This window comes from Flavobacterium sp. (assembly GCF_043760115.1).
Classification (GTDB): Bacteria; Bacteroidota; Bacteroidia; order Flavobacteriales; family Flavobacteriaceae; genus Flavobacterium.
Map to the genome: position 1 here is coordinate 1 of NZ_JAYUPK010000115.1, position 42,076 is coordinate 42,076.

Consider the following 42,076-nt stretch of genomic DNA (forward strand, 5'->3'; position numbering starts at 1 on the left):
TTTATAGCAGAAGTCAAACTTAGCTGATTGATAGATTGTTGAAAAAACTGGCTACTTCCAAGATTTACCGATGCAGAAAATCTAGAATTAGGATTGGACTTTCCATCTTTAGTATGTGACCATTGAATGTTATAAATTTTACTTTTAGTATAATCTGGAAAACCACGTTCGCTATTTATTAAGTTTTCAAATCGCATTCTTACTGATCCATTAAAATTGTATTTTTTTGCATAAGAAGATTCAAATCCTAATGCATAACTGCCATTAGTGTAATAATCTCCTAGAATTGCTAAATCATAATTATCGCTTAAAGCAAAATAATAACCTCCGTTTTGCAAAGAATAACCACGTAAATTACTTTGCCCATAATTAGGAATAATTATTCCAGATCTACTTTTTTCTGTAATAGGAAAAAATGCAAAAGGCAAGTATAAAGGTGTTGGAACTCCATAAATTACCATATTTGTTCCGCCAACAACTACTTTTTTTCCTGGAACAAATTTGGCTTTGCTGGTTATAAAATAATATTCTGGATCATCAAAATCTTTGGCAGTTGTAAATCGTGCATTTTTCATAAAATAAACAGAATCATTTTCTTTTTTAGAAATCTCTGCCTTGATATTCATTTCTTGTTGCGTAGTTCTAGAATTCCAAACTAATGCTTTCTTAGTTTTAAAATTAAATCTAATAGAATCAGGTTCAATTACATTGCTACCTTGAGTAAACTTTGGATATTGAATGTAATTTCCAGTAGAATCTTTCAATCTTCCTGCATAAACTTCATTCTTTTTGTAATCCATTACAATAATTCCTGCCTTTAATTCGTAATCTAAATAATACAATTCGGCACCATCATTTAAAGTTAAAAGTTCCTTTTTTTGTTCAAATCGTGCATACTTTTTTGCTTTATATTTTACTTTTCCTTCTAATAATGACTTTTTTATAGTGTCTGTTTTAATTGTAACAACTTTTTCTGTAGCAATTGGCGTTATTTCAACTGGCTTTACTACTTCTTTTATAACAGGAATTGGATCTTTTTTTACAGAAAGGTTTCTCTTTTTAGTTCTAGTTTCTTGTCCTACTACTATGGTATTTCCTATTGTTAGGAAAATTGCTAATAAAACGATATAAAATAAGTTTGTACGCAAAGGTTTAAATGCTATTTTTGTAAAAGTGTGGCTCAATTTTTGAACAGCCAAACTTACAGATTATTTTTCGTCAAAAATAGTCAAATAATAAAATTATAAACTAGCAGTTTTAATTAAAATTAACGTTACAAATGAAATTTATATATAAAAACTCTTTATTGACAGTAATTTTAACTTTTCTTATAAGTAATTTGAGTTTTGCTCAAACAGAAAAGTTTATTTTAATTCTAGATGCTGGTCATGGCGGAAAAGATCCAGGAAATTCTTATCACGGTTTTAGTGAAAAAGAAATTGCACTAAAAACTACTTTAAAAGTGGGTGAATATTTAGCCAAAGACAAAGAAATTAAAATAATTTACACTCGTGTTACAGATGAGTTTATAGAGTTAGTAAATCGTCCGAAAATTGCCAACAAAGCCAATGCTAATTTGTTTGTTTCCATTCATTGCAACTCGGTTAAAAATTTTGGTCCTTCTGGAACAGAAACATTTGTAATGGGTTTGTCTCGTGCCGATATGAATATTGAAGTTGCCAAAGCAGAAAACGCAGTAATTTATTTAGAAGATAATTACAAGCAAAACTATCAAGGTTTTGATCCAACTAATCCTGAATCATTGTTAGGATTAAATATTATGCAAGAAGAAAACTTGAATAATAGTATCAACCTTGCAACCAAAATTCAAGATAATTTTACCAATAATTTAAATAGAAAAACAAGAGGTGTAAAACAGCAACCACTTTGGGTTTTAGATGCAGCTTACATGCCAAGTGTATTGATAGAATTGGGTTTTTTATCTAATATGGAAGAAGGTGAGTTTTTAAATTCATTGGATGGTCAAAATAAAATGGCTCTAGAAATTGCCAATGCAATTATTAGTTACAAAAATGAATATTTTGGTCAAACCGATACAACTGCCACAATTGAAACTAATATTGTTGAAGTTGTTCCCAATACTGTTGTTGCTTCAACAAATAATTCTACAGATGATGAAATAATTTATAAAATTCAATTGTCTACAAGTGAAAGAAACATAAAATTAATTCCTAAAAACTTTAAAGGTTTGGATAGAATTTCATCTTCATCTGAAAATAATACGTATAAATATTTTTATGGATTAACTTCTAATTATGAAGAAGCTAAAAAATTACAACTAGTTGCTTTAACAAAAGGATATTCAACTGCAATTATTACCGCTTTTAAAAATGGTAAATCTGTAGATATTAATGAAGTTATTAAGTAATTATAACTAATTTTGTAAATTAATTTTAAAACTTAAAATGCCAATTACTTATAAAATATTCTTCAAAATTTTAATTATTCTGTTATGTTGCCAAAATTCTTTTTCGCAATCTAATAAGTTTAAAGTTACTCTTGATGCTGGTCATGGCGATCACGATTATGGTGCAGTTCATAACGGTCACATAGAAAAAAACATTACATTAGCGTTGGTTTTAAAAGTGGGTAAAATTCTAGAAAAATCATCTGGAATAGAAGTTATTTATACCAGAAAAACAGATAAATTTATAGATTTAGTAGAACGTGCCAACATTGCAAATCGTGCCGATGCTAATATTTTTGTATCAATTCATTGCAACGCCAATAAAAATACGGTTGCCGATGGAACAGAAACTTATGTAATGGGTATGTCTAAAAATGCATCCAATCTTGAAGCTGCAAAACGTGAAAACTCTGTAATTACTTTAGAAAAAGATTATAAAAATAAATACGAAGGTTACGATCCTAAAAATCCAGAATCAATGCTTGGTATGACCATAATGCAAGAAGAATTTATAGAAAATAGTATTTTATTGGCCGGAAAAATTCAAGATAAATTTGTAGGTTTAGGAAAAAAAAGTCGTGGTGGTGGCGTAAAACAAGCGCCATATATGGTTTTGCATAAAGCATATATGCCAAGAGTTTTAATAGAAACTGGTTTTATTTCTAATGTTGTTGAAGGAAATTATTTAGATTCTGAAAACGGTCAAGATGAAATTGCGCAAGCCATTGCCGAAGCCATTATTAGTTATAAAAAAGATAACTTTGATGGTGGAACTTATCAAGAACCAACAGAAAAACCATCTGATAGAGTAGAAGCAATAACTATTAAAAAATCGGATACTACTAAAAAGCCAGATTCAGTTGTTAAAAAACCAGAAATTAAAACATCCGAAATTAAAAACGGAATTACATTTAAAGTACAACTTTCTGCAAGTTCTAAAAAAGTAGCTTTGGTTTCTAGCAACTTTAAAGGATTAAAAAATATTTCAAGTTCTAAAGAAAATACTATGTATAAATATATGTATGGCGAAACATCTGATTATGAAAATGCTAAAAAACTTTTGCAAGATGCCAAAGGCAAAGGGTATTCGTCAGCTTTTTTAATTGCATTTAAAAACGGAAAAAGTATTTCTGTAAAAGATGCAATAAATCAATAAATTCAACAATTTTATCTAATTTTGTAAAAAATTACTATTTTGAAATTAACACGAGAAATTAAAACAGGAATATTAGCTATTTCATCCATTTTATTATTCATTTGGGGTTACAGTTTTTTAAAAGGAAGCGATTTATTAACCGATTATAAAAAATTCTATGTTCATTATACTAATGTAGAAGGTTTAGTTCCATCTTCATTAGTAACATTAAACGGTTTAACAATTGGAAAAGTAAAAACAATTGATTTACAAAAAGATGGACGACTTTTAGTTGAACTTCAAATAAAAAATGATTTTGCCATAACAAATGGAAGTGTAGCAGAAATTTATTCTCCAAGTCCAATTGGTGGTAAACAAATTGCAATTCTAGTAAATAAAAATGATACAAAACCTGCCGAATCTGGTGCATTTTTAGTTTCTGCAACTAAAATGGGATTAATTGATGGTTTATTAGCAGGACAAATTGATCCGTTAAAACAAAAATTAGACAAACTACTTGATAATGCAAATAGTATGTTAGTAAATGTAAATGAAATATTTGATGCAAAAACTAAAGAAAATTTACAAAGTAGTTTAGCCAATTTAAACGAAACGTTAGCTCAATTTAAAGTGGCTTCTAAAGAAGTAAATACAATGTTGGCAGACAATAAATCTAAAATTGGAAATACCATGACCAACATAGAAAAAGCATCTGGAAATTTTTCTAAATTATCAGATTCTTTAGCTAAAGCAAATATTGGAAAATCTGTTAAATCATTAGAAAAAACCTTGGCTAGTGTAGATAAAATTATGTTAGGTTTAGAAAATGGTAATGGTACAATGGGTAAATTAATTAAAGATGATGCTTTGTATAACAATTTTTCTAAAACTTCTAAAGAATTAGAATTACTATTACAAGATGTTAGATTGTATCCAACAAGATATGTAAATGTTTCTTTATTTGGTAAGAAAAACAAACCATACATTGCACCAAATGAAACGGATACTATTAAAAAATAATACTAATTCACAAACAATAACTCTCAAGATATGAGCTATTTAGATAATATATTTTTCCTTATTCTACTTTCTATCGGAATTGGATATTTTACTATTAATGTAAAAAAAATACTTAGAAATATAAATCTTGGTAAAGATGTAAATAGAAAAGATAATCCTTCTGCAAGATGGAGAAATCTTGCTATAATTGCGCTTGGTCAATCTAAAATGGTGAAAAAACCTGTTATGGGTTTGCTACATATTATAGTATACGTTGGTTTTATAGTTATAAATCTTGAAGTTTTAGAAATTATAATTGACGGAATTTTTGGCACACACAGAGTATTTGCACCACTAGGAAGTTTGTATAATTTCTTAATTGGAAGTTTTGAAATTTTAGCATTTTTAGTATTAGTTGCTGTAATTCTTTTTTGGACAAGAAGAAACGTAATCAAGTTAAAACGATTTGTAAGTTCCGATTTAAAAGGTTGGCCAAAATCTGATGCTAATTATATTTTATATTTTGAAGTTGTATTAATGTCGCTGTTTCTATTAATGAATGCTTCCGATTTTTGGTTGCAACAAGCTGGAGTTTCACATTATGTTCAAGCAGGTTCATTTCCTATCAGTCATTTCTTGTCGCCAATTTTTAATGGAATGTCAGAAAGTGCAGTTGTAATGTTAGAAAGAACTTTTTGGTGGTTACACATTTCAGGAATTTTAGTGTTTTTAAATTATTTATATTATTCTAAACATTTGCATATTTTATTGGCGTTTCCAAATACTTATTTTGCGGATTTAAACCCAAAAGGAGAATTAGACAATCTAGAAAGTGTTACAAACGAAGTAAAATTAATGCTTGACCCAAATGCTGATCCTTTTGCAGCACAACCAGTCGATCCAAATGCAGTTCCAAGTAAATTTGGAGCAAGTGATGTTCAAGATTTAAATTGGGTACAATTATTAAACGCTTATACTTGTACAGAATGTGGTCGTTGTACCGATGCTTGTCCTGCAAATCAAACAGGAAAAAAACTATCTCCACGAAAAATAATGATGGATACAAGAGATAGAATGGAAGAAGTTGGTAGAAATATTGACAAAAATAAAGGTGTTTTTATTCCTGATAACATTTCGTTATTAAACAATTACATTACTGCCGAAGAACTTTGGGCTTGTACATCTTGTAATGCTTGCGTAGAAGAATGTCCAGTAAATATTAGTCCATTATCAATAATAATCGATATGAGACGATTTTTAGTGATGGAACAAAGTGCTGCGCCACAATCATTAAATGCAATGATGACTAATATTGAAAATAATGGTGCGCCATGGCAATACAACCAACAAGACCGATTGAATTGGAAAAACGAATCGTCGTAGAGACGTAATTTATTACGTCTATAAAGTAAAGACATAATTTATTACGTCTAAAAATATTAAAACAAATTTCTATAATGTGAGGTTAGAAATAGTTTAATGAAAATGAATAATTGAATTTTAAAATTAAAAAAATGAAAGCGGAAGACATCGACAAAACCTTACAAACAGTAACCGAAAACGGACAGCATTTAAGTCCAGTTTTGCCAGAAGGAGTAAAAAATTATCTAATAGATATTGACGGAACCATTTGTGATGATATTCCTAACGAAGAACCAGAACGAATGTTAACTGCCGAAGTGTATCCAGATGCATTAATTACATTAAATAAATGGTATGACGAAGGTCATATTATTTTCTTTTTTACATCTAGAACTGAAGCGCACAGAGAATATACGGAACGTTGGTTAAAACAATACGGATTTAAATACCATGGAATGGTAATGGGAAAACCACGAGGAGGAAATTACCATTGGATTGATAATCACTTAGTAAAAGCAACTCGTTACAGAGGAAAATTTACCGATTTAATAGAAAAAGAAGTAACCATCGAGGTTTTTGACGATGGACAACACGAATAATAAATTAGAATTTAGGATTAATTAATTTAGGATTTTATATTTTAAATACAAATTCTACATTTTCCAATTTTAAATAAGTTTATCTGTTTGAGATTAAACTCTTAAACTTTAAACTTCTAAACTTTTAAATATGTCAGAAGTATTAAACGTGCCAACGATGGCCGAAATGTTAGCTCAAGGCAAGCAACCAGAAGTTTTATTTTGGGTTGGTTGTGCAGGAAGTTTTGACGATAGAGCAAAGAAAATTACCAAAGCATTTGTTAAGATTCTAAATCGTGCAAAGGTTGAATTTGCTGTTCTTGGAACTGAAGAATCGTGCACTGGCGATCCTGCAAAACGTGCTGGAAACGAATTTTTGTTTCAAATGCAAGCAATGATGAATATTGAAGTGTTGAATGCTTATGAAGCTAAAAAAATTGTAACCGCTTGTCCGCATTGCTTTAATACTTTGAAAAATGAATATCCAGAATTGGGTGGAAAATACGAAGTAATTCATCATACCGAATTCTTAAAATCATTATTAGATTCTGGCAGATTAACCATAGAAGGTGGACAATTTAAAGGAAAAAAAATCACATTTCACGATCCTTGTTATCTTGGAAGAGCTAATAATATTTATGAAGCACCAAGAGAATTAATCGAGAAATTGGATGCCGAATTTGTAGAAATGAAAAAATCTAAAGCCAATGGATTATGTTGTGGTGCTGGTGGAGCACAAATGTTTAAAGATGCCGAACCAGGAAATAAAGAAGTAAATATAGAAAGAACAGAGCAAGCATTAGAAACCCAACCAGATATCATTGCTGCAGCTTGTCCGTTTTGCAATACCATGATGAGTGATGGAGTTAAAAATAAAGAAAAAGAAGCCAATGTAAAAGTTATGGATATTGCCGAACTTATTGCCAACGCTCAAGATTTATAATTAAATGAATAAAAGAATTGCAATAATAATGTATTTGTTATTGTCAATAAATTCAAATTTATTGGCTCAAATAAGTTCTAATTCTTTTGCAAAAGATTCTTTAAAAATTGAAACATCCAATAATTTAAAATTCAATTACAAGCAGTTAATTATTCCGACAGTCTTTATTAGTTATGGATTAATTGGACTAGAAAATAAAAATTTAAGATTATTTAAAAGTTTTAAAAACGATTCTTTTAATGAATATGGAAAAGATAAAATAGATTTTGATGATGTTATGCAATTTGTTCCTGCTACAACAGCTTTAAGTTTAGATTTTATTGGAGTAAAAAGTAAAAATTCTTTCAAAAAAAGAGCATTGGTGTTAGCAACATCCACAATTTTAATGGGAATTACCGTTAAAGTTATTAAGAAATCTACCAATCAATTGCGTCCAGATGCATCAACATTTAATTCATTTCCTTCTGGTCATACTGCGAATTCATTTTTAGGAGCAGAATTACTTTTTCAAGAATATAAAGACCAATCTATTTGGTATGGAATTTCTGGTTATGCAGTTGCAACGAGTGTTGGCGCATTACGAATATATCATAACAGACATTGGTTTACAGATGTTGTAACTGGCGCAGGAATAGGAATTTTGAGTACAAAAGCTGCTTATTGGTTAGTTCCAAAAATTAGTAAATTGATTTCAAAAAATAAATCATCAAATAATAACACAGTTTTTATTCCTTTTTATGACGGAAAAACAACTGGATTTGGGTTAATTTCCCAATTTTAAAAATAAAAAAATATGTACATTCCATTTGAAAATTTACCCGAAGAATCTAAAATTTGGATATACCAATCAAGCCGAAAATTTTCAGAAGATGAAATAGCCACTATCAATGAAGATTTACAAATTTTTGTTGAAAATTGGTCAGCACACGGCACTTCACTTGAAGCTTCATTTCAAATAAAATACAATCGATTTATAATTATCGCAGTAAATCAAGAAGTGCAAGCCGCAACTGGTTGTTCTATAGATAAATCGGTAGAATTTATTCAAAATATTGAACAAAAATACAGCGTAGATTTATTAGACAAAATGAATGTAGCTTTTAAGCAAGGTGAATTTGTTACTTACAAAACCTTGTTAGAATTTAAAAAATTAGCCAAAGACAAATCGGTTTCAGAAAATACAATTGTTTTTAATAATTTAGTAAATACAATTGAAGAATTTAATGACGGTTGGGAAATTCCAGCAGCCGAAAGTTGGCACAGTAGATTTTTTTAATATTTATTTAGTATAAATTTTTAAAATAAATCTATTTTAAATTCGTTGAAATTAACAAATATAAAAAGTTATGTTGCTTGCAACCTAATTTCAAATAATCAATTAATGAAAAATACAATAAGAGTTTTATTTTTACTTTCCATATTTTTTTTAGTAACCAATTGTGGTACAACAAAAACTACAATTGTACCTCAGAATACTATTAAAACAGAAGTTCCTAAATTTGAAGAAACTTATAATCAACAAGTAAAATCAGACAGAAAAAATTACTTCCCAGAAAGTATTGCTGAAACAAAATGGGTAGACAGTATCTATAAAACATTAACTTTTGATGATAAAGTAGGTCAACTTTTTATGATTGCAGCTTACTCTAATAAAGATGAAACTCACTTTAAAGAAGTAGAAAAATTAATTGAAGAAAATAAAGTTGGTGGATTAATATTTTTTCAAGGCGGACCAAATCGTCAAGCTAAATTAACTAATAGGTTTCAAAGTAAATCTAGAATTCCAATGTTTATAGGTATTGATGCCGAATGGGGTTTAAGTATGCGATTAGATTCTACTTATAAATATCCATTCAACACAACACTTGGTGCCATTAGAGATTTAAATTTAATTAAAAAAGTTGGTGAAAATATGGCAAAAGAATCCAAGCGATTGGGTATTCAATTTAATTTTGCACCAGTTTTAGATATTAATACCAATCCTAAAAATCCTATAATTGGTCATCGTTCTTTTGGTGAAGAAAAAGTAAATGTAACTGAACATGCAATTGCATTAATGGATGGCGCGCAAAGTCAAGGAATTTTTTCTACTGGGAAACATTTTCCTGGTCATGGCGATACTGCATTGGATTCTCATTATGCATTGCCATTAGTAAATTTTACAAAAGAAAGATTAGATTTAGTTGAATTGTATCCTTATAAAAGAATTTTTGATGAAGGTTTAGTTTCTGTAATGGTGGCGCATTTAAACGTTCCAAGTGTAGAATCTAGAGCGAATTGGCCAACTTCAGTTTCGTATAATGTAGTTACAAACTTGCTTCAAAATGAGTTGGGTTTTGAAGGATTAATTTTTACGGATGCATTAAATATGAAAGCTGCAAGTAAATTTATGAAACCTGGCGATATAGATTTAGAAGCATTTCTTGCCGGAAATGATATTTTACTTTTTCCAGAAAATGTGCCTTTAGCTTACGAAAAAATTTGCGTTGCTTATCAAGATTCTATAATTTCTGAGGAACGTTTAGACAAATCGGTAAAGAAAATTTTGCGTTACAAATACAAATCAGGATTAAATAAATTAAAACCAATTGAAACAAAAAATTTGAGTAAAGATTTGATTACTTCTTCCAAAGATGCTTTGCAATATCAATTGTATGAACACGCAGTTACGGTTTTAAAAAATAAAGATAATATTCTGCCAATTAATAATTTAAATCAAAAAATTGCGTATGTAAAATTGGGTGATGATGTAAATTCAAGTTTTGTTTCAACTTTAAAAAAATATACAGAAATTACAGAAGTTACTTCAAATAATTTAGATACTTTAAATGTAAAATTAAAAGATTTCAATACAGTAATTGTTGGTTATCATAAATCAGACAAAGCTTGGAAAAAACACGATTTGTCTGAAACAGAATTACTTTGGTTACAAAAAATTGCAGAAAATAATGTAGTAATTTTTGATGCTTTTTCTAAACCATATTCACTTTCTCCAATTACAAATTTTGATGGAATTGAAGCTGTAATTATGTCATATCAAAATGCTGATATTGCTCAAGAAGTTTCGGCAGAATTACTATTTGGAGCCATTGCATCACAAGGAAAATTGCCAGTTACAATTAATGATCTATTTCCTGTAAATCTAGGTTTAGAAACCGAAAAATTAAATAGATTAGGATTTACAGCGCCAGAAAATGTAGGAATGAGTCAAGAAACGTTATATAAAATTGATGCTGTTGCCAAGAAAGCTATTGATGCCAAAATGACTCCAGGAATTCAACTTTTAGTTGCAAGAAGAGGAAAAGTTATTTATCAAAAATCGTATGGTTATCAAACCTATGAAAAAATTGATAAAGTTCTAAATTCAACTTTATATGATGTGGCTTCGGTTACCAAAATGGTTTCTACATTACCAAATGTAATGCAACTTTATGATAACAAGCAAGTTAATTTAGAAACAAAACTTGGAGAAATGCTTCCAATTTTTCAAAATACCGATAAAAGTGATATTCCTTTTAAAGATTTATTATCACATTATGCACGTTTGCAAGCTTGGATTCCGTTTTATAAACGAACGTTAGACAGTTTAAAAATGCCACTAAAAGAGATTTACAATACTACTTATTCTCACGATTTTTCTAAGCAGGTTTCAGAAAATTTATATATTAAAAATAATTATCAAGATTCTATTTTAAAGCAAATTGCAAACAGTAAATTGTTAGATAAAAAAGAGTATAAATACAGCGATTTTACCTTCATAATTCTGAAAGAATATTTAGAAAAAATTACAGGCAAATCTATTAGTGATTTAAGTCAGAATAATTTCTATAAAACATTGGGAATGAACAATACAACCTACAATCCGTTACAAAAAATAGACTGTTCGTTAATTGCTCCAACTGAAAACGATACTTATTTTAGACATACTTTAATTCAAGGATATGTTCATGATATGGAAGCTGCAATGGAAGGTGGAATTGCCGGTCATGCAGGTATTTTTTCTAACGCAATAGACATTGCTAAAATGATGCAAATGTATCTTAACAAAGGAAACTATGGAAATATTAACTATTTTTCTCCAGAAACTTTCGACGTTTTTAATACTTGTAATTTTTGTTTAGAAGGAAATCGTCGCGGATTAGGATTTGACAAACCTCAATTGGGAAAAGAAGGTCCAACTTGCGGTTGTGTTTCTAAAGCAAGCTTTGGTCATACTGGATTTACAGGAACAATTGCTTGGGCAGATCCAGAAACAGAAATTATTTATGTGTTTTTATCAAACAGAACTTTTCCAGATTCGAATGCACCAAACAGACTTTCAAAAGAAAACATTCGTGAAGACATTCAAAAAATTATTCAAGAATCAATTTTAGATAAATAATTACTATATTTACGATATGAAATTCTTAACAATCATAGCATCAATTTATTTCGTAGCACTTTCGTGTTTACCTTGTAGTGACGTTGTAGAAATAAATTTCGAAAAATCTAGTAAAGAGTTGCAATCCAATCATGAAAATCATTCTCATGAAAAAGAAAATCATTTATGTTCTCCTTTTTGTATATGTAATTGTTGTGGTTCACAAATAATAAATCATTTTAAAATTACTACAATTTATTTTCCAATTACAACATTAAAAATTTCTTCTCAAGTACCAACATACACTTCTATTTTAACTTCCAATTTCTACGGAAGTATCTGGCAACCACCACAAATAGCATAACGTAACCCAATTTATTTGGGAAAATAATTTGTGAATTTCACACAGAAAATAAAGACACATCCTGTCTATTTTTTAATACGTTATACTTTTTAAATGTTAGATAAAATTATACAATTTAGTATAAAGAACAAGTTTGTAATTATGTTACTAACTTTAGTTCTAATTGCCTTTGGTAGTTATTCTTTAAAACAATTACCGCTTGATGCCTTGCCAGATGTTACCAATAATCAGGTTCAAATATTAACTACTGCACCAACTTTGGCAGCTCAAGAAGTAGAACAATTAATTACTTATCCACTAGAACAATCTGTAAAAACTATTCCTAAAGTTATTGAACTTCGAAGTATTTCGCGCTTCGGATTATCAGTTGTTACGGTAGTTTTTAAAGATGATGTAGATATTTATTGGGCAAGAGAACAAATTTTTCAACGATTAAGCGAAGCTAAAGAAAATATTCCTGCCTATGTTGGTTCGCCAGAATTAGCACCAATTACTTCTGGACTTGGCGAAATTTATCAATATGATGTGTATGCCAAAAAAGGATATGAAGAAAAATATGATGAAATAAAATTACGAACCATCCAAGATTGGATAATTATTCCGCAATTGCAAGGAATTGAAGGTGTTGCAGAAGTAAGTACTTGGGGTGGAAAATTAAAACAATATGAAGTTGCAGTAAATCCAAATAAACTCAATAGTTTAGGAGTAACTATAACCGATATTTTTAATGCTTTAGAAAAAAACAATCAAAATACTGGTGGCGCTTACATTGAAAAAGACCAATATGCCTATTTTATTCGTGGTGTCGGAATGGCAACTGGAATAAAAGATTTAGAAAATGTAGTTGTTAGCAACAAAAATGGTTCACCAATTTTGGTGAGAAATGTCGCCGAAGTTCGAGAAGGAATTGCCTTGCGATATGGTGCATCTACCAAAGATGGAAAAGGAGAAATTGTTTCTGGATTAGCATTAATGTTAAAAGGCGAAAATTCGAGTGCTGTAGTTGAAAGAGTAAAAGAAAAAATGATTCAAATCAATAAAACTTTGCCAGAAGGTGTTGTTGCTGAGCCATTTATTGACAGAGGAACTTTAGTTGACAATGTTATTGGAACTGTTACTAAAAATTTATTGGAAGGCGCATTAATTGTAATTTTTGTACTTATTTTATTTTTAGGAAATCTTCGTGCCGGATTAATCGTCGCTTCTGTAATTCCGTTAGCCATGCTTTTTGCAATAATTCTGATGAATGCTTTTGGTATTAGCGGAAATTTAATGAGTTTGGGCGCAATAGATTTTGGAATAATTGTAGATGGTGCAGTAATTATTGTTGAAGCCACAATGCATCATTTATATAGAAAGAAAGTAAAAAGTTCTGTTGAAATTGATTCTAAATTTTACACGCAACAAGAAATGGATTCAGAAGTTTATAATTCTGCATCCAAAATTAGAAACAGTGCAGCTTTTGGTGAAATAATTATTTTAATTGTTTACTTACCAATCTTAGCTTTGGTTGGAACCGAAGGAAAAATGTTTCGTCCAATGGCAATGACTGTTGGTTTTGCGGTTATTGGTGCATTTTTACTTTCCTTGACTTATGTTCCAATGATGAGTGCATTATTTTTATCCAAAAAAACAGTTCAAAAAGAAAATTTTAGCGATAAAATGATGGCTTGGTTCGAGAAAATCTATTCGCCATTTTTAGCAAAAGCACTACGATTTAAGAAAGCTGTTTTGGCTTTAACTGTTGCGATTTTTGTTTTTGCAATAGTAGTTTTTCAAAATATGGGCGGCGAATTTATTCCAACAATCGAAGAAGGTGATTTAGCAATAAATGCCACAATTATGACAGGAAGTTCGCTTTCGCAAATGGTTAAAACAACTACGCAATATGAGAAAATTCTAAAATCTAAATTTCCAGAAATTAAAACAATAGTTTCCAAAATTGGAAGTGGCGAAATTCCAACCGATCCAATGCCAATTGAAAGTGGCGATTTAATTATTGTTCTAAAAGATAAAGACGAATGGCGAAGCGAATTTGATAATTGGGAAGATATTGCCAACGCAATGAAAGAAGAAATGGAAACAATTCCTGGTGCAACTATAGAAGTATCACAGCCAATCCAGATGCGATTTAATGAGCTAATGACTGGAAGTAGAAGCGATATTGCCATCAAAATTTTTGGTGATGATTTAGAAGTTTTAGATGAAAAAGCTACCGAATTAATTGCTAAAGTTCAAAACATAGAAGGTGTTGGCGATTTAAAAGCGGATAAAGTTACAGGTTTGCCACAAATTACCATTAAATATGACTACAATAAAATTGCTTTGTATGGTTTAAATATTGCCGATATTAATCAAATAATTCGCTCGTCATTTGCTGGTGAAAGTGCAGGAAAAATTTATGAAGAAAGCAAACGATTTGATATAGTTGTACGAATGGATGCTGATAATAGAAGTGATATTACCGATGTAAATAATCTTTTTATTCCTTTGCCAAATGGTCAACAAGTACCATTATCACAAGTGGCAAAAATTAATTTTGAACAAGGTCCAGTGCAAGTTTCTCGAGAAGATGGAAAACGAAGAATTACTGTTGGGTTGAATGTTCGTGGTCGAGATATTAAAAGTGTGGTAGAAGAAATTCAAGCTAAATTAGACAAAGATTTCAAACTTCCTGCTGGATATTATGTTACTTATGGTGGACAATTTGAAAATTTAATTGAAGCTTCCAAACGACTTTCGGTTGCTTTGCCAATTGCATTAGGATTAATTTTGATATTATTATTTTTTACATTCAATAGTTTTAAACAAGCAGGATTAATTTTTACCGCCATTCCATTATCAGCAATTGGTGGTGTTTTTGCACTTTGGATTCGTGGAATGCCATTTAGCATTTCAGCAGGAATTGGATTTATCGCCTTATTCGGAATTGCAGTATTGAACGGAATTGTATTAATATCCTATTTCAATCAACTAAAAGAAGAAGGAATCACCGATGCTTTTCAACGTGTAATAATAGGAACAAAAACCAGACTTAGACCTGTTTTAATGACTGCATCCGTGGCATCGTTAGGATTTTTACCAATGGCATTATCTACAAGTGGTGGCGCAGAAGTTCAAAAACCTTTAGCAACGGTAGTCATTGGCGGATTATTATCTGCAACATTATTGACTTTGATAGTATTGCCGATTTTATATTTATTGTTAGAAAAAGGAATTAAAAAAAGAAAAAATTATATGAATACATCAATTGTCACTATTTTAATTTTGCTTTTCAGTAGCTTTTCATTTGCGCAAAACGGACAAACAATTTCATTAGAAAAAGCCATAGAAAACGCAAAATCAAACAACATCGATTTAAAAATTGCAGATAAAGAAATTGAAAAACAATCTATTCTTAAAAAAACGGCTTTTCAAGTTGATCCTTTGCAAGTTCAATATCAAGGCGGACAATTCAATAGCAATTCTTACGATCATAATGTTAGTGTGCAACAATATTTTCCCGTAGGAAAAATAACAAAAGCCAACAGGCAATTGCAAGAAGAGTTAGTAAAACTGGCAGAAAAACGAAAAGCATTAACAGAATTTGAAATTGAAAAAGCGGTAACATTATCTTATTATCAATATTTATTTGGTGTTTCTGTTCAAAAATTAAATGCTGAATTGAACCAAATTTACACTAAATTTTTAAAAAATGCAGAACTTCGATTTAAAACTGGAGAAAGTGGAAACATTGAAGTAATTAGCGCCAAAGCAAAAGTTAAAGAAATTGAAACTCAAAAAGCGCAGTTGGATTATGACTTGGCAATTTATCAAAAACAATTACAATTTTTTGTTCAAACCGACGAAAATATTATTCCAGATCATACAACGCCAATTGAGTTTTCTAAAATTTCTGATGCAAATGATTCTAAATTAGAAAATTTGGTAAACGATTATTACCAACAGCAAATTTTAGTTTATGAAAAAGAAGTCAATACTTTTAAAGCTTTAAAAACACCAAAATTAGGATTGGGCTATTTTGCACAAACTATCGATACCAAATCGTTGTTTCAAGGTTTTACTGCTGGACTTCAAATTCCTTTATTTGGCGGTGTAAATTCGGCGAAAGCTAAAGCATCTCAAGTAAGTATTTCGCAATCGCAATTAGAATTAGATAAAAACAAATTTGCGTTAAATCTTCAAAAGCAAGAATTGCAAAATGAATTTGAAAAGCAGCAAAAAGGTTTAGATTATTATAAAAAAGAAGGTTTGCAATATGCCGAACAAATTATAACAACTGCACAAAAAAGTTATGAAAATGGCGATATGAGTTATTGGACCTACATTAGTTTTTTAAATCAGGCCATTGATATTAAAAAAAAATATGCCGAAACCTTGAATCTATTCAATTTAAGCGCAATTCAATTGCAATATCCATCATCCGAGCGTAGCGAACGGACAAAGTAATTTCTAAAAATTTAATTTAATATAAAATGAACAATATAAAATCAAAATTCAAGATTTTCTTAGTAGTTAATACTTTAGTCTTGATACTTTTTACTTCTTGCAACGATAAAAAAGCAGAAGAAACAAAAGAAGAAGAAAAACCAGAAAACGAAGTAGGATTAACCGAAACACAATTTAAAACTGTTGGTATTGAAACTGGCTTAGTTGAAAATAGAAACCTAAATTTAGTAATAAAAGCTAACGGTTACACCACAGTTCCGCCACAAAATATGGCAAATATTTCTACCTTAATTGGTGGAACAGTTAAAGATATTTTTGTGCTTGAAGGAACATTTGTAAACAAAGGAAAAACCTTGGCAACAATTCAAAATCTCGATGTTGTTGAAATGCAAGAAGATTATAAATCGGCAGTCGCCAACATTGAATATTTGCAATTAGAATTCAACCGTCAAAAAACTTTGAGTGATGAAAACGTAAATCCAAGAAAAGTTTTTCAAGAAGTTAAAGCTAAATTAGCAGTAGAAAAAGCAAGAGCACAAGCGGCAAAAAATAAATTACAAGCTTTAAACATGGGAACAAATGGTTCTAGTTTAGTTCCAATTGTATCGCCAATTTCTGGTTATGTTGGTAAAATTAGCATTGCCAAAGGAGCATTTGCCGATACTGGAACGGTGCTTTTTGAAGTTGTAGATAATAGTCAAATGCATTTGGATTTAAATGTGTACGAAAAAGATTTGGGTTCCATTTCTGTTGGACAAGAAGTTGATTTTGTGTTGACAAATCAATCGAATAAATCAATAAAAGGCAAGATTTTTGGTATCAATAAATCATTTTCTAACGAAAGTAAAACGGTTGCTGTTCACGCAAAAATAAATCCTTCGGATGCAAAAGGATTAATTTCTGGAATGTACGTTTCGGCCAACATCAACATAAATAATACTACAGTTCCTGCTTTACCAAAAGATGCTGTGGTTAGAAATGGTGATAAATATTTTGTGTTTATTCAAGAGGATAAAGAAATTGGCAATAAGCAAAAGGCAATAACCAAAGAGGAAAATAAGCATAGTGAGGAAGAAGAATCACACAACGAAATTCATTTCAAAGCCATAGAAGTACTTCCAGGAACAACCGATTTGGGTTTTACAGAAGTAAAATTTGTTGAAGAAATTCCTGATAATTCTAAAATTGTAATTAAAGGTGCGTTTTATCTTTTATCAGCAATGAAAGGTGGCGGAAGTCACGATCATTAAATATTAAACTTGAAAAAAAAATGAAAAATTTATTAAAAAAATCATTAGTACTAATTACAATGTTTTTAACTTCTAATGTTGCATTAGCTCAAAAATCGAATCAAAAAGTAGTTATAAAAACGACTTTAAACTGCGATCATTGTAAAGAATGTGAAACTTGCGGATTGAAATTTAAAACAGAAATGCTGAAAATCAAAGGAGTAAAAATGTATGAATTAGATGATAAAGCAATGACATTTACCATTTATTATAATCCTAAAAAAACTAATCTTCAAGCAATTAAAGAAGGTATTTCAAAATTAGGTTTTGATGCGGATGAAGTAAAAGCAACTGCTGAAGGAATTGCTTCATTAGATGAATGTTGTAAAATTTAAATTTAACATCTGTAAATTAAAAAAGAAACTCAATTTTCATTAACTTCGTACAACTAAAAATACATAATGAAAATAGCAATAGTTTGTTATCCAACTTTTGGTGGAAGTGGCGTTGTAGCAACCGAACTTGGTTTAGAGTTAGCACATCGCGGACACGAAATTCATTTTATAACTTACAGACAACCAGTTCGTTTGGCATTACTAAATCCTAATGTGCATTACCACGAAGTAAACGTTCCAGAATATCCTTTGTTTCATTATCAACCTTATGAATTGGCTTTGTCTAGTAAATTGGTAGATATGGTAAAACTCTATAAAATTGAATTATTACACGTTCATTATGCGATTCCGCATGCCTATGCTGGTTACATGGCTAAACAAATGTTGAAAGATGAAGGTATAATTATTCCAATGGTAACAACGCTTCACGGTACAGATATTACACTAGTAGGAAATCATCCTTTTTATAAAACTGCGGTAAGTTTTAGTATAAATAAATCAGATGTTGTAACTTCTGTCTCACAAAGTTTAAAAGACGATACTTATAAATTATTTAATATTAAAAAAGAAATTCACGTAGTTCCAAACTTTATAGAATTAGGAAAAAATAGAAACGAAAAAGAAATAAGATGTGAACGCTCAATAATGGCAAAACCTAACGAGCGCATTATTACTCATATTAGTAATTTTAGAAAAGTTAAAAGAATTCCAGATATTATTAAAATTTTCTTCAAAATTCAAGAGAAAATTCCAGCTAAATTAATGATGGTTGGCGATGGACCAGAAAAAGAAAAGGCAGAAAAATTATGTGAAGAGCTTGGAATTCAAGATAAAGTAATATTTTTTGGAAACAGTAATGAAATTGATAAGATTTTATCTTACACCGATTTATTTTTACTTCCATCAGAAACAGAAAGTTTTGGTTTGGCAGCTTTAGAAGCAATGGCTTGGAGTGTTCCAGTAATTTCTAGTAATTCAGGAGGTTTACCCGAAGTAAATTTTGATGGAATTTCTGGATATTTATCAGATGTTGGAAATGTAGATGAAATGGCACAAAATGCTTTAAAAATTATATGTAATATAGATACATTAAATGCGTTTAAAGAAAATGCATTATCGGTTGCTAAAAAATTTGACATTAAAAATATTTTACCAATTTATGAAGATATATATCAACAAGCAATACAATCCATTCATGAAAAAATATAGTTTAATTCTATTTGCAATTGTTTTAACTTCTTGTACTTCAACTAAAAAACCTTTAGAATCTAAACCATTGTATGATGTATTATTTGGAAGTGATTATGGTGGTGGATCGTTTCAGTTTTATGAAATTATATCTGAAGAAAATGAATTTCAAATGCTACTTGGCGATGAAATGATAAAATCGTATGTAAAAAAAGAAGATATAAAAACATCCAATTTTATATTGATTAATATGGGAGAAAAAGCTACTGGAGGTTATACAATTAACGTAGAAAAAATTGAAGAACTTGCAGATAAAATTATTGTAACAATAAAAGAAATTCCTCCAACAGGAATGACTACAAGCGTAATTACTAAACCTTGTTATGTTATTAAAATAAAATCTAAAAAACCTATAGAAATTAAATAAAAAATCCCAATTTGCTTTTAAACAAATTGGGATTTACATTTTGAATAGTTTTTAATTAAAACGGTATCTAATTCCTAAAGCTAAATCTGGACCAAAATTATCGTCTCTATAATCATCAGAATTAAAATAAAGTTCTGGTCTAATGTCTAATGATAATTGAATTGGCACTTCTTTAAAATTATATTCAATACCCAAATCTCCTGCTACAAAAATAAAAACTCCGTTGTCTTCAAATTTTTGATTTCCTTGATTGTAATCATAACTCCAACTTCCTAAACCACCACCAATACCAGCATACCAATTTAATCCACCTTCAATATTCCAAACCCATTGATAAATACCTGCAAGTTTTAAAGCATCTACATTTTTACTGTTTCTAAAACCTAAATCTAGTTCTAAACGATTGTTTTTTGACAAACCTCTTTGATAAGAAATTTCTCCACCAAAACCATCATTATCGCCTAAACGTAAACCTAATGCATTTTTAGAAATATCTTGTGCTTGTGTGCTTAATGCTAAACCTAGTAACATAAAGACTGATAAAAATACTTTTTTCATAATTTGAATTGTTTAAATTAGTTGTGCAAATATCATAATTCATACAACGATAAAGTTTACATAATATTCTTATTATGTTACATAATTTTTGTTAAAATTTAACTTTTGTAAGCTTTTTATAATTGGCTTTTATTTTTGGGATAAAACAATAGAAGCAACTAATTGAGTGTTTATTAAATCATCCATTTCAAATAAATCTTCTTCTTGTTCATGAATGTAATCTGAATATTTGTATAGCTTCCAACGTTTTTTATTGTATTCTAAAGAGGTTAAATTTTCTACCCAATCTCCAGAATTCAAATATAAAGTTGAACCATTTTTAGTTTCTATATGTTTTATTTTTGGTTCGTGAATATGTCCGCAAATAACATAATCATATTTTTTTTCAATAGCTAAATCGGTTGCTGTTGTTTCAAAATCTGTAATAAATTTCACTGCTTTTTTTACACTTGCCTTTATTTTTTTAGAAAAGGAATAAGGTTCTTTTCCCATTTTTTTCAAACACCAATTTACAAATCGATTAATTAAAATTAAATAATCATATCCCAATCCACCCAATTTTGCTATCCATTTAGAATGTTGAACAGATGCGTCAAAAACATCTCCATGAAAAATCCAAGCTTTCTTATCATCGTCAAGAGTTAAAACTAATTTATCGAGAATAGAAAAATTTCCAACAATAGAATCGCTGAATTTTCGTAGCATTTCATCATGATTTCCAGTAATGTAATATACTTTTGTTCCCTTAGAAGTCATACTAATAATTTTTTTTATAACCTTTAAATGAGATGCAGGAAAATATGATTTTCTAAATTGCCAAATATCAACAATATCACCATTTAAAACCAATATTTTGGGTTTGATGGTTTGCAAATATTGAAGCAATTCTTTAGCATGTGATCCATAAGTTCCTAAATGAACATCGGATATAACAACTAGTTCTACTTTTCGCTTTTTCAAAATAATATAATTTGAAATTTTTACAAATTTCATTTTAATTTGTAAACTGCAACTTAACTGATTGTTAACAAATTAATTTCTATCAACATAGTTTTAAACAATTTTAAACTCATTAATTTTTAAACTCTAAACTAAACTACTATATTTGTTCAAAACATTGTGCAATGGCAGGAAATAGCTACGGAACACTTTTTAAGATTACAACTTTTGGCGAATCTCACGGTGAAGCACTTGGTGGAATAATTGATGGTTGTCCTGCAGGAATTACTTTAGATTTAAATGCAATTCAACTAGAAATGCAACGCAGAAAACCTGGTCAATCTTCTATTGTTACTCAAAGAAAAGAAGACGATGAAGTGCAAATTTTATCTGGATTATTTGAAGGAAAAACTACAGGAACGCCAATTGGTTTTTTAATTCCAAATACCAACCAAAAATCGGACGATTATTCTCATATAAAAGATTCATATCGTCCAAGTCACGCCGATTATGTTTACGAAAAAAAATATGGAATTCGTGATTATCGTGGTGGTGGAAGAAGTTCTGCAAGAGAAACCGTAAGTAGAGTAGTTGCTGGAGCAATTGCCAAACAAGTAATTAATGATATTAAAATTAATGCTTTTGTATCATCAGTTGGTGAAATTTTTATAGATAAACCGTATCAAGATTTAGATTTTTCTTTAACAGAATCTAATGCAGTTCGTTGTCCGGATATTGAATCTGCTACTAAAATGGAAGAATATATTAAAGAAATAAAAAAACAAGGCGATACTGTTGGCGGAACAATAACTTGTGTAATTCAAAATATGCCAATTGGACTTGGAGAACCAGTTTTTGATAAATTACATGCCGAATTGGGTAAAGCAATGTTATCAATAAATGCAGTAAAAGGGTTTGAATTTGGTAGCGGATTTTGTGGCGCAAGAATGAAAGGAAGTGAACATAATGATTTGTACAATGAAGATGGAACTACTAAAACCAATCTTTCTGGCGGAATTCAAGGTGGAATTTCAAACGGAATGGATATTTATTTTAGAGTTGCCTTTAAGCCAGTTGCCACTTTAATTCAAAAGCAAGAAGTACTTACAACTACTAATGAAATAATTGAGCAACAAGGAAAAGGAAGACACGATCCTTGTGTTGTGCCAAGAGCAGTTCCTATTGTTGAGGCAATGACAGCAATAGTTTTAGCCGATTTTTTTCTAATAAATAAAGTCTATAAAAATATCTAAAACATCAGAAAATAGTAAAAAATTAAAAATTTCAATGGAAAACAAAAAATCAAATTTAACTAGAAACATTTTTATTGCACTAATTATCGGAATTACGTTAGGATTTATTTTAAACAAATATTATGTAAATTCTCAAAACAATAAAATTGATTTTTATACCAAAAATATAACTACATATAACAATAGTATAAAGTTATTTTTACCAGATTCAACTTCTGTTACTTATAAAAAATATTCTAAATCTGTAGCTAATTTTACATCAGAAAAAGAAAATATTTTAAAAACAATTTATAATTCTCCCAACGATTTTAAACTTAATTACACTAAAATTTCTTCAATTGAAGACACTTTAAAAAAATTAGAAATTGTTTTAAAAACTCCGAGAAAAGATACGTTATCAAAAGCATATTCTGAATTAAAAGCTGAAAAAGCATTTTCTGAAAGTAATTTAAAAACTATTACAACTGAACGTGATAAAAAACTGGAATGGTTTGCCATTATTGCCGATATTTTTTTAAGATTAATAAAAATGATTGTCGCACCACTTGTATTTACTACACTTGTTGTTGGAATTGCAAAACTTGGCGATACTAAAACGGTTGGTAGAATTGGAGGCAAAACTATGCTTTGGTTTATATCTGCATCATTAATGAGTTTGGTTTTAGGAATGATTTTGGTAAATATTTTTAAACCAGGCGAAGCTATGAATTTGGCTTTACCACTAGACAATCAAAGTACAGGAATTGATAAAGCTGCACTATCTGTAAAAGATTTTGTTACACATGTTTTTCCAAAAAGTTTTATTGAAGCTATGGCAAATAACGAGATTTTACAAATAGTAATTTTCTCAATATTTTTTGGAATCTCAGCAGCAGCAATCGGTAAAAAAAGTGAAAAAATTGTTTCAGCATTAGATGATATTTCTCATATAATATTAAAGCTAACAGGTTTTATTATGAATTTTGCACCTTATGCAGTATTTGGTGCTATGGTTGTTGTAATTGCAAAACAAGGAATTGGAATTTTAACCACTTATGCCATATTTATATCAGAGTTTTATTTTGGATTAGTAATATTATGGTTAGTTCTTATTTTTGCAGGATCATTATTTTTAAAGAACAGAATTTTTACTTTATTAAAAAGAATAAAAGATCCAATTTTGTTGGCATTTAGCACGAGTAGTTCTGAAGCAGCATTTCCTAAAACAATGCTAGAACTTGAACGTTTTGGATGTAGTAATAAAATAACAAGTTTTGTTTTGCCACTAGGTTATTCTTTTAATTTAGATGGAAGTATGATGTATATGACTTTTGCATCAATTTTCATAGCGCAATCGTATGGAATTCATTTGCCTATTGAAACTCAAATTTCTATGTTATTGGTTTTAATGCTTACAAGTAAAGGAATTGCAGGCGTACCAAGAGCATCATTAGTTGTAATAGCAGGAACATTAGCCAGTTTTAAAATACCAGAAGTAGGAATTGCATTATTGTTAGGAATTGATCCAATATTAGATATGGGAAGAAGTGCAACAAACGTTGTAGGAAACAGTATTGCAACGGCAGTTGTTAGTAAAATGGAAGGTGAGTTGGGTGATGAAGAGTAAGTAATTGTGTTAAAATAAAGTTTTTTGATAATTCGTTTGTTAAATTAAACAGTATTATAAAAAAAAAAACTATTTTTGATGTCTATAATTATAACTAAAAATCAATATTTATGAAAAAAATTACTTTACTATTTTTATTATTAAGTGTATTTACACTTAACGCACAAACAGATTTTTTAACAGCATTACCAAACAATAATGGTACATCTCAAAATGGTCGTGCACCACAAGGTTTTGATAGATACAATAGGAGTGTTTGGTTAATATCTGCTGCAGATATGGCTGCTGCAGGATTTGTTACAGGAGATGCTATTTTGTCAATTGGATTTAACTATACTGCTGATGTTAATGGTGATTTTCAAGATGTTGCTACAACTGGTTCATTTAAAGTCTATTTGCAAAATACTGCCGATGTTACTAATACAAAAAGCACAACTTGGGCTACAGCTATTGCTTCGATGACGCTTGCAAGTGATGCAAATGCTACAATTCCTGCTGCTTTGGGTACGGTAGATTTTTTATTTTCTAATGGTACTGCTTTTTCTTATACTGGTGGCGCAATATATGTAGCAACAGATTACCAAAATGCATCAGGTACTGTTGCAGCAATTCCAAATACCGCACTTTGTAATAATACTTTAGCTGGTGGATTAAAAGGCGCTAGAAGTAGTACTGCAATTCCAACAATAACTGTAGCTTCTGCTTTTAGACCAGAAACTAGATTAGGAAAATCTGTTGCATGTGCCACGCCAGTAAATGTTGCAATTCCATCAACAACGGATACAACAGCCAATTTAACTTTTTCAGCTTCCGATCCTGCTAATATTGAATTTGGAGCTTATGATTTTTTACCGGGAACAGCCGCTGGAACAATTGTTACTAGCGTACCAAGTGGATACACAATTACAGGTTTAGCACCAAGTTCAGCTTATGAAGTTTATGCTAAAACTAATTGTGGTTCTTTTTTAGGATTAAGTTTAACTGCAGCTCCAGTTTCATTTCATACACCATATTACCCAGCTAATCCAAATTATACTACTAGTTTTGAAATTGATAATTTTCCAAACATTGGTTGGTTAGAAGATGTTGAAGTTAATGGATCAGAATGGTTTACAAATTTTGGAGGAACAGGAAGTGTTTTAGTACAAAATGGTTTGTATTCTGCTGTATCTTTAAGCAATGCAACTGCAGCTTCAAACGGTAGAATGTATTCTCGTGGAGTTAATTTACAAGCAGGAAGTCCTGCAACGGTTTCTTTTTATGCAAGAAATTTTCAAAATACATCTACAAATAATGCTAGTTTTGTTGTAACTGCTGGTACTGCACAAACAGCTGCTGCACAAACTATTCCTGTAGGAACTGATGCAGCATTATCTAGCGCAACATTTGTTTTAAAATCGTATACTTTTGTGCCAGCAACAACTGGTGTTTATTATATAGGTTTTCTTCATAATTCTCCAATTAATGCTGCTGGAACTCATGGTATTATTGTTGATAACTTCACTGTTTCTCAAGCATTGGCTACTGATCAATTTTTAGATTCTAAATTTGCAACGTATCCAAATCCTGCTAAAAATGTTATTAATGTTTCTAATACAACAGATGCATTACTATCTACAATTGAAATGACTGATATTAATGGTAAAATTGTGAAAAACATTAAGTTATCTAACGTTTCAGAAGCTGAAGTTACAGTTTCAGATTTATCAACAGGAATTTATACTATGAAAATAACTTCTGATAAAGGAATTGTTACCAAAAAAATTATTAAAGAATAATTACTTAAATATATTAAATTTAACTCCTTAAGCAATTAAGGAGTTTTTTTATGGTAAAAATTTAGATTTTAAATCTGGAGTTGGAATTAAACAACTCTCTTTTTTACCATACCATTTATATCTATTTTGTGCAATGTAATCGTAAAATAAATTAAGAAATGATTTTGGTAAAATTAAAAATACAGAAACAATTGAAATTATACCACCAAGTTCTTTTGCAATTCTTAATGCAGCTTCTGCTTTGTAATAATATGCAGTTGAAGGTTCGTATAAAATAATACTATCAATTTTTGTAGCGTCAATTTTAATGTGATTAATAATTTCTTGTCCTAAATTAGATTGAATTGCTACAAACCTAAAAATATCTTTCTTATCATTCTTGATTATAAATTGAACCGATTTATCGCATAAATTACAAACTCCATCAAATAGAATTATTTTTTTATCTTTAGGAAGTTCGGTCATAAATAGTTATTTTTTCGGACTTTCTACAAATTCTAATGCTTCTAAACTTACATTAGAAGTAAAAACTCCGTAGTTTACAATTGCTTTATTTCTGTCAATTTTATCTATTGTTCCAATAGCTTTTCCATCAAACATTCTTACTCTATCGCCAATTTTCAAAATCACTTTTGGTTTTTCAATAACGATAGTTGCTTTAAGTTTTTTTTCTTTTTTTTCTCTTCGAATTTCTTCAACTTTTACTTCAACTTCTTTAGAAACTACCTTTTTTAAAACTTCTTTTGCTTGAATTTCTTTAGCAGTAGCTTTCTTTCGTTTAGAATTTTCTATTTCAATTACTTTTAAAAACTCTCCAATTAATTCTTTTTTATTTTTATTGTTGAAATACTTTTCGGCTATGTCTTCAATTTTTTGACCTATGTAAATTATCTTTTGGTTACTATCATACAACTCTTGATAACTTTCTAATTTCTGCTTAATTTTAGCATTAATTGTTTCCATTTTTTTGGCTTCGTCACGAGTTTTTGTTTCTTCTTCTTTCAACGTTTGTGATGTTTTTTCCATCTTAGAACGTTCTTTTTGAAGCGTTGCTATAGTTTTATCAAAGCGTACTTTTCCTCCTTCAATTTTTTTCTTTGCACGATTAATTAATCCATACGGAATTCCATTTTTTTGAGCAACTTCAAATGTAAATGAACTACCAGCTTGACCAAGATGTAATTTATACAAAGGTTCTAAAGTTTTTTCGTCAAACAACATATTGGCATTTGTAGCATTGGGTAATTCATTTGCCAAAATTTTTAAATTGGTATAATGTGTAGTAATAATTCCGAAAGCTTCTCTGTGATAAAATTCTTCTAAAAAAACTTCTGCCAATGCGCCACCCAAATCTGGATCTGAACCTGTACCAAATTCGTCAATTAAAAACAAAGTTTTAGAATTGCATTTCTTTAAAAAATAATTCATATTTTTTAATCGATAACTGTAGGTACTTAAATGATTTTCAATAGATTGATTATCGCCAATGTCTGTTAAAATTCTATCAAATAAAAAGGTTTCGCTACGTTCGTGAACCGGAATTAAAATACCACTTTGAATCATTAATTGTAGCAAACCAACAGTTTTTAACGAGATGGTTTTTCCACCAGCATTTGGTCCAGAAATTACTATAATACTACTTTCTGGATTTAATTCTATAGTTTGCGGATGTGTAATTTCATTTTTAATTTTATTATTCAAATATAAGATAGGATGGAAGGCATCACGAAAATACAAGCGTTTCTCATTATTAAATGTTGGCAATATTCCATTAATTTTATTAGCATATTTTGCCTTAGATGCAATTACATCAACATCACTTAAAAATTCTTGATATTGAATTATTAAATTTAAAAACGGACGAATATCTGTAGTTAACTGTTTTAAAATTCTAGTAACTTCTTCTTTTTCTTCATATTCTAAATTTTTTAATTCTCTAGAATAATTTAATGTGGCTTCTGGTTCAATAAAAGCAATACTTCCAGTTTTAGAACTTCCTAAAATAGAACCTTTAACTTTACGACGATACATTGATAAAACAGCTAAAACTCTACGGTTTTCTACAAAACTTTCTTTAATTTCATCAAGGTAATTTAAAGAGTTGTAATGTGTTAATGCCATACCAAAACTTTGATTGACTTTGCCACGAACTGCATTCATATCTCTACGAATATTAACTAAATCTGGCGATGCATTATTACGAACTTCTCCAAATTTATCTACTACTTCGTCTATTTTTTGTATTAAATATTTGGTAACCTCAACTTTAGATGCTTTTTCATTAAGTTTTGGATAATATTCATTGAATTTCTTCAAAAATAAAATCAAAATATTTGCAGTTTCAGACAACGATGCAATTTTTCTAAAACCTGAAATTTCTAATTGACTGTCTTCTATAGCAAGAAATTTTAATTCGGTTGTTAAAGTGTCAAAACCATGATTGGAAATGGCATTATTATTTGAAAATGAAGATAAATATTCTGATGTTTGAACTAAATTATCCATTAAAAGTTCTTTTTCTTGAAAAGGAACAATTTCTAATGCTTTTAGTTTTCCCATCTCTGTATTGCAACCTTCAGATATGGTTTGTAAAACGGTACTAAATTCTAAGTCTTGAAGTGTTTTTTCGGTAATTGAAATCATTATATTATTTAATTATTCAAAGTTACAAATGTTAACCTTAAATTATTGTAGAATTTTATATTTTTGGTTAAATTTATGAAATGTTAAACTCACTATCTCCATCTTGGAATGCAATTTTAAAATCTGAAATTGAAAATGACTATTTCAAAGACTTGATTTTAAATGTAGAAAATGAATATGAAAAAGGAATTTGTTATCCTCCAAAAAATTTAATTTTTGAAGCTTTTAATCAATGTTTTTTTGAAGATTTAAAAGTAGTTATTATTGGTCAAGATCCATATCACGGAAAAGGTGAAGCCAATGGATTGTGCTTTTCTGTAAATGATTCTATCAAAATTCCGCCATCACTTAGAAATATTTTTAGAGAAATAAACGATGATTTAGAAACTATTTTCATTCCAACTTCTGGTAATTTACAACGTTGGGCACAACAAGGTATTTTACTTTTAAATGCCACATTAACTGTTGCAGAAAACCAAGCTGGAAGCCATCAAAAACTAGGTTGGGAAACTTTTACAGATGCTGTAATTAAACAAATATCTGATCAAAATGAAAATGTAGTTTTTTTACTTTGGGGTAATTTTGCAATAAAAAAAGGCAAAAATATTGATAGAAATAAACATTTAGTTTTAGAATCTGGTCATCCATCGCCATTGAGTGCCAATCAAGGAAAATGGTTTGGGAACAAGCATTTTAGTAAAACTAATACTTACTTAAAATTTAATAATAAAAAAGAAATAAATTGGTAAATTAATTTACAGTAAAATTGTAGTAACCATTTGAATCTAAAGAGTTTGTTGAACTAGAGGTAATGTTAAGAAATATATTATTTCCTGTACTATCTGATCTTAATTCTACTGCAGATGATGAACTGTTGTAACCAAAACTAATTCTATATTGACCAGCAGAAGTTAATTTAATTCCTGCACGAAATTGATATTCATCATCAATTGAACTAAAAACAGAATTTGCACTAAAAAATCCTCCATAAACCATTTGACCTTTTTGAATGTCAACTTCACTTGCTGTTGGAGTTATAAATTGCCAGTCATTTCCAACTTTTTTTTCTAATTGGAAAGTAAAACTAAACGATGGAGCGTTTCCTGTAGATTTTCTTAAATCTAATAAAGTACTTTGATTGGCTTGAGATTGTAGTCTTTCAAAATTTGAATTAATATAAATATAATCATTAACGTTATAAGGAATGTCTAATTCTTCAATTGTAACTAAACCTGGAATTGTAACATACTCTGTATTGTAAAATCCATCATCGTTTGTATTACAACTTGCTATAAATAAAGTAATTAAGAATAAACCAGCTAATTTTTTAAATGTTTTCATAATCTATTTTTTTTAAAATCTGTAACCTAAATTCAATCCAACTCTAGAAACTATATCTGGACTTTTGTCTGTATTAAATAAATTTTTTCCAAAACCTACTAATAATTCTAGTGCAATTTTTTCTTTAAAATACATTTTATATCCTAAACTTCCGCCAAGTGCAAAATCGGAATATTTAGATTTTTGAGTAGTATAATAACCTACATTATTGTCAATTAATCTTACTACTTCTTTAAAATCTCCATCATTTGCAGAAGCAAAAATTTCGGCAAAATAGTAACGCGATTTACTTTTGGATAAAGCATATCTTACATATGGATTAACTTCATAACTAGGTAAATTATTTCTAAATCCTGCATCAAAATCTTCTTCGGTAGTTTTACTATTAAAAAAACTGGCAGAAACACCTACAGAAAAATCTTTTTTTAGAAAGCGCTCATAACTTACACCAAATTTTCCAGAGGTAATAATTGATAAAACATCTATTCTAACTTCATTTTTCTTTAATGAAATAGGACTTTCTTGAGCATTAGAAAAGAAAGAAGTTAATAATAATAGTAGTAATATTTTCTTCATAGCATACATTATTTATGAAGCTAATATACTATTTTATTTGATTTAAAATTAAAAATTAATTCAAAGTTAATGCTCCAAGAATTTCTTCTGACATAAATGGTCCACCAGGAAATTTTGCTGTGTAATCTAAATTTAACCAAACTTGACCACGTTCGTCAATATGATAGTTTATTGGTTTTCCTTTACTTTCAGTTGCAAAAAGACTTTTTTTAATTAAATAATTGATAATTTCTAAATCAGATTTTTTTCCAATTAATATTTCTGGATAAATGTGTCCATCGGTATGAATTAATCTTGGAGTTCCGCCAATAGAACGAACGCAAGCTGCCATTAATATTGAATGATCGTCGCAATCGCCAGATAAATAACGCAAAGATTCTGATGCTTTAGCAATATAATCTTGACCTTTTGGATCGTGAATGTAGTTCCAATTAGAATTTATTTCTTTAAAAACAGCAAAACATTGAATAATTGTTCTGTATTGTTCATAACCTTTTATGTCTTTAAAATTTTTATTGGCAGCCATAATCGTAAAATTTCTGACTCTAGGATTATCAAATTCTATTGCATTTAAAACTTTATTTTTATTTGGAAATGGTAACAATTTATCAATTATAATGTCTTGCGGATACGGATTATCAGTCATAGAATACAACATAGATTGATAACTTTGAAATACATAAGCAAAATTATAAGTGCCAAATAATGAGCCAAATACCAATATTAATAAATAGCAAAAAACTAAAATTAAAGTTATTCTTCGCATAGCGGCAAGAAGAAATTGTATTGATGCCAAAAGTGTTATGATGATAATTATTCTGTCTAAATGCCAAACCCAATTAAGATTTATTAAGTTTTGATGGAGAATTAAAAAAAGTGGAATGGTAATTAAAACATTGATAATAAATATAATAATCATATCCCAAGGTTTTTTTACCGTGAGTTTATCCTTGAGATCTTTATAGGAAGGAGTATTTATAGTTATCATTTAGTAAAAAATCCAAAAAACCTAAATAGTTTTTATGATTTCAGCAAAAGTACCTTTTTTATCAATAATTTTGAGTGCAAATAACTGATTTTGAATTTTGTTTAACATTTCAATTGACAATTGGCTTTGCGACCACTCAGTTATAGAAAGCCATTCTTGAATATCTTCAATTTTTAATTTGTATTTTTCGGATAAAGTTCTATCAATACTTGGAATTTCCTTAAAATCTTGAGTAGTGATGTTTATAATTTCTAGAATTTGTGCAATTGTATTTGGATGTTTTTTTAAAATTTCTTCACGAACTGCAATTACAAAACAAGGCCAAGGAGTTGGACAGTCTGCTATTTTTCTAAAAACACCTTTGTCAATTAGTGGTTTTGTCATGAATTTTTCCCACATGAAATAATCTGACTCACCTTTTAATAAACTTTCAACTGCGCCATCAATGGTGTTTACAATTTCAAATTTAAGATTTTCTGTATTCCAACCTTGATTATTTGAATTAACGTAAGCCATTAATTGCGAACCAGAACCAAATCTTGAAATGGCAACTTTTTTATTTTCTAGATCAGAAAGTGTTTTATATTTGGATTTTTCATCAACATGGATTCCCCAAATGAGCGGACTTTCTACATAAATTTGAACAATTTTAGAAGGATTTCCTGCATTAATGTCTTTTATAATTCCTTCGGTTAGAATAATTGCAATATCGGTTTCGCCATTGCGAAGCATTTGACACATTTTTCCTGTTCCTTCTGGAACATCTGTCCATTGTAAATCGATTCCAACGTTTTCAAATTCAGAATTTTCAATACATAAATGCCAAGGTAAGTTGAAATGTTCTGGAACACCAGCTATTTTGATATGCTTCATTTTATGCTGAATTTATTTCAGCATCTTTCGATGCTTAAAATTTTTATGTTTTAGATTAATTTTTTGCCACAGATTTACAAAAATTAAACGGATTTTATTTGGAATTATTTTAACTGAAAACTGATTACTGAACACTATTTTTCATTTGCCACCATTTCCAAATAACACCATTTTCATCTGGATAATCTTCCATAAAATTCATTCCAATTTTTTGTAAAATATGATTTGATGCGCCATTTTCAGCATGTGTATAAGCATTTATTTCTTTGATATTCATTTGGTTGAAACCATAATCTAACCAAGCAATAGAAGCTTCGGTTGCGTAACCTTTATTCCAAAATTTTTCATCTAAACGATAACCGTAATCGTAGAAATTTGTATTTCCGTTTTCTATATGATCGTTTACAAATTTAATTCCTGTCCAACCAATAAATTCTCCTGTTTCTTTTAAAATTGTTGCAAAACGACCTATATTATTTTCTGAATATTGTCTATTAACGTATTCAATAACTTTAATGCTTTCGTCAATTACCTCTTCTGGTTTTTGCCAAAGATATTTATGAACATTTGGATTTTTATTCAATTCAAACAAACTTTCTGCATCAGATAATTCTAATGGTCGAAGAATGAGATGCTCTGTTTCTAATAGTAATTCCATTTTTTATTTTTTTAAAACCATTAAGATAGTAAGTTTCATTAAGGTTATAATTTAATTTTCTTAATTCTTATTAGTTTAAATTCATTTAATTAATTTTCAAATGAGATATTACAATTCGATATCCATCAGGATCAAGAAATAGTTTGCCATTTTCATTCCAATATGGATTTTTTGCAATTATAAATTCTATTGAATGTTTTTTGATTTTTTCAAGAAGCAATTGATATTCTAATTTATTATTCGGATAAAAAACTAAAATGTCATCTTCATTAAATATATGATTGACAATTTCTTTGGATTGTGTAAATTCTAAATGCCAGTTTTCATCTTGTTTACCAATAAAAACGCCATCATAGTGGTTATGATTTTCAAAACCACCAAGCAATTCCAATCCTAAAACATCAATGTAAAAGGATTTTATTTTTTCTAAATTGTTGGTATGTCTTGCGTATCTAAAAGTCATTTTACATTTTTTTTAAACCATTAAGAAAGTTAAGAGAATTAAGAGTAACACTTAATGAAACTTTATTGTTTGGTAAATTTAATTGGCTAATTTATTGTTCTAGTTTTTCAATTAATATTACTGTAATTATAATTATAGCAAATGCAACAAACATATTTTTTTGTGCTGTTGTAAAACCATTTCTGTCGATAGTTTCACTTTTATTATCAGTATAATAATAAACATTTGTAGGATATTTTTCTTCAATTGCAATATTTAATAATTGAAAAAAGTACCATCTAGAAAGTCCACCAATACCAATAAAAAATCTTCTAATAGGTTCAAATAGTATATGTCCAATCATAATATTATTTTACAGACAATTTATCCAAAGTATACTCAATCAATTCATCAACAGCTTTGTATGGATCATCACTAAAAGTTCCTGTAGCACGATTGGCAATTATAGCATTTAATGACAAGCAATTGTGCCCAAGAAGCTTTCCAAGTCCATAAATTGCTGCAGTTTCCATTTCTAAATTGGTAATTTTATTGTCTTCAAATTCAAAAGTATCCATTTTAGAATTCAGTTCTTTATCCTGAATATTCAATCGTAAAACGCGACCTTGCGGACCATAAAATCCACCAGCTGTTGCCGTAATTCCTTTGTGTATTCTGGCGCTTTCAATTATTTTTTCCAACTTTTCTGAACACGAAATTACATAAGGTTTTCCTTTTTTTAAATCCCAATTAGTATGTTTTACAAAAGCATCTTCCATTTCAAGATTAGAAACTTCGTCTATTAAATAGGAGCGAAGCATATTGTCTAATCCCAATCCAAATTTAGACATTACAAAACTATCGCATGGAATATTTTCTCGAAGTGAACCTGATGTTCCTATCCTGATAATATTTAATGAAGTCAAAGTTTCTTTTGGTAATCTCGTTTGTAAATCAATATTGACTAACGCATCGAGTTCGTTCATCACAATATCAATATTATCTGGACCAATTCCGGTTGACATAACTGTAATTCTTTTTCCTTTAAAAATTCCGGTTTGGGTTTTAAATTCACGTTTTTGCTGAGAAAATTCTATTTTTTCAAAGTTTTTGGTAATTTTTTCCACACGATTTTGATCACCAACAAAGATAATGTCATTCGCAATTTGATGTGGAAGAAGATTTAAATGGTAAACACTTCCGTCTGGATTTAATATTAATTCTGAAGATTGTATCATTTTTTTGTTTAAATTATTAAAGGTTTAAAATGGTTTAAGGTTGTTTAAAAAGTTTAATGGTACACTAATTCTGAAATTTAGGAACTGAAAACTGAACACTGAAAACTTTCTTTAACCTCCAACACGTTTTGTTTTAAATCCTTTTTCTTGTAATAGTATCATTATTTTATCACGATAATTACCTTGAATAATGATTTCACCGTCTTTGAAAGTTCCGCCAACAGCGAGTTTGTTTTTTAATTCTTTTGCTAATAATTTAAAATCTTCCTCTTCGCCTTCATAACCAGAAATTATTGTGGTTGGCTTTCCTTTTCGTTTTTCAAATTTGCAGATCATTGGTTCTTTTTGAACGAATAATTCATGGTTTTTTTCCTCGACAATTTCTGGTTCGTTAGAAACTTCGTGGTCTGGAAATAGGTTTTTTAGTTGGTCTTTTAAATCCATATTTATTTAAAATTTCAAATTTTTAAATTCCAAATTCCAATTTCATGATTTTTTTTAAAAATTAATTCCAAATTCCAATTAAAATAAGTGTTGGAATTTGGAATTTTTATTTTGGAATTTTTTCTCTTATTTCTTTATCAATCCCAAGTCTACCAATCGTTCATACAAGAATTCACCAGCAGAAATATCGTCGTATTTTTTAGGATTATCAGCATCAATACAATTTTCTAAAACGTCCAATCGCATATCACTAACAGGATGCATAAAAAACGGAATAGAATAACGTGAAGTTCCCCAAAGTTCTCTTGGTGGATTTACCACTTGATGTATTGTAGATTTTAACTTATTATTAGTATGACGAGACAACATATCGCCAACATTTATTACCAATTCGTCTGGTTCTGCCATAGCATCAATCCATTGACCATCATGATTTTGAACTTGCAAACCTTTACCTTGTGCGCCCATTAAAAGTGTAATCAAATTGATGTCACCATGAGCAGCAGCACGAATAGCATTTTCTGGTTCTTGAGTAATTGGTGGATAATGAATTGGTCTCAAAATAGAGTTTCCTTCTTTACCATAATTATCAAAATAAAATTCGTCTAATCCTAAATGCAAAGCCAAAGCACGCAACACATAAATACCAGTTTTTTCTAGCATTTGATACGCTTCCTTACCCACTTCGTTAAAACGAGGTAATTCCTTAACTTCAACATTATCAGGATATTCCGCAGCATATTTTGAATCTTTGTCAACATATTGACCAAAGTGCCAAAACTCTTTTAAATCGCCTTCTTTTTTGCCTTTAGCATGTTCTTTACCAAAAGAAACATAACCACGTTGACCTCCAATTCCTGGAATTTCATAACTGTATTTAGTTTCTAATGGAAGTGCGAAGAAATTCCTAATTTCTCCATACAATTCACCCACCAATTTGTCATCAAGAAAATGACCTTTTAATGCTACGAAGCCAATATCTTCGAAAGCTTTTCCGATTTCATTTACAAATTTTTGTTTACGTGTCGAATCATCCGACAGGAAATCACGCAAGTCAACACTAGGAATGTTTTGCATTTACTAAAACTTTTTTGTTAATAACTTACATTGGAATTACTCCAATCATAGATACAAATGTATGAAAATTTTAAACTAAAAAATTTATATTTATTAACAATTTTTCGAAGCTTTTTCCAACTATCCATTACAATCTTTTACTTTAGAAAAAAAAGTAAAAGGATTTTCATTACTATTTGGGCTAAACTTATCTGCCATGTTAAATAATATTCTAAAAACAGTTGTATTTCTATTTATTACCGTCTTACACCTTCAGTTTTTTTTATACTTTTGCATCATTAAAATTTCAAAAATGAACTTCGACAGAAAAGAATTATCCAATATTCAATTATTAGATTTATATAAAAGATTACTAAAACCAAGATTAATAGAAGAAAAAATGCTTATTCTTCTTCGTCAAGGTAAGGTTTCCAAATGGTTTTCTGGCATTGGTCAAGAAGCAATTTCGGTTGGAATTACTGCTGCGCTAGACAAAGACGAATACATTTTACCTATGCACAGAAATTTAGGTGTTTTTACTGGAAGAGATATTCCGTTGCACCGATTGTTTAGTCAATGGCAAGGAAAAAAATCTGGTTTTACAAAAGGTAGAGACAGAAGTTTTCATTTTGGCACGCAAGAATTTAAAATTATTGGAATGATCTCGCATCTTGGTCCACAAATGGGAGTTGCAGACGGAATTGCATTAGCCAATAAATTAAAGAAAAACGGAAAAGTAACCGCAGTTTTTACTGGTGAAGGCGCAACAAGTGAAGGCGATTTTCACGAAGCATTAAACATTGCAGCAGTTTGGGATTTGCCAGTTTTATTTGTAATAGAAAATAATGGTTACGGACTTTCAACACCAACTAACGAGCAGTATCGTTGTGAAAATCTTGCTGATAAAGGCATTGGTTACGGAATGGAAAGCCACATTATTGATGGAAATAATATCTTAGACGTTTATACAAAAATAGCCGAATTAAAAGCATCGTTAGCTATAAATCCAAGACCAATTTTATTGGAATTTAAAACCTTTAGAATGCGTGGTCATGAAGAAGCAAGTGGAACAAAATATGTTCCGCAGGAATTAATGGACGAATGGGCAATTAAAGATCCGATTGCAAATTTTAAAAATTATTTACTTTCTATAAGTGTTCTTTCAGAAGAAATGGATGTTGAATTTAAAGCCAATATAAAAACTGAAATTGACGAAAATTGGGCAATTACTGTTGCCGAACCAGATTTCGAAGCCAATTTAAGTGAAGAATTAAATGATGTTTACAAAGTGCATCAATTTGAGTACGTTACACATTCAGATGAAGTAGAAAATATTCGTGTAGTTGATGCTATTTCTAACAGTTTGCGTCAATCTATGGAACGTCATGATAACTTAGTTATTATGGGACAAGATATTGCTGAATATGGTGGAGCATTTAAAATCACCGAAGGTTTTGTTGCCCAATTTGGAAAAGAAAGAGTAAGAAATACACCAATTTGCGAAAGTGCTATAGTTTCTGCCGCAATGGGATTGTCAATAAACGGACAAAAAGCTATTGTTGAAATGCAGTTTGCCGATTTTGTTTCGTCTGGATTTAATCCGATTGTAAATTTGTTAGCAAAATCGCATTATCGTTGGTTAGAAAATGCTGATGTTGTAGTGAGAATGCCTTGTGGTGGCGGAACTCAAGCTGGACCATTTCATTCGCAAACTAACGAAGCTTGGTTTACAAAAACACCGGGCTTAAAAGTAGTTTATCCTGCGTTTCCTTATGATGTAAAAGGTTTGTTAAATACTGCAATTAATGATCCAAATCCTGTTATGTTTTTTGAGCACAAACAACTTTATCGTTCTGTTTATCAAGATGTTCCAAAAGATTATTATACCATTCCGTTTGGAAAAGCGAGTTTAATAAAAGAAGGAAATGACGTAACTGTAATTTCTTTTGGAGCTGGAGTTCATTGGGCTTTAGATACATTAACTAAAAATCCAGAAATTAAAGCCGATTTATTAGATTTAAGAACCTTGCAACCAATGGATACAGAAGCAATTTTGACATCTGTAAAGAAAACTGGGAAATGTATAATTCTGCAAGAAGATACTTTATTTGGTGGAATTTCTAGCGATATTTCGGCATTTATTATGGAAAATGCATTTCAATATTTGGATGCGCCAGTAAAACGTGTAGGAAGTTTAGAAAGTCCAATTCCTTTTGTAAAAGCGTTGGAAGATCAGTATTTGCCAAAAGCAAGATTTGAAGAAGTTTTAAAAGAATTAGTTGCATATTAAGAAGTGAAAATGAAACCTATAATTGAAAAATTGTTGCTAAAAGATGCATCAATAAACAAAGTTCAATACGATACCGAATGGTTTTATAATCTTGAAGACATTGCTTTTTACTTAAAAGAAGATGTGTCTAATGTAGATTATATTTATTTGCCAATGATTATAAACGAAGAGCAAGAATTTGTAAAATGTGCTACTTTTGAAGATATTTTGAGAGGTAGAAAAGAGTTTAAATAAATAAATAATAACTAAAATGGATGTGAATTTAATTTCAGAATTAAAGATTAAATTTCAAGTGATTATTGATTTAATTGCACAGAAAAAAATTATAGAAGCCCAAGTCAAACTTGAACAAATCACAGCAAATATTAATGATTTAATTGATTTTGCTCCATCTGATAAAGAACTTCAAGAATTAAGTTCCTATCAAATTTTAGTGAATCATTTGCAATTAAAAATTGATATTTTAAATACATCATTAAATTGAAATAGTTAACGATGAAATTATCTTCACAATTGTAGATTTCACCGAGAAATGTTTTAAAAGTTTTGTTAAAAAGATTATATTTGTGAAAACAAATTAAAATAAGTGATTCCAATCAATAAACTCAAGATATTTAACGATCCAATTTACGGATTTATCACTATTCCAAATACGCTTATTTACGACTTAATTCAGCATCCCTATTTTCAAAGATTGCGACGAATTTCTCAAATGGGATTGACCTATTTAGTTTATCCTGGCGCACATCATACACGTTTTCATCACGCAATTGGTTGCATGCATTTAATGCAAAAAGCAGTTCAAACACTTCAATTTAAAGGCGTTTTAATATCTGATGAAGAAGAAAATGCATTGTACATTGCCATTTTACTTCACGATATTGGGCATGGTCCGTTTTCTCACGCTTTAGAAAATAGTATTGTAGAAGAAGTGCATCATGAAGACATTTCTAAACTTTTTATGAATTTTTTAAACAAAGAATTTGAAGGTAAATTAACACTTGCAATTCAAATTTTTCAAGGAGAATATCATAGAAAATTTATGCTGCAACTCATTTCTAGTCAGTTGGATATGGATAGAATGGATTATTTAAAAAGAGATAGTTTTTACAGTGGAGTTGCAGAAGGAAACATCAACAGCGATAGATTAATTCAAATGCTAAACGTGGTTGATGATGTTTTAGTAATGGAAGAAAAAGGAATTTATTCTATAGAAAAATTCTTAATGGCAAGACGATTAATGTATTGGCAAGCATATCTTCATAAAACTAGTGTAGTTGCTGAAATGACTTTAACTAAAATTTTAAAAAGAGCTAAAGAACTTTCTCAAAAAGGAATTGAATTGTCTTGTAACGCACCACTTTTATTTTTTATTAATAATAAAATAACTTTAGAAAATTTTGACAATAAAACACTTGAAACTTTTGCATTATTAGACGATTTTGATGTGATGAGTGCAATTAAAAATTGGCAATTTCATGCTGATTTTGTTTTAAATTCGCTTTGCAAAATGATTTTGAACAGAGATTTATTAAAAATTGTGATGTTAGATGAAAAAGCAGACACAGAAAAATTGACTGAATTAAGAAATAAATTTGCTTTTATTTCTGGAATTTCAGACAAAGAAGCTGCTTATTTTGTGTTTAAAGGAAAATTAAAAAATCAAGCTTATAATAAAGAAAGTGAACCAATTAGCATTTTAAAGAAAGACAAAACTGTTGAAGATATTATTGATACATCAGATCAATTGCAACTGAAAGCGTTGTCTAAATCGGTTACAAAATATTATATGTGCTTTCCAAAAGTGTTGCTAGAAAACTAAGCTATTAAATTAAATTTTATATTTTTGCCATAATGATATTTACAGCAGAACAAATTGCCGGTATTCTTGAAGGAGAAGTAATAGGAAATCCTAATGCTGAAGTGTACAAATTGGCTAAAATTGAAGAAGGAACTAAAGGTTCTTTAACTTTTTTGTCCAATCCCAAATATCAAAATTTTATTTATTCCACCGAAGCTACGATTACTATAGTTAATAAATCGTTCGAAACCGAACAACCAATTTCAACTACACTTATAAAAGTAGAAGATGCTTATCAATCTTTTTCTAAATTATTAGAATATTACAATCAAGTAAAACTAATGAAATCTGGCATTGAGCAACCATCGGTTGTCTCAGAAAATGTAACTTATGGTGAGAATTTATATCTTGGAAGCTTTTGTTATGTTGGTAATAACGTAAAAATTGGCGATAATGTAAAAATTTATCCAAATACTTTTATTGGCGATAATGTTACAATAGGCGATAATTGTGTTTTCTTTGCAGGCGTTAGAATTTATTCTGAAACTGAAATTGGAAAAAATTGTACTATTCATTCAGGTTCAATAATTGGTTCAGACGGTTTTGGTTTTGCACCATTAGAAGATGGAACATTTAGTAAAATTCCGCAAATTGGTAATGTAATTTTAGAAGATGATGTAGATGTTGGTTCGTGTACAACAATTGACAGAGCAACATTAGGTTCAACAATTATTAGAAAAGGAGTGAAGCTTGACAATCAAATTCAGGTTGCGCATAATGTAGAGATTGGTGAAAATACAGTAATTGCATCTCAAACAGGAATTGCAGGTTCAAGCAAAATTGGAAAAAATTGTATGATTGGCGGTCAAGTTGGAATTGCAGGACATTTAACCATTGGAAATAATGTTAGAATTCAGGCACAATCTGGCGTTGGTAGAAATGTAAAAGATGACGAAATTTTACAAGGAAGTCCAACATTTGGTTATTCTGATTTTAGTAAATCGTATGTGCATTTCAAAAATTTGCCAAAAATTGTTGCAGAATTAGAAGCTCTAAAAAAGCAAATCAATAAATAAAAACAAAATAAACAAAACTAAAATAGAATGTATAAACAGAAAACCATCAAAGAGGAAATTTCTCTTACAGGCGTAGGTTTACACACAGGTAAAGAAGTTAAAATGACTTTTAAGCCAGCACCAATTAACAACGGTTATACTTTTGTTAGAGTAGATCTAGAAGGTAGTCCAATTATTGAAGCCGATGCAAATTATGTTGTAAATACGCAACGAGGAACGAATTTAGAAAAATTGGGTGTAAAAATTCAAACTTCTGAACACGTTTTAGCTGCATTTGTTGGTTGCGATGTTGATAATGTAATCATAGAACTTAACGAATCTGAACCACCAATTATGGATGGTTCATCCAAGTTTTTTGTTGAAGCAATTGAGAAAGTAGGCGTAGAAGAGCAAAACGCCGAAAGAAAATATTATGTAGTAAAAGAAGTAATTTCGTTTACAGACGAAGCTACAGGTAGTGAAATTCTTGTAATGCCTTGCGATGATTATCAAGTTACAGCAATGGTAGATTTTGGAACCAAAGTTCTTGGTACTCAAAATGCTACTATGAAAAATATTTCAGAATTTAAAACAGAAATTGCCAATTCTAGAACATTTAGTTTTCTTCATGAATTAGAAGATTTATTAGAAAACGGTTTAATAAAAGGTGGCGATTTAAA

The 42,076-nt window shown here is 29.5% G+C and carries 40 protein-coding genes; 25 read left to right on the top strand and 15 right to left on the bottom strand.

What is annotated here, in order from left to right; translation table 11 throughout:
- The coding region (locus ACH2BC_RS09840) for a putative LPS assembly protein LptD (RefSeq protein WP_395053823.1) at positions 1-1,199 on the bottom strand (1,199 nt) is incomplete at its 3' end.
- Between the two features lie 80 nt (positions 1,200-1,279).
- On the opposite strand from ACH2BC_RS09840, the gene ACH2BC_RS09845 reads away from it, so the two are divergent.
- The 15 genes from ACH2BC_RS09845 (at position 1,280) to ACH2BC_RS09915 (ending at position 19,857) form a co-directional block, all read left to right on the top strand.
- Positions 1,280-2,389 carry an N-acetylmuramoyl-L-alanine amidase gene (locus tag ACH2BC_RS09845; RefSeq protein WP_395053824.1) on the top strand — a complete coding sequence of 370 codons (1,110 nt, stop codon included), beginning with the start codon at positions 1,280-1,282 and terminating at the stop codon, positions 2,387-2,389.
- Between the two features lie 37 nt (positions 2,390-2,426).
- On the top strand, positions 2,427-3,584 hold the full coding sequence (locus ACH2BC_RS09850) for an N-acetylmuramoyl-L-alanine amidase (RefSeq protein ID WP_395053825.1): 1,158 nt from the start codon (positions 2,427-2,429) through the stop codon (positions 3,582-3,584).
- 39 nt (positions 3,585-3,623) lie between these two features.
- A complete protein-coding gene (locus ACH2BC_RS09855) occupies positions 3,624-4,583 on the top strand; it encodes an MlaD family protein (RefSeq protein ID WP_395053826.1) in 960 nt (319 codons plus the stop codon).
- A 30-nt stretch (positions 4,584-4,613) separates the two neighbouring features.
- Positions 4,614-5,945 carry a 4Fe-4S dicluster domain-containing protein gene (locus tag ACH2BC_RS09860; RefSeq protein ID WP_395053827.1) on the top strand — a complete coding sequence of 444 codons (1,332 nt, stop codon included), beginning with the start codon at positions 4,614-4,616 and terminating at the stop codon, positions 5,943-5,945.
- A 131-nt stretch (positions 5,946-6,076) separates the two neighbouring features.
- Positions 6,077-6,523: a phosphoheptose isomerase gene (locus ACH2BC_RS09865; RefSeq protein WP_395053828.1), complete on the top strand. Its 447-nt coding sequence runs from the start codon at positions 6,077-6,079 to the stop codon at positions 6,521-6,523.
- Positions 6,524-6,653: 130 nt separating this feature from the next.
- Positions 6,654-7,445 (top strand): (Fe-S)-binding protein, encoded by a 792-nt coding sequence (locus tag ACH2BC_RS09870; protein ID WP_395053829.1) that lies wholly within the window; start codon positions 6,654-6,656, stop codon positions 7,443-7,445.
- A 4-nt stretch (positions 7,446-7,449) separates the two neighbouring features.
- Complete coding sequence (locus ACH2BC_RS09875; RefSeq protein WP_395053830.1) at positions 7,450-8,226, top strand: phosphatase PAP2 family protein; 777 nt, start codon at positions 7,450-7,452, stop codon at positions 8,224-8,226.
- A gap of 12 nt (positions 8,227-8,238) precedes the next feature.
- On the top strand, positions 8,239-8,721 hold the full coding sequence (locus ACH2BC_RS09880) for an ABC transporter ATPase (protein ID WP_395053831.1): 483 nt from the start codon (positions 8,239-8,241) through the stop codon (positions 8,719-8,721).
- Between the two features lie 105 nt (positions 8,722-8,826).
- Positions 8,827-11,826, top strand: a complete 3,000-nt coding sequence (locus tag ACH2BC_RS09885; RefSeq protein ID WP_395053832.1) for a glycoside hydrolase family 3 N-terminal domain-containing protein — start codon at positions 8,827-8,829, stop codon at positions 11,824-11,826.
- Positions 11,827-11,842: 16 nt separating this feature from the next.
- Entirely contained in the window at positions 11,843-12,169 is a 327-nt protein-coding gene (locus ACH2BC_RS09890; protein WP_395053833.1) for a DUF6660 family protein, read from the top strand.
- Between the two features lie 93 nt (positions 12,170-12,262).
- Positions 12,263-16,618, top strand: coding sequence for a CusA/CzcA family heavy metal efflux RND transporter (locus ACH2BC_RS09895; RefSeq protein ID WP_395053834.1), 4,356 nt, complete (start codon positions 12,263-12,265; stop codon positions 16,616-16,618).
- Positions 16,619-16,644: 26 nt separating this feature from the next.
- Positions 16,645-17,868, top strand: coding sequence for an efflux RND transporter periplasmic adaptor subunit (locus ACH2BC_RS09900; RefSeq protein ID WP_395053835.1), 1,224 nt, complete (start codon positions 16,645-16,647; stop codon positions 17,866-17,868).
- Between the two features lie 20 nt (positions 17,869-17,888).
- Positions 17,889-18,242, top strand: coding sequence for a hypothetical protein (locus ACH2BC_RS09905; protein ID WP_395053836.1), 354 nt, complete (start codon positions 17,889-17,891; stop codon positions 18,240-18,242).
- A 66-nt stretch (positions 18,243-18,308) separates the two neighbouring features.
- The gene (bshA, locus tag ACH2BC_RS09910) at positions 18,309-19,451 is read left to right on the top strand and encodes an N-acetyl-alpha-D-glucosaminyl L-malate synthase BshA (protein ID WP_395053837.1); all 1,143 of its coding nucleotides are present in this window, start codon (positions 18,309-18,311) and stop codon (positions 19,449-19,451) included.
- The gene (locus ACH2BC_RS09915) at positions 19,438-19,857 is read left to right on the top strand and encodes a protease complex subunit PrcB family protein (protein WP_395053838.1); all 420 of its coding nucleotides are present in this window, start codon (positions 19,438-19,440) and stop codon (positions 19,855-19,857) included. The genes bshA and ACH2BC_RS09915 overlap by 14 nt, the downstream gene beginning before the upstream one ends.
- Positions 19,858-19,908: 51 nt before the next feature.
- On the opposite strand, the gene ACH2BC_RS09920 is transcribed toward ACH2BC_RS09915, so the two are convergent.
- Together ACH2BC_RS09920 and ACH2BC_RS09925 are read right to left on the bottom strand one after the other, a co-directional pair.
- Positions 19,909-20,415, bottom strand: a complete 507-nt coding sequence (locus tag ACH2BC_RS09920; RefSeq protein ID WP_395053839.1) for a hypothetical protein — start codon at positions 20,413-20,415, stop codon at positions 19,909-19,911.
- Positions 20,416-20,544: 129 nt separating this feature from the next.
- Positions 20,545-21,375, bottom strand: a complete 831-nt coding sequence (locus ACH2BC_RS09925; RefSeq protein WP_395053840.1) for a UDP-2,3-diacylglucosamine diphosphatase — start codon at positions 21,373-21,375, stop codon at positions 20,545-20,547.
- Between the two features lie 164 nt (positions 21,376-21,539).
- Here ACH2BC_RS09925 and aroC point away from each other — a divergent pair, with 164 nt between their 5' ends.
- The 3 genes from aroC to ACH2BC_RS09940 all read left to right on the top strand — a co-directional run bounded on the left by aroC (position 21,540) and on the right by ACH2BC_RS09940 (position 25,991).
- A complete protein-coding gene (gene aroC, locus ACH2BC_RS09930) occupies positions 21,540-22,607 on the top strand; it encodes a chorismate synthase (protein WP_395053841.1) in 1,068 nt (355 codons plus the stop codon).
- A gap of 34 nt (positions 22,608-22,641) precedes the next feature.
- Positions 22,642-24,213, top strand: coding sequence for a dicarboxylate/amino acid:cation symporter (locus ACH2BC_RS09935; protein WP_395053842.1), 1,572 nt, complete (start codon positions 22,642-22,644; stop codon positions 24,211-24,213).
- 110 nt (positions 24,214-24,323) lie between these two features.
- Complete coding sequence (locus tag ACH2BC_RS09940) at positions 24,324-25,991, top strand: T9SS type A sorting domain-containing protein (RefSeq protein WP_395053843.1); 1,668 nt, start codon at positions 24,324-24,326, stop codon at positions 25,989-25,991.
- A gap of 48 nt (positions 25,992-26,039) precedes the next feature.
- Here the strand turns inward: ACH2BC_RS09940 and ACH2BC_RS09945 are convergent, their stop codons facing one another.
- Both ACH2BC_RS09945 and ACH2BC_RS09950 read right to left on the bottom strand, forming a co-directional pair.
- On the bottom strand, positions 26,040-26,456 hold the full coding sequence (locus tag ACH2BC_RS09945) for a thiol-disulfide oxidoreductase DCC family protein (RefSeq protein ID WP_395053844.1): 417 nt from the start codon (positions 26,454-26,456) through the stop codon (positions 26,040-26,042).
- 6 nt (positions 26,457-26,462) lie between these two features.
- Positions 26,463-28,634 (bottom strand): DNA mismatch repair protein MutS, encoded by a 2,172-nt coding sequence (locus tag ACH2BC_RS09950; protein WP_395053845.1) that lies wholly within the window; start codon positions 28,632-28,634, stop codon positions 26,463-26,465.
- Between the two features lie 80 nt (positions 28,635-28,714).
- On the opposite strand from ACH2BC_RS09950, the gene ung reads away from it, so the two are divergent.
- A complete protein-coding gene (ung, locus tag ACH2BC_RS09955) occupies positions 28,715-29,383 on the top strand; it encodes a uracil-DNA glycosylase (protein ID WP_395053846.1) in 669 nt (222 codons plus the stop codon).
- A gap of 1 nt (position 29,384) precedes the next feature.
- Here the strand turns inward: ung and ACH2BC_RS09960 are convergent, their stop codons facing one another.
- The 10 genes from ACH2BC_RS09960 to ACH2BC_RS10005 form a co-directional block, all read right to left on the bottom strand.
- Positions 29,385-29,975, bottom strand: coding sequence for a hypothetical protein (locus tag ACH2BC_RS09960; RefSeq protein ID WP_395053847.1), 591 nt, complete (start codon positions 29,973-29,975; stop codon positions 29,385-29,387).
- 12 nt (positions 29,976-29,987) lie between these two features.
- Complete coding sequence (locus ACH2BC_RS09965) at positions 29,988-30,551, bottom strand: DUF3575 domain-containing protein (RefSeq protein ID WP_395053848.1); 564 nt, start codon at positions 30,549-30,551, stop codon at positions 29,988-29,990.
- A 55-nt stretch (positions 30,552-30,606) separates the two neighbouring features.
- Complete coding sequence (locus ACH2BC_RS09970; protein WP_395053849.1) at positions 30,607-31,539, bottom strand: transglutaminase; 933 nt, start codon at positions 31,537-31,539, stop codon at positions 30,607-30,609.
- A gap of 21 nt (positions 31,540-31,560) precedes the next feature.
- Entirely contained in the window at positions 31,561-32,412 is an 852-nt protein-coding gene (locus ACH2BC_RS09975; protein WP_395053850.1) for a substrate-binding domain-containing protein, read from the bottom strand.
- Positions 32,413-32,536: 124 nt separating this feature from the next.
- The gene (locus ACH2BC_RS09980) at positions 32,537-33,070 is read right to left on the bottom strand and encodes a GNAT family N-acetyltransferase (RefSeq protein ID WP_395053851.1); all 534 of its coding nucleotides are present in this window, start codon (positions 33,068-33,070) and stop codon (positions 32,537-32,539) included.
- A gap of 85 nt (positions 33,071-33,155) precedes the next feature.
- Positions 33,156-33,533, bottom strand: a complete 378-nt coding sequence (locus ACH2BC_RS09985; protein ID WP_395053852.1) for a VOC family protein — start codon at positions 33,531-33,533, stop codon at positions 33,156-33,158.
- Between the two features lie 91 nt (positions 33,534-33,624).
- On the bottom strand, positions 33,625-33,876 hold the full coding sequence (locus tag ACH2BC_RS09990) for a hypothetical protein (protein WP_395053853.1): 252 nt from the start codon (positions 33,874-33,876) through the stop codon (positions 33,625-33,627).
- 4 nt (positions 33,877-33,880) lie between these two features.
- Positions 33,881-34,750, bottom strand: a complete 870-nt coding sequence (locus ACH2BC_RS09995; protein WP_395053854.1) for a nucleoside phosphorylase — start codon at positions 34,748-34,750, stop codon at positions 33,881-33,883.
- A 111-nt stretch (positions 34,751-34,861) separates the two neighbouring features.
- Positions 34,862-35,194 (bottom strand): translation initiation factor, encoded by a 333-nt coding sequence (locus ACH2BC_RS10000; RefSeq protein WP_395053855.1) that lies wholly within the window; start codon positions 35,192-35,194, stop codon positions 34,862-34,864.
- Between the two features lie 126 nt (positions 35,195-35,320).
- Positions 35,321-36,271: an isopenicillin N synthase family dioxygenase gene (locus ACH2BC_RS10005; protein WP_395053856.1), complete on the bottom strand. Its 951-nt coding sequence runs from the start codon at positions 36,269-36,271 to the stop codon at positions 35,321-35,323.
- A gap of 292 nt (positions 36,272-36,563) precedes the next feature.
- Here ACH2BC_RS10005 and ACH2BC_RS10010 point away from each other — a divergent pair, with 292 nt between their 5' ends.
- The 6 genes from ACH2BC_RS10010 to ACH2BC_RS10035 all read left to right on the top strand — a co-directional run.
- Positions 36,564-38,540 carry a thiamine pyrophosphate-dependent enzyme gene (locus ACH2BC_RS10010; protein WP_395053857.1) on the top strand — a complete coding sequence of 659 codons (1,977 nt, stop codon included), beginning with the start codon at positions 36,564-36,566 and terminating at the stop codon, positions 38,538-38,540.
- 9 nt (positions 38,541-38,549) lie between these two features.
- On the top strand, positions 38,550-38,774 hold the full coding sequence (locus ACH2BC_RS10015; protein ID WP_395053858.1) for a hypothetical protein: 225 nt from the start codon (positions 38,550-38,552) through the stop codon (positions 38,772-38,774).
- Positions 38,775-38,790: 16 nt separating this feature from the next.
- Positions 38,791-39,024 (top strand): hypothetical protein, encoded by a 234-nt coding sequence (locus ACH2BC_RS10020; protein ID WP_395053859.1) that lies wholly within the window; start codon positions 38,791-38,793, stop codon positions 39,022-39,024.
- 102 nt (positions 39,025-39,126) lie between these two features.
- Complete coding sequence (locus ACH2BC_RS10025) at positions 39,127-40,362, top strand: HD domain-containing protein (RefSeq protein WP_395053860.1); 1,236 nt, start codon at positions 39,127-39,129, stop codon at positions 40,360-40,362.
- 32 nt (positions 40,363-40,394) lie between these two features.
- Positions 40,395-41,417, top strand: a complete 1,023-nt coding sequence (lpxD, locus tag ACH2BC_RS10030) for a UDP-3-O-(3-hydroxymyristoyl)glucosamine N-acyltransferase (RefSeq protein WP_395053861.1) — start codon at positions 40,395-40,397, stop codon at positions 41,415-41,417.
- A gap of 27 nt (positions 41,418-41,444) precedes the next feature.
- The coding region (locus ACH2BC_RS10035) for a UDP-3-O-acyl-N-acetylglucosamine deacetylase (protein ID WP_395053862.1) at positions 41,445-42,076 on the top strand (632 nt) is incomplete at its 3' end.

Coding starts and splice junctions, on each gene's coding strand:
- ACH2BC_RS09845 (WP_395053824.1), top strand. CDS start 1,280: ATGAAATTTATATATAAAAACTCTTTATTGACAGTAATTTTAACTTTT.
- ACH2BC_RS09850 (WP_395053825.1), top strand. CDS start 2,427: ATGCCAATTACTTATAAAATATTCTTCAAAATTTTAATTATTCTGTTA.
- ACH2BC_RS09860 (WP_395053827.1), top strand. CDS start 4,614: ATGAGCTATTTAGATAATATATTTTTCCTTATTCTACTTTCTATCGGA.
- ACH2BC_RS09865 (WP_395053828.1), top strand. CDS start 6,077: ATGAAAGCGGAAGACATCGACAAAACCTTACAAACAGTAACCGAAAAC.
- ACH2BC_RS09870 (WP_395053829.1), top strand. CDS start 6,654: ATGTCAGAAGTATTAAACGTGCCAACGATGGCCGAAATGTTAGCTCAA.
- ACH2BC_RS09875 (WP_395053830.1), top strand. CDS start 7,450: ATGAATAAAAGAATTGCAATAATAATGTATTTGTTATTGTCAATAAAT.
- ACH2BC_RS09880 (WP_395053831.1), top strand. CDS start 8,239: ATGTACATTCCATTTGAAAATTTACCCGAAGAATCTAAAATTTGGATA.
- ACH2BC_RS09885 (WP_395053832.1), top strand. CDS start 8,827: ATGAAAAATACAATAAGAGTTTTATTTTTACTTTCCATATTTTTTTTA.
- ACH2BC_RS09890 (WP_395053833.1), top strand. CDS start 11,843: ATGAAATTCTTAACAATCATAGCATCAATTTATTTCGTAGCACTTTCG.
- ACH2BC_RS09895 (WP_395053834.1), top strand. CDS start 12,263: ATGTTAGATAAAATTATACAATTTAGTATAAAGAACAAGTTTGTAATT.
- ACH2BC_RS09900 (WP_395053835.1), top strand. CDS start 16,645: ATGAACAATATAAAATCAAAATTCAAGATTTTCTTAGTAGTTAATACT.
- ACH2BC_RS09905 (WP_395053836.1), top strand. CDS start 17,889: ATGAAAAATTTATTAAAAAAATCATTAGTACTAATTACAATGTTTTTA.
- bshA (WP_395053837.1), top strand. CDS start 18,309: ATGAAAATAGCAATAGTTTGTTATCCAACTTTTGGTGGAAGTGGCGTT.
- ACH2BC_RS09915 (WP_395053838.1), top strand. CDS start 19,438: ATGAAAAAATATAGTTTAATTCTATTTGCAATTGTTTTAACTTCTTGT.
- ACH2BC_RS09920 (WP_395053839.1), bottom strand. CDS start 20,415: ATGAAAAAAGTATTTTTATCAGTCTTTATGTTACTAGGTTTAGCATTA.
- aroC (WP_395053841.1), top strand. CDS start 21,540: ATGGCAGGAAATAGCTACGGAACACTTTTTAAGATTACAACTTTTGGC.
- ACH2BC_RS09935 (WP_395053842.1), top strand. CDS start 22,642: ATGGAAAACAAAAAATCAAATTTAACTAGAAACATTTTTATTGCACTA.
- ACH2BC_RS09940 (WP_395053843.1), top strand. CDS start 24,324: ATGAAAAAAATTACTTTACTATTTTTATTATTAAGTGTATTTACACTT.
- ACH2BC_RS09945 (WP_395053844.1), bottom strand. CDS start 26,456: ATGACCGAACTTCCTAAAGATAAAAAAATAATTCTATTTGATGGAGTT.
- ACH2BC_RS09950 (WP_395053845.1), bottom strand. CDS start 28,634: ATGATTTCAATTACCGAAAAAACACTTCAAGACTTAGAATTTAGTACC.
- ung (WP_395053846.1), top strand. CDS start 28,715: ATGTTAAACTCACTATCTCCATCTTGGAATGCAATTTTAAAATCTGAA.
- ACH2BC_RS09960 (WP_395053847.1), bottom strand. CDS start 29,975: ATGAAAACATTTAAAAAATTAGCTGGTTTATTCTTAATTACTTTATTT.
- ACH2BC_RS09965 (WP_395053848.1), bottom strand. CDS start 30,551: ATGAAGAAAATATTACTACTATTATTATTAACTTCTTTCTTTTCTAAT.
- ACH2BC_RS09970 (WP_395053849.1), bottom strand. CDS start 31,539: ATGATAACTATAAATACTCCTTCCTATAAAGATCTCAAGGATAAACTC.
- ACH2BC_RS09975 (WP_395053850.1), bottom strand. CDS start 32,412: ATGAAGCATATCAAAATAGCTGGTGTTCCAGAACATTTCAACTTACCT.
- ACH2BC_RS09980 (WP_395053851.1), bottom strand. CDS start 33,070: ATGGAATTACTATTAGAAACAGAGCATCTCATTCTTCGACCATTAGAA.
- ACH2BC_RS09985 (WP_395053852.1), bottom strand. CDS start 33,533: ATGACTTTTAGATACGCAAGACATACCAACAATTTAGAAAAAATAAAA.
- ACH2BC_RS09990 (WP_395053853.1), bottom strand. CDS start 33,876: ATGATTGGACATATACTATTTGAACCTATTAGAAGATTTTTTATTGGT.
- ACH2BC_RS09995 (WP_395053854.1), bottom strand. CDS start 34,750: ATGATACAATCTTCAGAATTAATATTAAATCCAGACGGAAGTGTTTAC.
- ACH2BC_RS10000 (WP_395053855.1), bottom strand. CDS start 35,194: ATGGATTTAAAAGACCAACTAAAAAACCTATTTCCAGACCACGAAGTT.
- ACH2BC_RS10005 (WP_395053856.1), bottom strand. CDS start 36,271: ATGCAAAACATTCCTAGTGTTGACTTGCGTGATTTCCTGTCGGATGAT.
- ACH2BC_RS10010 (WP_395053857.1), top strand. CDS start 36,564: ATGAACTTCGACAGAAAAGAATTATCCAATATTCAATTATTAGATTTA.
- ACH2BC_RS10015 (WP_395053858.1), top strand. CDS start 38,550: ATGAAACCTATAATTGAAAAATTGTTGCTAAAAGATGCATCAATAAAC.
- ACH2BC_RS10020 (WP_395053859.1), top strand. CDS start 38,791: ATGGATGTGAATTTAATTTCAGAATTAAAGATTAAATTTCAAGTGATT.
- lpxD (WP_395053861.1), top strand. CDS start 40,395: ATGATATTTACAGCAGAACAAATTGCCGGTATTCTTGAAGGAGAAGTA.